The organism is Arthrobacter sp. D3-16, from assembly GCF_054408515.1.
This window is the reverse complement of sequence record NZ_CP096437.1, coordinates 3,186,550-3,243,958: the sequence shown is the minus strand read 5'-3', so window position 1 is coordinate 3,243,958 and position 57,409 is coordinate 3,186,550. Positions and strand designations below refer to the sequence as shown.

The following is a 57,409-nucleotide window of genomic DNA, read 5'->3' as shown; positions in this document are numbered from 1 at the left end:
ACACGCCGGCTGAGATGGGCTGGAAGCTGCGGTTCGTCCCGGAGCCTCCTCATGGCACCATTTGGCAGATTAAGGAACTCGAGAAGCCCACGCCCGCGTGGGACCCGTTCCTCCTGCCCGAGCGTGCTGCCTGATCCCCTGGTTCGGCTGCCGGCTTCGTGCTGGCCCAAGCTGCCGCCCTGAGTACGTTGCCCCCGCCGTCGCCCGACTAGGCTGGGAGGGTGGAACAAGACCGCTTGTACTTCAACGCCCTGATCCTGGCCGGAGGCCGGTCCTCGAGACTGGGGGGCGTACCCAAACAAGAGTTGGTCTTTCACGGTGACACCCTCCTGCAGCGGGCGCTTGCAGCGGCCTCCGGCGCAACGCGCACAGTGGTGGTTGGTCCGGAACCCGGCGCCCTGCCGGCAGGGGTGATTTCCTGCCGGGAACAGCCGGAGTTCGCAGGACCGGCCGCCGCGGTGGCCGCCGGTCTGGAGGCCCTCGCCCAAGCCGCAAGCGAACCTGCCTACACCCTCGTGCTGGCATGCGATATGCCCCGGGTCTCGGCTGCCGTGCAGGTGCTGGCCAAGGCACTGGAGTCGGGGGAGACCAGGGCCGACGCAATCATCGCGTGCTCCGAAGATGGCAGGGCCCAGCAGCTCGCGGGGTTTTACCGCACGAGCATGTTAAAAAAGGCAGGGCGGGAATTGGCCTTACGCGGTGCCTTAACCAACGGTTCCATGCGGGCGCTCCTTGCTAGTCTTGACGTGCAGCTTGTCACCGTCCCTGCAGGCTCCACTGCCGATGTGGATACCTGGGATGATGCCGCCGCACTTGGAGTTGACGCCGGAAGCCGGGACGAGGGCCAGGACCGGAACGGCAGCAATTAAATTGGGAGGCAGTTCGTGAAAAGCCAGGATGAAACGCTGGAGGAATGGTGCAGGTCCCTGCTCCAAGCTTATGAGCTTGAGGACGTCCAGGTGGACGTCAATGCCATCCTCGCACTCGCGGGCGTCGCTGCCCACTCCGTTGTGCGGCCCGCGGCGCCCCTCACCACCTTCATCGCCGGCTACGCTGCCGGCCTGGCCTCGGCGTCCGGGCGCAGCACAGATGCCGCGTCAATGGAAGGGGCGCTTGACGTGGCACGTTCCCTGGCTGCGGACTACGATGCTGAAGCCGCCGGGACTCCCGGCGAATGACCGAGGAACCCGGGGAAGAACGGAGTCCAAGCGACCTGCCGGAAGCGCCGCAGCATCTGGACCAGCCGCAGCATCTGGACCATACGTGGGAAGAAGCCCGGCAGGCGGCTTTTGATGCAGCCACCCCGATTCCCGCCGGGCCGGTTCCCCTGGCCCTGGCCTTGGGCCGCAGGTTGGACCAGGACATTGTGGCGTTGCAGGATATGCCCCACTACGCGTCCTCAGCCATGGATGGCTGGGCGGTTAACGGGACCGGGCCATGGATCCTGGTGGAGCCGGGCAACCGGCTGGCGCCGCACCAGGCCAGCCCCATCGTGACCGGCGGTCTCATTCCTCCCGGGGGTAAAGCGGTGTTGCGCAGCGAGAGCGCCGTGCTGGGCAAGGATGACGACGGCCTGCCTGTCTTGATGACCGGGGGAACCGCCAAGCCCGGCGAGCCGCGGAACGGCCAGCACATCCGGAAAGCCGGGGAGGAAGCGATGGCCGGGGACATCCTTGTCAAGGCAGGCACGGACCTCAACCCGGCCCATCTCGCGGTGGCTGCCCTGGCGGGTTACGACGAGTTGCAGGTCCAGGGGAAACCCCTGGTCCGGCTCCTGCTGACCGGTGGCGAGGTGATAGGGCAGGGAGTTCCGGATCCCGGCCAGGTACGCGATACCTTTGGTCCGCAGTTGCCGGCCGTGGTGGGCATGCTGGGAGGAATAGCGGGGGGACAGCAGAGGATCGGGGACTCCTATGAGGAGTGGCTCGCCGCCCTGGAAGACGTGGTGCCGGAGGCTCCGGGCGCTCCGGACCTGCCGGCCGACGTCGTTATCACCACTGGCGGGACAGGGCGATCAGGCACGGACCACCTCCGGCAGGCGGTGGCGGAGCTGGGCGGGCGGCTCGTCGTCGACGGGATCGCGATGCGGCCAGGCCACCCCGCTGTCCTGGCCGAACTGCCGGACGGCCGCTTCGTACTCGGCCTCCCGGGGAACCCCCTCGCCGCAATGATGGCCCTGTGCACGGTGGGGGCCCCGTTGCTCGCCGCGCTTGGCCACGGCAGCCTGCCCGAAATCCAGGAAGTACCCTGCGGAAGCACCATCGAACCCGATCCAGGACGCACCCGGCTGATGCCGTTCCGGCTCCTCTATGGCATGGCCTCCCCGGCGCAGCACACGGGCCCGGGCATGATGCGCGGGTTGGCGTCGGCGGCGGGCGTGATGGCGGTGCCGCCGCACGGGGTCCAGCTCGGCGATCCGGTGCCGGCGTTCGCGCTGCCCTGGGGACCACCCATCCCGCCGGCCGCGGAGTCTGCCGGCAAAGCCAAGCCGAGGAAAGCCGCGCGGGCAAGCAGGACGGCCGGCAAAGCGGCGGCCGGCGGCCCCGTGGATTGGAGCGCGCTTCTTGGCTGAAGACGATCCCTGGCCCCAGCACCCGCTGGTATCCCGGTCCCGCAGTTGTCATGATGGACGTATGAAAAGGCAGGGGTGGCTATGGGCCGCGTGACCCAGCGCCGCAAGGTGCATAAGTATGTGCTCGACGGTTCTCCGAAGGCGCTCGAGTTCCCGGTACGGCACCGTGAGGATGTCCTCGCCGTAGAGGAGCCGCTGGAGATCCGGTTGGGGCAGCTCTCCTTCTCCGTCACCATGCGAACCCCGGGTGACGACTTTGACCTGGTGGCCGGTTTCCTGGTGTCGGAGGGCATCATCTGGACCTCTGAGCAGCTCGTGTCGTTGCGTTTCTGCGCAGGGGAGGATGAAAACGGCGTCCAGACATTCAATGTGGTTGAGGTCCAGTTGCGGCCCGATGTTACTGTTCCGTCCATTGGCCGCCACATCTATACGTCGAGCTCCTGCGGCATTTGCGGAACCGACTCGGTGGAGTCCGTCCAAAAGTCCTCGCACTACAGTCCCGCCGCGGATCCCCTGACCATCGATGCCGGGCTCCTCGCGTCCCTGCCGGGCCTGCTGCGGAAATCCCAGCGCCTTTTCGAGGATACGGGCGGCGTGCATGCGGCCGGGCTGTTCAGGATCCAGGACGACGGCGGCGTGGAGCTTATGTGCCTCCGGGAGGACGTAGGCCGCCATAACGCTGTGGACAAGGTGGTGGGCTGGGCCTTGCGCGAAGGACTGCTGCCGCTGCGCGGAACGGTCCTCCAGGTATCAGGGCGGGCCTCCTTCGAGCTTGTACAGAAGGCGGCCCTGGCGGGAATCCCGGTACTTGCTGCCGTCAGCGCTCCCTCCAGCCTGGCTGTTGAACTGGCAGAGGCCAGCGGCCTGACCCTCGCCGGGTTCAGCCGGGGAACCAGCCTCAATATCTACGCCGGGGATCACCGGATCATCAGGCCGGTTGCCCAGGCACCCGCCGCCGCGCTGCACTGAACATCGGCTCCGCCGCAGGCCCCGTCCTTTTCGGAAACCGCTTTTCCAGGGATGTTATCCGCAGGGATTCGCGAGTAAGCTACCAGCGGGTAGATTTTATCCACTGAATGGACACCATGGTCCACGTTTCCAGTGCTGAAGAGGGCCAACATTGCATGACGACCGCCGGATTACGGAAGTCCGCCTCGACAGGTTCGTCCGCGAACGCATCGTTCCCGCCGTATACAGCAGGAGCCTTCCCCTCACGCTGAGCAGTTGGGACGTACCGGACGAACCTGTGCCGGCGCTCGAGGCCATGCGGCAAAACTTCCTGCCGCAGGAACACGGCGCGCCCTGGGGGAAGCCCTGGGGTACCAAGTGGCTCCGCCTGCAGGGCGAAGTCCCTGAGTTCTGGGGCACGGAACCGGATACGACTGTTGAAGTGGTGGTTGACCTTGGCTTCACCATCGAGGTTCCCGGCTTCCAGTGCGAGGGCATCGCCTGGCGCGCCGATGGCACCATCATCAAAGCCGTCTCACCCCGGAACCAGTACATACCGCTGAAGCTGCTTGGAGGCGGCATGGCTGTGGACTTCTACGTGGAGGCCGCGGCCAACCCTGATGTAGCGCAAGGCTGGACGTTCGCGCCCACGCCGTACGGGGATAAGTCAACAGCGGGGACAGCACCGCAGTACACCCTGGGAACCATTGCCATTGCCGAGTTGAACCGGACGGTCTGGGAACTCCAGCAGGACATCTGGACCCTGTCCGGGCTGATGGCGGAACTGCCCCTGGAGCTTCCGCGGCGGCATGAGATCCTCCGGGCGCTTGAGCGGATGATGGATGTGATGGACCCGGACGACGTTGCCGGGACCGCCGCAGCCGGACGCGAAGCGCTCATTGAAGTGATGGCCAGGCCCGCCTATGCCTCCGCCCATCAGCTCGTTGCCACGGGCCACGCCCACATTGACTCGGCCTGGCTGTGGCCCGTCCGGGAGACCATCCGCAAATGTGCCAGGACGTTCTCCAACGTGGTGGCCCTGATGGATGAATACCCCGATTTCGTTTTCTCCTGCTCATCTGCACAGCAGCTGGCCTGGATCAAGGAGTTCTACCCCGAACTCTTCGGGCGGATCCGTGAAAAGGTGCGTGCAGGACAATTCGTTCCTGTGGGCGGCATGTGGGTGGAATCGGACACCAACATGCCCGGCGGCGAGGCCATGGCACGGCAGTTCCTGGAGGGGAAGAGCTTCTTCCTGGCCGAATTTGGCGTCGAGTGCAGGGAAGCCTGGCTGCCGGACTCCTTTGGGTACTCTGCTGCCCTGCCACAGATCGTCAAGTCCGCCGGCAGCCGGTGGTTCCTCACCCAAAAGATTTCCTGGAACCAGACCAACCGCATGCCGCACCATACCTTCAACTGGGAGGGAATCGACGGCACCAGGCTCTTCACCCACTTCCCGCCGGTGGACACCTACAATGCCCAGCTCAGCGGACGCGAACTGGCCCATGCCGAGCGGAACTACCGTGACCACGGCCGTGGAACGGTGTCGCTGGTGCCCTTCGGCTATGGCGACGGCGGCGGCGGCCCTACCCGGGAGATGCTGGCGGCGGCTGCCAGGACGGCGGACCTCGAAGGCTCGCCGAAGGTACGGATCGGATCCGCGGAGAGCTTCTTCCAGCAGGCGGAGGAGGAATATCCGTCCCTGCCGGTGTGGGTGGGCGAGATGTACCTCGAACTGCACCGCGGCACCTACACCAGCCAGGCCAGGACCAAGAAGGGCAACCGGCGCAGTGAACACCTGCTGCGCGAGGCGGAGCTGTGGTGCACGACGGCCGCAGTCCGTACCGGGGGTTCCTTTGTTTATCCCGCTGCCGAGCTCAAGAGGCTGTGGCGGCTGGTGCTGCTGCATCAGTTCCATGACATCCTTCCCGGCAGTTCCATCGCCTGGGTCCACCAGGACGCCGAACGCAATTACCACGCCATCGAATCCGCCCTCGAAACATTGATCGCCCAGGCAGCCAAGGCAGTCCTTGGCCGCGGGGAGCGGCAGTTCCTGCTGAACGCCGCGCCCCATTCCCGTAACGGCGTGCCGGCACTGGCAGCGGGTGAGCCGGTGGCAGCGCCACTACGGTCCCGTGCAGCCGCCCGGGACCACGGCTTTGTGCTGGACAACGGCATCATCCGGGCAGTCCTGGACGCAAACGGTTTGCTCACCTCCCTTCGGGACTACGCGAGCGGACGCGAGGCGGTTGCCCCGGGGGAGCGCGGCAACCTTCTTGAGCTGCACCGTGACACCCCCAACGAATGGGACGCTTGGGACATTGACGAGTTCTACCGCCGCAACGTCACACCGTTGACCTCCGCGGAGTCCGTGCGGCTCGCGGAGGATGACGGCGAAGCTGCCGTGGTGGTGGAGCGGGTGGCAGGATCCTCTGCCATTACCCAGCGCATCAGCCTTGCGGCCGGGAGCCCCTCCCTTTCCATCAGCACGTCCGTAGACTGGCAGGAGCGGGAGAAGCTGTTGAAGCTTGGCTTCGCGCTGGACGTACGGGCGGACCGGTCGGCGGCCGAGACGCAGTTCGGGCACGTCTTCCGTGCCACCCATACCAACACGTCCTGGGAAGCCGCCAAGTTCGAAATCTGCGCGCACCGCTGGATTCACGTTGCAGAGCCGGGCTACGGCGTCGCTGTGTCCAACTCGTCCACCTACGGCCACGACGTCATCAGGAGCATCAGGGAGGCCGACGGCGGTACCACCACCACAGTGCGTATGTCACTGCTGCGCGCCCCGAAGTTCCCGGACCCAAACGCGGACCGCGGACTTCACGAGCTGACAGTCACTATCAGGCCCGGCGCTGACATCGCCGATGCCGTCCAGGAAGGCTACCGGACGAACCTCCCACCGCGGCTCGTCATGGGCGCCGCGCCGGTGGAGCCGCTGTTTTCCGTGTCTAACCCTGCCGTGGTCATCGAAGCGGTAAAGCTGGCCGAGGACGGCTCCGGGGATGTGGTGCTCCGGTTGTACGAGTCGTTGGGGCAGCGTTCCGCAGTGCGGCTCTCAGCGAATTTCCCGGTTCAGCAGGTGGAAGCCGTCGACCTGCTGGAGCGCCCCGTGCAGGCGTCCGGCGTCGAAGCAGGGCCGGAGGGAGCGGAGTTGCTCCTGCGGCCGTTCCAGTTGGTCACGCTGCGTTTTGTCCGTGCCTAGCACCCTGGCTTGGCCGTGTCCTGGAAAAGAGCAGAAAGGGCCTTAAATGGCTGAGTGGGGGCGGTCCCCAACGGCCGCCACCACTCATCCCCCCAAAGCATGCAAAGGCCCCCGGGAGCCGCATCGTTCAAGAAAGTATCCCCGTTCGTGAACGCCCCGGGCTCCCACCTTCACACATTCATGATTGTTTCACATTCTAATGAATTTGTGAAAGCCGGTCAGGTTACTTTTCGGTAGATGTCTTCTTCACCTTGAAGCTCTTGCTGCTTCGAACCCTGGCAATCCAGATGAGGGCAAGGCCGAGGACGAAACAGAGGACCGCTGTGTAATTGACGATGAACTCCAAAGCACCCCACTCCGGCGGCACCACAGGGAACAGCAAGGTCAGGGCAATGGCAACTCCACCTACTGCCAAAAGCCCGGCGGCGAGCCGCACCAGTATGGGAAGCCTGCGGCCCACTGCGCGAACCATGGCCGGCAGCAGGACCAGGGAGACGTAGGAGGGATAGGCGCGGCCAGCCGCCCCGTAGTACTCCACCAGGATGGAGTTGCGCTCGCTTTTACCTGAGGTTTCGGACAGGCCGGCCGAGGAGCCCGCAGTATCCATCAGGAAGAACACGCCGACCATTACCAGCGAAACCGCCAGCAGGACAGCCATGCCGGCCTTTCCGGTGATAAGCCGGTAAGCATGGTCGGCACCGAAACCACGGGTGACCCGGATCCCGACGAAGTAGATGGCGGCGAAAATGATGAAGCGCAGCAGCAGATTGGCGAGGTTGACGCCCCCCAAGGCCCTGTCAACAGCGATGTAGGGTGCCTCGATGCTCAAAAGGATGGCCACGGTCATCAGGGCGAAGATGTAGAAAAGCGACCTGTTCTCGCCACGAAGGGCGCTGGGTACCCTGGCTGCAGCTATGAGGCCGCACGTGGCCAGCGTTGACCACTGAAGGATCTCGATCATCCCAGGTTCTCCCAAATCTTTTCTGTTTGCGCCTGGTCCTGCTCCTGGCGTCGTAAAACCTTGCCCAGTGCCTGCAGCCTGTCACCGGCGAGTACGGCGAGGTCGCCGTCGGACAGACTGTCCAGTGCTGCCTGGCGCGCGCCCGGAGGCCAGCCTGCTTCGTCCTCCGTAATCAGGCCCGTGGCAACCAGCCCATTCGTCAGACCAACACCTGCCGCGACGGCAGTGGCAACCGCCAGTCCGGCGGAGAGCCGGTTGGCCGACAGCTGCGCGGAATAGTTCTGCGGTGCGATGCCGGTAACGGCGGAAACACGGTGCCGCAGCTCGCCGTCGTCAATCGCGTCCACCCAGTTCCTGACGGACGTGGCATGCGGCGCCGGCGACAGTGCTGGACGCTTGCCGCCTGGTTCCCCGGCGGGGTCCAGCCCCGGGCGTGCCACCAGGGCGCGCAGGAGGTCGGCAGTTGAGATCTGGCTTACCAGCTCACAGCGGGTAGGTGGCTGCTGGGGGCCGGACAGCCCGCGGTAGGGATCGAAGTCGGCCAAGGCAGCTACCGGGTTAATGTCGTAGGCGCGGCTGATGCTGACCACCGTGCTTACGGAGACTTTTCCACGGACCAGTTGCTGGGCGAGGGTGGTCCGCTTGATCCCGGAGATCCTGCAGACGTCTGCCGTGCTGGAGTCCGGCGCAATGCCTTGCAGCCAGCGCTGGAACGCCTTGGCGGGGAGGGTCATAGGGGGCTCTCTTGAAAACGGATGGTGTGTCGATTTTAGCCTGACGCCATCGACGCCGATTTTACCCGCACGCTTGTTTCGACTATGCTTGATGGTCGAGCCCGTTGGTCCGTACACCCCCCAAGTCCGGACCAGCGGGTTCTTTATGTCCGGGCTCCGGGCGCCGTCCTCCTGCCGGAATGCGCGAGGCTCTGCGGGCCGGAAGGCGCCCAGAACTGCTGCGCGCGCCGGTGAAAGGATGGACCCATGACTGCGACCCTTGTGGCAAAGGATGTTTCCGGCGGTCACGACCACCGGCTGCTCTTTTCCCAACTTTCCCTCACCGTTGCCCCCGGCGATGTTGTAGGTGTGGTGGGTGCCAATGGCGCCGGCAAATCCACACTGCTCCGACTCCTCGCAGGCGTCGACCAGCCGCAGGACGGTAATGTCAGCCTTGCTCCCGCCGACGCCTTCGTGGGGTGGCTTCCCCAGGAGCACGAGCGGATTCCCGGTGAATCGGTTGCGGCGTACATTGCCCGGCGGACCGGTTGCGCCGAGGCCACAGCGGAGATGGAATCCACAGCGGAGGCGCTTGGCTCCGGTGCGCCCGGTGCCGATGACGCTTATGCGCGGGCTTTTGACCGCTGGATGGCTTCCGGTGCTGCGGACCTCGACGACCGCATCCCCGCCGTCCTGGCCGATCTGGGCCTGGAGACCGGGGCCGACGCCGAGATGACAGGTTTGTCCGGCGGCCAGGCAGCGCGCGTGGCGCTCGCGGCACTGCTGCTGAGCCGCTTCGACGTCGTCCTCCTGGACGAGCCCACCAACGACCTTGACCTTGCCGGACTCGCGAAACTCGAGGATTTTGTCCGCGGGCTGCGCGGCGGCGTTGTCCTGGTGAGCCACGACAGGGAGTTCCTGGCCCGCTGCGTCACCACGGTGGTGGAACTGGACCTGGCGCAGAACTCCGTGGCCGTTTACGACGGCGGCTATGACGCCTTCCTCGAAGAACGTGCAGTGGCCCGGCGCCACGCGCGCGAGAAGTATGAGGAGTTCGCGGCCACCAAGGCGGACCTGGTGTCACGGGCCAGGACACAGCGGGAATGGAGCTCGCAGGGCGTTCGGAACGCCATGAAGAAGAACCCGGACAACGACAAGATCCGCCGCGCCGCCAGCACCGAGTCCTCTGAGAAGCAGGCCCAGAAGGTGCGCCAGATGGAATCAAGGATCGCCAGGCTGGACGCGGTGGAAGAGCCCCGGAAGGAATGGCAGCTCCAGTTCTCCATCGGCAAGGCGCCGCGCTCAAGCGCCGTGGTGGCTACCCTCCGCGACGCTGTAGTCCGGCAGGGCACCTTCACCCTCGGCCCGGTCAACCTGCAGCTCAATGCGGGGGAGCGGATCGGCATCACAGGACCCAACGGCGCCGGTAAGTCCACCCTGCTGCGCCTTCTCTTGGGCGACCTCGCACCGGAGTCCGGGAGTGCTGCCATGGGTGCTTCGGTGGCCATCGGCGAGATCGACCAGGCCCGCGGGCTGCTTGCCGGCCACCTGCCCCTGGCCGACGCGGTCGAGGCCGTCCTGATGGACCTGAACCCGGCTGACGTCCGTACCCTGCTCGCCAAATTCGGCCTCAAGGCGGAACACACTGCCCGTACCGTCGATTCGCTGTCGCCGGGCGAACGGACCAGGGCTGCCCTGGCCCTGCTGCAGGCGCGCGGGGTGAACCTCCTTGTCTTGGATGAGCCAACCAACCACCTTGACCTTCCGGCGATCGAACAGCTCGAGGAGGCGCTGGAAAGCTACGACGGCGCCCTCCTGCTCGTGACGCACGACCGGAGGCTGCTGGAGAACGTGCGGCTGGATGTACGTTGGAATGTGGACAACGGAAGCGTTACGGAGCAACAGCAATGAGCATGGAAGGCGTGGCCTGGAACTCCCTGTACAAGATCACCCGGGCCAAGAGCGGTTCCAAGCCGTTCTCCAAGGAAACCCTGAAACGTGTCCTGGCCTTCGCCCGCCCGCACCGCGGCAAGCTGCTGGCCTTCGTGGCCCTCTCGGTCGTGATGGCCTTCCTGGCCGTGGCCACTCCCGTCCTTGCGGGACAGGTGGTGGACGCGATCGTGGCCAAGGCCGGCGCCGACGAGGTGCTCCGGCTTGCGCTGCTCATCGCCGTCGTCGCCATTGCCGAGGCGGGAGTGGGCCTGGTCAACCGCTGGCTTTCCTCCACCATCGGTGAAGGCGTCATCGTGGACCTTCGTACGCGCGTCTTTGACCACGTGCAGAAGATGCCGATTGCCTTCTTCACCCGCACCCGGACCGGGGCCCTGGTCAGCCGCCTCAACAACGACGTCATCGGCGCCCAGTCGGCATTTGCCGGCACCCTGTCCGGAGTGGTCAGCAACGTGGTGGCGCTGATCCTCACCCTGATCGTGATGCTCGGCACGTCCTGGCAGGTGACGGTCCTGGCCATGATCCTGCTGCCGGTCTTCCTCATCCCCGCACGGCGGATGGGTTCCAAACTTGCCGACCTGCGCCGCGAGGCCGCGGAACACAACGCCGCAATGGGCACGCAGATGACCGAACGCTTTTCGGCGCCGGGTGCCACGCTGGTCAAGCTGTTCGGCCGGCCTGCGGAGGAATCCCGCGAGTTCGCGGTGCGCGCGGGGCGGGTCCGCGACATCGGGATCCGCACCGCGATGCTGCAGTTTACGTTCGTCACCGCCCTGACCCTGGTCTCCGCCCTGGCCCTGGCACTGGTCTACGGGCTGGGCGGCTGGCTGGCGATCACCGGACAGCTCGCACCCGGCGATGTGGTGGTCCTGGCGCTGCTGCTCACCCGCCTCTACGCCCCGCTCACCGCCCTGTCCAACGCCAGGGTTGAAATCATGAGCGCCCTGGTCAGCTTTGAACGCGTGTTTGAAATCCTGGACCTCAAACCCCTGATCCAGCAGAAACCGGACGCTGTGCCTGTTCCGCCCGGCCCGGTCTCGGTGGAGTTCGACGACGTCCGCTTCGCCTACCCCGCGGCGGACAAGGTTTCACTGGCCTCGCTGGAAGAGGTGTCTACGCTGGACACCCGCGGCGGCGAGGAAGTGCTGCACGGCATCAGTTTCCGGGTGGAGCCGGGCCAGACGGTAGCGCTGGTGGGATCCTCGGGCGCAGGAAAATCGACCATCGCGCAGCTGCTGGCCCGGCTCTACGACGTGGACTCCGGCGCCGTACGCCTGGGCGGAACTTCTCCGGGAACCGGGCTGGACCTGCGCGACGCCACCTTTGACTCGCTGCGGGACACCCTGGGGATGGTGACGCAGGACGGCCACCTCTTCCACGAAACCATCGCCTCCAACCTCCGGCTCGCGAAGCCGGATGCGACCGATGCGGACATGTGGGAGGTCATCCGGCAGGCCCGGCTTGAAGCCATGATCCGCTCCCTGCCCGATGGGCTGGACACGGTGGTGGGTGAACGGGGCTACCGGCTTTCCGGCGGCGAACGCCAGCGGCTCACCATCGCCCGGCTGCTCATCGCCCAGCCCCGCGTGGTCATCCTCGACGAGGCGACGGCCGCGCTGGACTCCACCAACGAAGCCGCCGTGCAGGCGGCCTTGGGCGCCGCGCTCGAGGGGCGCACCGCCGTCGTCATTGCACACCGCCTGTCCACTGTCCGTGCCGCTGACGCGATCCTGGTGGTGGAGGACGGCCGGATTGTTGAGCGCGGCACCCACACAGAACTCCTGGCGGCTGAAGGCCGCTACGCCGAGCTGTACCGGACGCAGTTCGCCGAGGCTACGGCAGTGGCGCAGGAAGCAGTTCCCGAGTTCTAGCCTTCCGTCCAGACGGTTTGAGGCCTCGCGGCCAGCTCCGGCAGGATGTGATCGGTCAGCAGCGGGGCGAGGTCCCGTGGGAGGTCCCCGCCCAGTTCCAGCCAGCGGATTTCCGCTATCTCGGCGGATGGCCGGGCCTGCCACGTCCCCGGCGCCAGGAACACCGTGGCTTTGATGTCCGTGGCGGCCTCGTTGGCGGCGTCGGCAATCCAAACGCCCATCAGCTGCAAGTGGCTTGGGTCAAGGACAATGCCCACCTCTTCCGCCAGTTCCCGCGCTGCGGCCTGCACGGCGGTTTCCCCGGCTTCCGGTTTGCCGCCGGGGTGCATAAACATGGACGTGCCGCGCTTCCGGACGGTCAGGAGCCGGCCGGCGTTATCAAAGACGCAGACGGCGGACACCACGATGCGGTTCTTCAACTGTCCTGCTCCTGCCGTAGCAGGCGCGAGCTCAGCAGGAGATCCTTCCGCGGCCCCTGCACGTCCCAGCTGTAACTGAACCTGTGGGGGTCCTCGTACGTATAAGCCACGCGGTAGGTGTCGGGATCGCACCAGTGCCGGTCCAGGTTGGCCTCCGGCGTGAAGCTCATGGTGTGGAAGGGGCGCCCGTCGGGGAAGAAGACGTCCAGGGCGTCGGGCCGGTGCGTGGTCTTCAAGAGGTATTCACGGGAGGCGGGCCCGGTGAAGGTGGGCCAGCGCATGGTGCCTTCCTCCCGGAGGGCAAGGCCGCCGTCGTGCGTGGGAACAAAATGTACGACGCCGGAAAAGGTTCCGCGGGTGCCGTTCGTCCGGTCCAGCAGGTCCCGCTGGACGGTCCACTGCCCTGCGTGCCCATCGGCCGGCCGGCCGAGCAGGTAGGTGCGGAGCGCGAACTCCGGAGGAGGAAAGTTCAAGTGCCCTCGATTGGAATCGAACCAACGACACCGGCTTTAGGAGAGCCGTGCTCTATCCACTGAGCTACGAGGGCGGGCATCCGAGGGATCGGCAAGGCCGGTCCGGCCGGACACGGATACAAGCATACAAGGTGCGGAGCCGTACTACGCTCAAAGCATGAGTTCAGCTCCGTCCACGGCCAAATCCCTGGCATTCATCCCGGACACCGCTTCCACCCGGCAGTACATCGGTGCCTGGTCCATACTCAGCGTGCTGCAGTATTTCGCCGCGGAGGCTGCCGTGATCGGCGCCTGGGCCGGTCCCCGGCCCTATGACCTGCGCACCGGCTATATCAGTGACCTTGGTGCCATCAACTGCGGGGTTTTCGACGGCCGGGAGGTGTGTTCCCCGCTGAACTGGCTGATGAACGCATCGTTCGTGGTCCAGGGGCTGGGGATGCTGCTGGGGGCGTTGCTCCTGAGCTCCGGTTTGCTGTGCGTGGCTGCCTTGGCCGGCGCGTGGGTCCAGCGGGGCCGGCGGACGCCTTGGCTGGCCGCCGTGACCGTGCGTGTGCTGACCGGAACAGCGGGAGCTGGAACGGTGATTGTGGGACTGGTCCCGGAGGATGTTGGCTCCGGCTGGCACTTTGCCGGCGCCGTCATGTACTTCCTTGCCGGGGCGGCCGCCCTGCTGGTCCTGGGGATCCTCTGGCTGCGGAAAACAGCGATGGCCTGGTTCATCCTGGCCTGCGGCGCCGTCTCCGCTGCTGCCCTGGCAACGGGCGGGCTGACCGGCATGGCCGTGCCCGAGCCCGGCGCCTTGGAGCGGCTCATGGGCTACCCGGTGACCGTGGGAATGGCCACGGCCGGCCTGGTCATTGCGCAGCGGGTGCATCGGCACCGGAAGCAGGTCCGCGCTGCCGCCGCAGTTGGCCGGCCGCTTTAGGCTTCCTGGTTTCCAGGCTTTCGCGACCGCAGAAAAACCGCCGCAGCCCCTGCCAGCAGGCTCAGGACCAGCAGGACCCAGCCGCCTACGGTCAGGCCTGACGCCAGGGCGACCTGGCCGGCGTCGGGCGTTTCCGCTGCCAGCATGCCGTCGATGGCCGCGTTGCCCCACAGCCTGACCACCACAAACAGCAGGGGAAGTGCCCACAGCACCCAGCGCAGCGCTTTCCTGGCGACGCTTGTTCCGATCAGCAGCAGCCAAGTGAACCCGAAGATCAGCGGGAACAGGGTGCCGGCCGTCTTATGGACGTAGTTGAGCTGGCCGCGCGCTTCCTCGTTCAGGGCCGGGTGCAGCTGGTTGATGTAGGCCGGGTCGAACCCGCCGATCAGCGAATCCGGCATGGGCAGGCCGCCGGAGAGCTGCCGCAGCTGGTCCAGCGTCAGCAGGTGGAGGTACCAGAACAGGAACAGGCTGGCCACCACGCCGGCGACCAGGATGAGGTTGCCGTTGTTTTCGGCTTTCTGCGGTGTGCGCGCGGTGGTGGGATTGACCACGGGCGGGAGGTGGTGCTGCGGTACAGCCGCCTTGGAGCCGTGCTTCTTGATCCGCTGGGCAGGGGTTTTGGCCATGGCACCATTATCCCGCCCCATAAACTGAAGCCATGACCATTGGCCGGCACAGTGCTGTTGAACTCGACCCTTCCTTGGACGACTACCAGCTGGCGGCAGCCCTGGTCCGCGAAGCCGGGCAGCTGGCGCTGCTCATGCGGATGGCAGGGCTGCAGTCGGAGCAAAAGACGTCCATCTCGGATGTGGTGACCGCCGCGGACCACGCGGCTGAGGCCTACGTGCTGGAACAGCTCCAGCGCTGCCGTCCCGAGGACGGCATCATGGGCGAAGAGGGCGCCTCGGTGCAGGGGACCAGCGGACGCACCTGGGTGGTTGATCCCGTGGACGGCACCTACAACTTCCTGCATGGATCCACCTACTGGTGCTCGGCCATTGCGCTGAAGGATTCCTCCGACGTGGTGCTTGGTGCCATTTTCCAGCCGGAGGAGGACAAGCTCTGGCTTGGTGGCAGGGCGCATCCTGCCACCCTTAACGGCGAACGCCTGACGGTGTTCCACGAGGACAGGGGAGCGCGCAACGGCACTGCCGTGGCAGAACTCGGCGCTGCCACGTATATCCACCCCAGTTGGCTCATGGACCCGCTCTGCGCGATGCCCTGGCATGCGGCAGCCACCTCTGCCGCCGCCTTGCGGATGCTCGGCTCGGGCTCCTGTGACCTCGGCCGGGTAGCTGACGGGCAGCTTGGATGCTGGTTCCAGCACAGCTGCCCCGAGTGGGACTGGCTGCCTGGAAAGGCGATCGTCCGTGCGGCCGGCGGCGCCGTGGACACTGTCCGGGTGAACGGTCTGGAATGGTTCATGGCAGGCGGCACGACGGCGGTGCGCGAGCTGCGCGCCGCGCTGGAGTCCGGCTCGGTGGCCTGAAACCCGGCGATAGCTTGAACACGTAATCCACAGGCTGGAAGTGGGTGTCGGTCCCACCGCCTAGACTTGTAGGCACCATGGATATGTTGTTTGACCCGTACTCTGACGGACCTTTCAAGGCCGCTCCCGCCGCCGCTGCCCGCACCAAGGCCCGCCCTGAAGGCGTCGTTACCTCGGCCGGTCCCGGCGGAGGCCTGCCCTGGGAGAGCCAGCCAGGCCCCGGTATGCCTGGCAGCCGGCAGGAGGAGGAGCAGCATGGCCAGGTTCGCCGCCACAGCAGCCACCGGCCCGATGCAGCACAGCTGCTGGAGGGTTTGAACCCGCAGCAGGAGGAGGCAGTCAAACACGCCGGATCCGCGCTGCTGATCGTGGCCGGTGCCGGGTCGGGCAAAACCCGGGTGCTCAGTAACCGGATCGCCTACCTGATCGCCACCGGCCGGGCCCATCACGGCGAAATCCTCGCCATCACCTTCACCAACAAGGCCGCGGCGGAAATGCGGGAACGCATTGAAGTGCTGGTGGGCGGCCGTGCCAAGATCATGTGGATCTCCACGTTCCACTCGTCGTGCGTGCGGATCCTGCGTCAGGAAGCTGCCAACGTCGGGCTGAAATCCAACTTCTCCATCTACGACTCCGCGGACTCGCTCCGGTTAATCACGCAGGTCTCCAAGGCGCTGGACGTGGATCCCAAGAAGTTTGCGCCCAAGGCCATCCAGCACAAGATTTCTGCATTGAAGAATGAACTCATCGATGCCGACTCGTACGCCTCCGCCGCGAACTACAACGATCCTTTCGAACAGGCCGTGGCCGAGGTCTTCAAGGGCTATACCCAGCGCCTGCGCCAGGCCAACGCGATGGACTTCGACGACCTCATCGCCGAGACCGTCTACATGTTCCGTGCCTTTCCCGCGCTCGCCGAGTCCTACCGCCGCCGGTTCCGGCATGTCCTTGTGGATGAATACCAGGACACCAACCACGCGCAGTACGCTCTGGTCCGCGAAATCGTGGGGGAAGGCCCGGGAGCGTCGGAGCTCACTGTCGTGGGCGATTCAGACCAGTCCATTTACGCGTTCCGCGGCGCCGATATCCGCAACATCGTGGAGTTTGAAAAGGACTACCCCGAGGCGCGGACCATCAAGCTGGAGCAGAACTACCGCTCCACGCAGAACATCCTCACTGCCGCCAACTCGGTGATTTCGCGCAACCCCAACCGTCCCGAGAAACGGCTGTGGACGGCCGAGGGCGACGGCCACAAGATCGTTGGCTATGTCGGCGAGAACGAGCATGACGAGGCCCAGTTCATCGCCAAGGAGATCGACCGGCTCCAGGATGAGGACAACCTCCGCCCGGGGGATGTCGCCATTTTCTACCGCACCAACGCGCAGTCCCGCTCCATTGAAGACGTTCTGGTCCGGGTAGGCCTGCCGTACAAGGTGGTGGGCGGCACGCGCTTCTACGAGCGCAAGGAGATCAAGGACGCCCTCGCTTACCTTCGCGTCCTGGTTAATCCGGACGACGACGTCAACCTCCGCCGCGTGCTCAACGAGCCAAAGCGCGGCATCGGCGACCGCGCCGAGGGAGCCGTTGCCGCCCTCGCCCAGCGTGAGCGCATTTCCTTTATGGCAGCCGCCCGCCGCGCGGAGCAGGCTCCTGCGATGGCTACCCGTTCCATCAACGCCGTCCTGGGCTTCGTGAAACTGCTCGATGACCTCGCCGAGGTCGCTGCAGGCTCCGGCGCCGCAGCTGCCCTTGAAGCGGTCCTGGAGCAGACCGGCTACCTTGCTGCGCTGCGCTCCAGCACAGATCCCCAGGACGAGTCCAGGGTGGAGAACCTGGCGGAACTCGTGGCTGTGGTGCGTGAGTACGAGCAGGAAAACCCTGAAGGGTCCCTGGCTGCCTTCCTGGAGCAGGTCTCGCTGGTGGCGGATGCCGACCAGATCCCCGATGCCCCGGGCGGTGATGCCGAAGACACCGCCGCCGCCGTTGCGGAGGCCAAACGGCTGGGCGTGGTCACGCTGATGACACTGCACACCGCCAAGGGGCTTGAATTCCCCGTGGTGTTCCTGACCGGTATGGAGCACGGGCTGTTTCCGCACCAGCGCTCCGCCACGGATCCGAAGGAACTGGCTGAAGAACGCCGGCTCGCCTATGTTGGCCTCACCAGGGCCCGCAAACGCCTTTATGTCACGCGTTCGGAAGTCCGGAGCATGTGGGGGCAGAGCCAGTACAACCCCGCCAGCCAATTCCTGGAGGAGATCCCCGCCGAACTCGTGGAATGGAAACGCGAAGGAACCAGCAGGCAGGCCGGCGGCTGGGGCGGCGGATCCATCGGATCAAACCGCTACAGCGGATCCTTCTGGGGCGCCGGAACAGCCCGTGGGGCAGCGGCTGATTCGTCGGCCGGTTTCAACGCAGATGTCCCGGCGGTCATTGCCCGGAACCGGGTGCAACCGCAGAAGGAGATCGTTGCGGTCAGCGTGGGGGACAAGGTCAACCACACGAGTTTCGGCAACGGAACCGTCCTTGCACTGGAAGGGGCAGGGGACAAAACGGTGGCGAAGGTGAAGTTTGACGTCGGCGAGAAGCGGCTGCTGCTGCGGTACGCGCCGCTCACCAAGCTCGACGCCTAGGAGTGGGGGGGGAGCCGGCAAGGTCCCGTCAGCGCCTGGTGACCAAGCGGCATAAAGCATAATGGGGCCATGCGACGGACTGTTCTGGGGATCTTCGCCGCCCTGATCCTGACGGTGGCCACGGCCTGCACCATCACCACCGAGGATCGCGGGTACGTTCCACCACCGCCGCTACCGCCGCTGGAACAGCTGGAACAGGCGGCACTGGCGAGCCCCGAAGGATTTTTCACCGGTGACGGGATCATCTCCTTCATCACGGAGGACCGTAGCGTTGCCTGTTCCCTCACGTCAGCCCGGGGGGAGCACGTCAACCTCCCCTACGAGTCCAACAACTTCAGCGATACCGCCAACAACAAGCTCGCAACAGTACCTGTGGCGCACTGCGAACTCGCCCGGTACCCCAAGCCGGAGCAGGTTGACGTCAAGGACGACTGTGCCGGAACCAACCTGGGCTACCTGGGCGGCGTCGCCTTGCTGGCCCCGGACAGCGCACGCTACGGAGAATGCCGTTCGGGCGTCACACAGATGGAAGCAGCATATGGGCCCAACGGCAGCAAGGCCGGTCCCCTGGCCCAGTTGCAGGTGCTGGGGGAGGGGCAGAACCTCGAAGGGAACGGGCTTCGCTGTTCGGCCTACAACGGTGGCGTGGCGTGCGGAAACGTGTCCGCCGGGGTCGGGTTCTTTGTTTCAGAGGACCGTTACGAGCTGATTTCCGGTCCCGCCGAAAGTGCCCCACCAGCACCGCCAGAGGCCTCAAAAACCCCGTAATGACGCGGTTTTTCTACGCTTCATAGAATAGTGTCCTTACTCACATAAGCGGTAGTCTTGGACGGGCCGGTCCCTCCAAAGGACTAGAGTTCCCAGTGGAGCATCACGCCGCGTGGCTCGTTTCCAACAGGCCGCCGGTGCGTGCAATTCCGCAGCCCGGTCATCGTCTTCGATGGTGTCCGACTGTACAGAAACTACTTCGACGTAGAAGGACACTAAACCGTGGACCTGTTTGAATACCAGGCGCGCGATATGTTCGAGGCGCACGGTGTACCCGTGCTTGCCGGCATCGTGGCGCACACCCCAGAAGAAGCAAAGGCAGCTGCCGAAAAGATTGGCGGCGTAACTGTCGTCAAGGCACAGGTCAAGGTTGGCGGCCGAGGCAAGGCCGGCGGCGTGAAGGTCGCAAAGTCCGCCGACGAGGCGCTTGAGCACTCCTCCAACATCCTGGGCATGGACATCAAGGGCCACACCGTCAACAAGGTGATGATCGCCCAGGGTGCCGACATTGCTGAGGAGTACTACTTCTCCGTCCTTCTGGACAGGGCCAACCGCAACTACCTGGCCATGTGCTCGGTTGAAGGCGGCATGGAAATCGAACAGCTCGCCGTCGAGCGCCCCGAGGCGCTCGCCAAGATCGCCATCGACCCCGCAGTGGGTATCGACCAGGCAAAGGCCGACGAAATCGTCGCAGCTGCAGGCTTCGCTGAGGAACTGCGCGGCAAGGTGGCCGCCGTGATCCTCAAGCTCTGGGACGTCTTCAAGAAGGAAGACGCCACCCTCGTTGAGGTCAACCCGCTCGTCAAGACCGGCGCCGGCGAGATCGTCGCACTGGACGGCAAGGTCACCCTCGACGAAAACGCCGAATTCCGCCACGCCAAGCACGCCCTCCTCGAGGACAAGGACGCCGCTGACCCCCTCGAGGCCAAGGCCAAGGCGCAGGACCTCAACTACGTCAAGCTGGACGGTGAAGTGGGCATCATCGGCAACGGTGCAGGCCTGGTCATGTCCACCCTGGACGTTGTTGCCTACGCAGGTGAAAACCACGGCAACGTCAAGCCCGCCAACTTCCTGGACATCGGCGGTGGAGCTTCCGCCGAGGTCATGGCTGCAGGCCTTGACGTCATCCTGGGCGACGAGCAGGTCAAGTCCGTGTTCGTGAACGTCTTCGGCGGCATCACCGCGTGTGACGCCGTCGCCAAGGGCATCGTAGGTGCGCTGGCCGAGCTGGGCCACAACGCCAACAAGCCGCTGGTAGTCCGCCTCGACGGCAACAACGTTGAGGAAGGCCGCCGCATCCTGGCCGAGGCGAACCACCCGCTGGTTACCCTGGCCGCAACCATGGACGAGGGCGCCGACAAGGCCGCCGAGCTCGCCAACGCAGCTAAGTAAAGGGACAGCCACATGTCTATCTATCTGAACAAAGACTCCAAGGTCATCGTCCAGGGCATCACCGGCGGCGAAGGCACCAAGCACACCGCCCTGATGCTGAAGGCCGGCACCAACATCGTCGGCGGCGTCAACGCCCGCAAAGCAGGCACCACCGTCCTGCATGGCGACAAAGAGATCACCGTCTTCGGCACCGTCAAGGAAGCCATGGCAGAAACCGGCGCCGACGTCTCCATCGTCTTCGTGCCGCCGGCATTCACGAAGAGCGCCGTTGTGGAAGCCATCGAGGCAGGCATCGGCCTGGTCGTCGTCATCACCGAAGGCGTCCCGGTCCAGGACTCCGCCGAATTCTGGGCACTCGCCCAGGCCACGGTGGACGCCGACGGCAACCAGGTAACCCGCATCATCGGCCCGAACTGCCCCGGCATCATCACCCCCGGCGAGGCACTCGTGGGAATCACCCCGGCAAACATCACGGGCAAGGGCCCCATCGGCCTGGTTTCGAAGTCCGGAACCCTGACCTACCAGATGATGTACGAGCTGCGCGACCTCGGCTTCTCCACCGCCATCGGCATCGGCGGTGACCCCATCATCGGCACCACCCACATCGACGCCCTGGCCGCGTTCGAGGCGGACCCCGAGACCAAGGCGATCGTGATGATCGGTGAAATCGGCGGCGACGCCGAAGAGCGCGCCGCCGACTTCATCAAGGCCAACGTCACCAAGCCCGTGGTTGGCTACGTTGCAGGTTTCACCGCTCCCGAGGGCAAGACCATGGGCCACGCCGGCGCCATCGTCTCCGGTTCCGCCGGAACCGCCCAGGCCAAGAAGGAAGCCCTTGAGGCTGCAGGCGTGAAGGTCGGTAAGACACCGTCCGAAACTGCCAAGCTGCTGCGCGAAGTCTACGCAACCCTCTAGGCCCAAGGCGCCACAGCGCCACAAAAAGCGGGGTCACCTGGCGTCCTTCCGGATGGCGGGTGGCTCCGCTTTTCATTCCTCACGTACGACGACGGACGGCACCTTCCCCTCGGGAGGTGCCGTCCGTCGTCGTACTCCTGGGTCCTAGACCTTGGCGCCGGTGAGCAGCTCATCCAGACGCTCGTAGCCTTCAGTCATGCCGCCTTCCATCCCGGACTGCGCCATTCCGTCGCGGGCCTCCTGGCTGGGGTAGACGGAGTGGCCCCGCAGGCGGCACCGGCCGTTCCCGAGGTCCTCAAACGTCATGAACTCCAGGCTGACGACGTCCGGGTACCCGCCGAACTCGAAGGTCTGGATGGCGAACTCGTTCTCGCGCACCGTGTGGAAGATGCCCTTGAATTCGTAGGCCACGCCGTCGCGCCCCGTATGCAGGTAGCTGTAGCTGCCGCCGGTACGGAAATCGTAGTGGTCCAGGTCCATCTTCATGCCACGAGGGCCCAGCCACTGGACGATCAGGTCCGGTTCCTTGTGGGCCCGGAAGACGTCCGCGACGGGGAAATCGAACTCGCGCTCGTAGTCGATGAAGGGAAGGCCTTCGGGAACGCTGAGTTTCAGGGGATTGCTCACGATAACTCCTTTGGAGGTGGGTCGCTGCCGGCGGCAGCGCGTGATCCAAGCACGGCATCCAGGCTGCGGAACTGCCCTTCGCGGACCAACCGGTACCGGTCAATCCATGCGGTGAGCGCCTCGAGCCGCGCGGGGTTCAGGTGTACGGGCCGGCGTTGTGCATCCCTGGTCCGGGTGACCAGTTCCGCCTGCTCAAGCACCTGGATATGTTTCGAGACCGCCTGCTTGGAGATCTCGAAAGGTTCCGCCAATTCATTCACGGTGGCCGGTCCCCGGCTGAGCCGGGCGATGATGCTCCGCCGAACGGGATCGGCCAGGGCCATAAAGGCCGAGTCCAGTTCCGTGCTTTCGGTGTCCATCGTGGCCTTCTTATTCAACGTATCGGTTTATCAACCTCTCGGTTGTTTAAGCGTACTTCTGCTGCGCATCAACTTCAAGGCCTTTGGCGCCCTGTTTCTGGACCGCGTCCGCACTCCGGGGCTCCGCGATACCGCCAGCCCGGCGGGAAGTCCCGTCCGCGTCCACCGGCACCTGCATACTGGCGATAGCGACGTAAACTGGGACGAGTTTTACGCAGCAGAACGTGCGGAAGGTCCGCCTATGAGTGTCCCTGTCCCTGCGGAAACCGGGACGAAGCCCCGCAACCACAAAAGGGCACTCCGTACCGTCACCCGCATTTCCACCTTCGGCGGCCTGCTCTTTGGCTACGACACAGGTGTGATCAACGGCGCCCTGCCGTATATGCAGGAGGACCTGGGGCTTACGCCGCTGACCGAGGGGCTGGTGACGTCTTCCCTGCTGTTCGGCGCAGCCTTCGGCGCCCTGTTCGGCGGGCAGCTGGCTGACCGTAATGGCCGGCGGAAGATGATCATGGTGCTTGCGGTCATCTTCCTTGTGGGCACGCTGGCCTGTACCTTCGCGCCGGGCACCGAGGTGATGATCGCCGCCAGGTTCGTGCTGGGCCTGGCCGTGGGGGGCGCCTCCGTCATCGTGCCCGTGTACCTGGCAGAGGTCTCGCCCAGCGCGCGCCGTGGGCGGATTGTCACCCAGAACGAACTGATGATCGTCACCGGGCAGCTGTTGGCCTTCATCTTCAACGCCTACTTGGGCAACACCTTCGGGGAAGCCGGTGGCATCTGGCGCTGGATGCTGGTTATCGCCACGCTTCCGGCCATTGCGCTCTGGATCGGTATGAACTTCATGCCGGAGAGCCCGCGCTGGCTGGCATCGACGGGCAGCTTCGGTGAGACGCTCGGTGTGCTGCACCGCCTACGGTCGCACGCAGAGGCGCGGACCGAGTTCGAAGAGGTCAAGGCCATGGCCGTGGAGGACTATAAGTCCAGGATGGGCTCGTGGAAGGACCTGAACATCCCCTGGCTCCGCCGGATCTTTACGGTGGGCCTCGGCCTGGCTGTCATCCAGCAGATCACCGGCGTGAACTCCATCATGTACTACGGCACGCAGATCCTGTCGCAGTCAGGTTTCGGCCGGGAAGCAGCGCTGACGGCCAACATCGCCAACGGCGTGATCTCAGTGCTCGCCACCTTCGTGGGCATCTGGCTGCTGGGCAGGGTGGGGCGCCGGCGGATGCTGATCACCGGGCAGGTGGGAACGACGTCGGCCCTGCTGCTGATCGGCCTGTTCTCGCTGGTGCTGCCTGAGGGCGCTGCCCGGGGCTTCGTCATTCTCTCGCTGACGGTCACCTTCCTGGCCTTCCAGCAGGGAGCCATCTCGCCTGTGACCTGGTTGATGCTCTCCGAGATCTTCCCGCTGAAGCTGCGCGGCCTGGGCATGGGAGCTTCCGCTTTCGTGCTGTGGATCGTGAACTTCCTGGTGGGCTTCGGCTTCCCGCAGCTCCTGGCCGCCATCGGGCTGCCCAGCACGTTCTTCGTGTTTGCCGTGCTGGGAGTTGGAGCTATTGCCTTCGCCGTGAAGTACGTTCCGGAAACCAAGGACAAGAGCCTTGAGGACCTGGAGCATTACTTCAAGAATGTGGCGGGAGCGAAGACTGACGGCGCCGCCGGCCCGGGCGTTTAGTCAGCCCTGCCCGCAGGACACCAGTGAATGATGCCCCTTAGACTGTCTCAAGGAGCAGCATGTTTGGCTTACGCCCGGGCGTGCAGCGTTGGCAGCGCGTCCACGAGTGCGGCCAGTTCGGGGATGCCCTGGGCCTCGTCCAGCGCGCGTTCCAGTGTGGCGTCATGAACCGGCCGCGCTTCCTCCAGGAGGTTGATCCCGCTGGACGTCAATTCGGTGTAGATGCCGCGCCGGTCGTCGTCGCAAAGAATGCGCGTCAGGAGTCCCCTGTCTTCCAGGCGGTTGACCAGCCGCGTGGTGGCGCTGGGGCTGAGGGCGCTGGCGCGGGCCAGCTGCTGCATCCGCATGTGCCAGCCGTCCTGCCGGCTGAGGGCGTCCAGAACTGTGTACTCCACCACTGACAGCTTCGACCCGGCCTGCAGGGCACGTTCCAGCTGGTTCTCGATCAGGCCGTGAAGGGCCGCCAAGGTCCGCCAGCCCTGCGCGCGGACCTCAACGGCGTCGTCCTTTATGCCCATGACATTGCTCCTCAGGAGGCGGCCCACCCGGCACACCTGTTGCTTCGAAAGATAGTTGCTTGCGCGGCATATTTGCATGTGCAACAATAAATACCGCGTCTGCAACTATTCTAGGCGCCTTTCCACACCGAGTACAGCTCAAAGGAGCACCCGCATGCCTATTGGCCTCATTGCCCTCGCCCTCGGCGGGTTTGGAATTGGATTGACGGAGTTCGTCATTATGGGGCTGCTCCCGGAAGTGGCAGCCGATTTCGGTGTCACTGAAGCGTCCGCAGGATGGCTCATTTCCGGCTATGCACTGGCTGTCGTGGTGGGAGCACTGGGTCTGACTGCAGCGGTGACGCGCCTTGACCGTAAACCGGTGCTTGCCGGCCTGCTGGTCCTCTTCATCGTCGGCAACCTGTTGTCCGCCACAGCTGCAGACTACTGGCCCATGATGCTGGGGCGGGTTATCGCTGCCCTCGCCCATGGGGCGTTCTTTGGCATCGGTGCCGTAGTGGCTGCGGACATGGTGGCCCCGACAAAGAAGGCGGGCGCCATTGCGCTGATGTTCACCGGGCTGACGGCGGCCAACGTCCTCGGTGTTCCGTTCGGGACCCTGCTGGGCCAGGCTGCGGGGTGGCGCGCCACTTTTTGGGCCATCACGGTCATCGGTGCAGTTGCTCTCGCAGGCATCCTGGCGCTCGTCCCCGGCACTGCCGGGACAAAGAGCGACGCCGGCGGGCTGCGCCGCGAGCTGCAGGCCTTCCGCTCGGGACAGGTATGGCTCTCCATCGTGGTGACCATCCTTGGGTTCGGCGGCATGTTCGGCGCCTTCACCTACATTGCCTACACCCTCACCGAAGTCACCGGTTTCGCGCCCACCACCGTTCCGTGGCTGCTGATCATCTTTGGTGTGGGCCTCTTCGCCGGCAACACCCTGGGCGGCAGGGCTGCTGACCGCAACGTGGACCGGACCCTGCTGGTGGTGCTGGCTGCACTCTCCGCCATCCTTGTGGTTTTCGCACTCACTGCCGCCAACCAGGCAGTGACCGTGGCATCCCTGGTCCTGATGGGCGGCTTTGGCTTTGCCACTGTTCCCGGCCTGCAGATGCGGGTGATGAAGTACGCCAGCAGCGCACCCACCCTGGCCTCCGGCGCCAACATCGGTGCGTTCAATGTCGGTAACGCCCTGGGCGCGTGGCTGGGCGGTGTCACCATCACGGCCGGGCTCGGCTACACCTCACCCATCTGGGCCGGCGCCGGCATGACGCTCCTGGGCTTGGCAGTCATGGGCTTTGCGGCAGCAGGCGCCAGCCGAAGTGCAGCACCTGCAGCACCGCTCCCGGGCGAAACGGCGGCAGCGCCGGAGGCTGAACTGGCAGCCCGCTAAGGAAGACCGCGCAGCCGGCTGAGCTGCTCAGGCGCCGAAAGGCAGCCAGGGTTGATGTCCTGGCCGTCCCACCTTCGGCACACCCGGCCAAGATGCGGGTCGTCAGTGATCAGCCAATCACGACGTTGCTTTGGGATGTTGCCCTACGCTGGGTGAATGAGCAGCGTGAGCGGAAGGTACGCGTGAATCTCTCCGGAAACCTCGGGCCCAGCCCCCACAGCCTCGACGTGGACGACCTCGCCACCTTCGACCGCCTGGTCAGTGAAGGCAGCGCGGACCTGCACGGCTGGCACGCGCAGTCGCTCGACCTCCGGGGGCGTGCCCCGGCCCTGGAGCGGGTAAATGTAGAAGGAGCCATCTTCCTTGGCTGCACCTTCGAGGAGGGGATGGAGGACAGCCTCCGGCGCCGCGGCGCCCTGATTTTTCCACGCTTGGAGGCAGTTCCCTTCAACCCATACCGGGGCAGTTTGTACTCGCCGGCAGAGCTATACGCCGGCCTCGCCGATGCCCCGTATGAGGAACTTCCGGACGCACGCATTTACCTGTGGAGCATTCAGCCGGGGCAACGGCACCGGCTGGACGCCACCCTCGCGTCGGCGCTGCACGACCACGCCATTGGCGAAGCGCTGGACGAGGCGCTGCACTCCGGGTCCTTCGCCGCCCGGTCCGTGGTGGGCGTGATGGGCGGGCATGCTGCCCAGCGGGGGAGCGCGGACTACGCCCAGGCCGCACAGCTGGGCCGGCTGCTGGCCCGGGAGGGCCATGTGGTAGCCACGGGCGGCGGACCCGGAGCCATGGAGGCAGCCAACCTGGGCGCTTACCTCAGCAGCGCGAACGACGGCGATCTGCAGGCTGCACTGGCGGGCCTCGCCTCCGTCCCGGGCTTCCGCCCCTCGGTGTCAGCGTGGGCGCGGGCGGCCGCTGCCGTCGTCGAAAGTTTTCCGGGCGGAACGCCGTCGCTTGGCATCCCCACCTGGTTCTACGGCCATGAGCCGCCCAACTACTTCGCCACCCACATCGCCAAATACTTCGCCAACGCCGTCCGCGAAGCCATCCTGCTCGAGCTCTGCCAAGGGGGCATCATCTTCCTGCCCGGAGCCGCAGGCACGGTGCAGGAGATTTTCCAGGACGCCTGCGAGAACTATTACGGCGCCCGCGAGAGAATTACGCCCATGGTGCTGGTAGGCAGGCACCATTGGGAACACCAGTATCCGGCGTGGCCCATGCTCCGCAGCCTCGCTAACGGCCGGCCCATGGAAGAACGGATTTTCCTCGTGGACACGGTGGACGAGGCAGTGGCCGTCCTTCGCGGCCAGCCGGCGAGCCGGCACGGATAAGGCTGCTTAGAGGTCCTTTCGGCACTGGGCCTTGCTGAGTTCGAACAGGCCGTTGAGGTCCCCTGCGGACAGCCCCTCAGGAGTGCCGATCTCCGGGTACATCAGCTGGGTCGGGTCCGTCACGTGGTCAAGGCCCATCACGTGGCTGAGTTCGTGCAGGATCACTGCCGTGGCATAGAGGTGGCCATCGGGATTCAGCAGTTCGTCCGCGATCTGCGGTGCGTCCAGGTCCAGGCCGCCGGTGACAAAGGTCTTGGGGCCGTCGTCGTAGCTGTAGTGGGTGCTGCCGCCGGTGCCAATCACTTTCCCCTTCAGCTGCGGGGCCACTTCCGGCGTGGTCCACGCGATGAGCAGCGGTGCCCAGCGCTCGCCGTAGGCATCAGGCTGGTACGGGGGCCTCTGGGGCGACGGCTGTTCGGTGGCGGTGCCGTCATAGACAAAAGTGATGCCCGTGGCGGCGGAAACAGTAGTAATGGCTTCTGCGACCAGTTGTTGCGCCCCCGCCGGCGCCAAAGCGTCGTTAACGACATAGTGCAACGGCCGGCACGGCGAGTAACCCACTGGGCTGCCGTCGCCGTTGACTGCCAGGAACCGGTACGCGTCACTGCCCACCCTTGGAGGCATGGGCTGGCCCAGGGGAGCATCCTCTTCCTCTACCCCAGCCGGCGGCGCTCCCGTCCGTGCCTCGGCAGGGGGTTGTGCTCCGGCAGCCCCCGCTTGCGGCCCGCCGGCTTCCCGCCCGCCAGGACCCTGTCCGCCGGGACCCGGACCAAGGCGGACATCGAGGAGCTCCTTGAACCGCGGATCGTCCAGCACCAGCGCAGCCCCCACCAACGCTGCGGAGAACAGGGCGCCTGTGAGCACGAACCGAAGGGCCTTGCCGGTGCTTCCAGTGCGTGCCCGCCTTCCGGCGCGTGGCGGCTGCCCCTCCACTACTGCATCCCCATTATGTGTCCCCGCTAATTCACTATTGTCAGTGAAACCCTACTGCTAGTGGACGACAGTGCCGAAGACCAGCCCCAACAGGTACGTGACCGCGGCGGCTCCCAGGCCAATGGCAAGTTGCCGCAGGCCGCGGGTCAGCGGCGAAGTGCCGGAGAGCAGACCCACGATGCCTCCGGTCACCAGCAGGGCGAGGCCCACGAGTACGCCCGCCACCACCAGGGCAGCCACTCCGGTCAGTCCGAACAGGAACGGGAGGATGGGGACGATGGCGCCTGAAGCAAAGAAGCAGAAGCTGGACAGCGCTGCGCCCCACGCGGTGCCCACGGCCTCGTGCTGGTCCTCGGCCTCGGGAAGCTCCGGCTGCAGGGACAGGCTGGGGTCGCAGTCACAGGACAGGAGGCCCATGCGTTCGGCCACCCTGTGCTGCGCCGCTTCCTGGGACATTCCCCTGGCCAGATAGACGAGCAGCAGTTCGTTGTGCTCGATGTCCAGCTTCGGGGCGGCTGCCAGGGTGACCTGGGTGGGACGGGTGGCTGCCAGGAGCTCACGCTGGGAGCGCACCGAGATAAATTCGCCAGCTCCCATGGACATTGCACCCGCCAGCAGCCCGGCAATGCCGCTGAGCAGCACCACGCTGCTGGCCACGCCCGACGCTGCCATGCCCATCACGAGGGAAAGGTTGCTGACCAGGCCGTCGTTTGCACCAAAGACGGCGGCACGGAACGTGCCCGCCAGCCGGTTGCGGCCGCGGGTGGCCAGCCCCCGCACCACTTCCTCGTGGATCTGCTCGTCGGCAGCCATAGCGTCAGTGGCGTTGGGGTCCTTGGCGTAAGGGGAGCGGCCTTCTGCCCGCTGCGCCAGGGCCAGCACAAAAACGGAACCGAAGTGGCGCGCCAGGAAACCGAGCAGCTGGCTCCGGATTGAGGCCGGGCGTGCCTTGCCTGCGTGTTCGCCGAGGAGGCCCAGCCAGTGGGCCTCGTGGCGTCCCTCCGCTTCGGCCAGGGCCAGCAGGATGTCGCGTTCTTCGCCCTGCCGGTTCTGCGCCAGGTCCCGGTAGACAGCGGCCTCGGCACGCTCGTCCGCCAAGTACTGGCGCCAGCGCCGGATGTCCGCGGACGTGGGCCGGGCTACGGGCCGGGCTGCCGCGGCAGGCAGTGACGGAGCGGGAACCGAGGGGACAGAATCCGAGGGAAGGGACCCTGCAGGGGAGTCGCGGTGGTGGTCTGGATTGGCGTGCTGGGACACGGAAACTCCTGGGGTGGATGGGGCATGGTTCGGCCCCATTGCACGGCCAGCTTACCGCGCAAATCCGCGGTTTTTCGGCTGGCTCCCCTCACTCCGGGGTTTCGGTGGGCCTCAAAATAAGCGGACTTTCGGTGGTACTTGGTGCAAGCCAGCGCACCCTTGACCACGGCTCCCGGCGGTGCTGTGATGAAACTGTGGCGCACGCCAGCGCCCTGTAAGAGCACGTCAGGCGAACAAACGGAGGTTGGATCATGGGCACCACCGGACCGCACGCGGACATGCCGCACCTGGAAGCCGTCGAAGCGGACCCCGCTTACGACTACGCAGAGGATGCACCCGTCAATGAGGACGACTGGGACACCGAGGATGACCTCCTGGACGAAGAGGAACCGGTGGTACAGCCGGCCCCGATAGTCATCGACGCCGAAGACCGCCCGGTCCCGCTGGACCCGGACGAGGTCCGCGATACGGAATAGGACAGACGACGGCGGCACCTCCCCTTCCATGGAATGCGAAGGGGAGGTGCCGCCGTCGTACGCGACGCAGTAGCTGCTGCTACGGGGCCGAAACCGGTTCCGCCGGAGCCTCCGGGGCTTCCTGCCCGGCGACCCGGCGCTGCCAGTTGCGCATCACCTGGGGGTCGGTGGGCTTGGTCAGCAGGGAGACCGCGACGTACACCACGGCGGAGGCGAGCAGGCCGTAGTAGATCGGCTCATTCGCGTAAATCCCGTCCAGCGGCGCTTTGGCGTTGATTTCCAGGATGATCATGGTGCCCAGCGTGACTACTGAGCCCACGGCCATGGAGGTGGCTGCGGCCACACCGGTACCGCGCTTCCAGACCAGGCCGCCGAGGATGGCCACGAGCAGGCCGCCCACCAGGATGTCGTACGCGATGGTCAGGGCCGCGACCACGTCCTTGGTGATGATCGCGATGATGATGGCGATGATGCCCAGGGACAGGACCCAGATGCGGTTGGCCTTGACGTCGTGCTCGGGGTTGTCCGTGTCCTCCGTGTTGATGGTCTTGCCGAACCAGCTGGCCACGAACGGCAGGACATCGGCGCGGGCAACGGTGGCAGCGGCGATGAGGGCGCCTGAAGCTGTGGACATCATGGCAGCTACAGCGGCTGCCAGGACCAGTCCGCCGATGCCGACGGGCAGCAGGGTCTGGGCCACTTCGGCGTAGACGTCGTCCTTGGCGGCAATCTCCATGTTCGACAGCGCGACGCTGGCACCCATGCCGATCAGCGCGCCGGCAACACCGTACAGGATGCAGTAAATGCCGGCCGTGGCGCCGCCCCACCGGGCCACTTTGGCTGTCTTAGCCGTGAAGACGCGCTGCCAGATGTCCTGGCCGATCAGCAGGCCGAGGGTGTACACCACGAAGTAGGTAATGATGGTCTGCAGGCCGATGCCGTCGATCTGGAAGAAGCTCTCGTCAACCCGGCTGCGGATGCCGTCGATGCCGCCCGCGGCGTTGAGGGTGAAGGGGAGCATCAGGAAGAAGATGCCAACAGTCTTGATGATGAACTGCACCTGGTCTGCCAGCGTGATGGACCACATGCCGCCCACCGTGGAGTAGACCAGCACAATGGCGCCGCCGACGGCGATGGCCAGTGCGCGGTCCCAGTCGAAGAGCACCACGAAGATGGTGGCGTAGGCTCCGGTGGACGTGGCGCAGAGCATCAGCGTGTAGGCGAGCATCACGATGCCCGATGCCTCGGTGGCCCTGCTGCCGTAGCGCAGGGTAAGCATCTGCGAGACGGTGTAGATCTTCAGCTTCTGGATGGTCCCGGCGAACAGCAGGCTGAGGAGCAGGACGCCGGCGCCAATGGCAACGACCAGCCACATGCCTGAAATACCGAACTTGTAGCCGAGCCCTACGCCGCCGACAGTGGAGGCGCCGCCCAGGACGACGGCGGCCATGGTGCCGGTGTAAAGAAAGGGGCCAAGGCGACGGCCGGCGACAAGGAAGTCGCTGTTGTTCTTGGTGCGGGACTTGCCCCACCAGCCGAATGCCAGCATGGCGAGAAGGTACACCACCACGATGGCGATGTTAATGACATTTGCGTCCACGTTGGACTCCTTGAAGCTGTTTGGCAGCAGGGTGGTGGCGGGATTGAAGGGGAAGCCGGAAACCGCTGCACGAGGGGTTCGGGTGAGAGTAAGTTCTCAGATATTGCCTCATAGGCAACAAGTGTTTTCCAAAGAGTAGGCTGTGACCGTGGTAACAGTCAAGGGGACCGTGCCGCGTCAAGCCACGCAGGCCATGCAGGCGTCACAGAAGCGGCTGGCCATTAGTATTGCTCCAGAGTGGGGCCGGGCGGCCGGCCATGAAAGGTACGCAGATGAAGGCACTGCCAGTTGAGCCGAGTAACGTACCCGTTGCCATCGGTTCCAGGATCCGGGCCGCGAGGCAGGCCCAGCGGCTCACCATTGAGCAGGTAGCTGACGCCACCGGACTGACCAAAGGGTTCCTCAGCCGGGTGGAGCGCGACCTGACCTCACCCTCGGTGGCTTCCCTCGTGACCCTTTGCCAGGTCCTTTCCATCTCCATCGGGGAGCTCTTTGCGGCGCCGGAGACCCATCTGACCAAGCGCAATGACGGGCCGCGGATTTCGCTCGGCGGCCAGGGGATCGTGGAGCGCCTCCTTACGGCCCGCTCGGAACGGCGCATCCAGATCATCCAGGCCTGCATCGAGCCGCACGGCCGCGGCGAGACGGAGCTCTACGCGGTGGACTGCGACGTGGACGTCCTCCATGTCATTAAGGGCAGCATCAGGCTGATCCTCACCAACGAGGAATACGAGCTCAGTGCCGGGGATACCGTGACCTTCCCCGGCCGGGAGCCGCACACGTGGATCAACCCCACGGACAAGCCAGTAGAAGTCCTCTGGGTGCTGGTCCCGGCTGCCAGCCGCTGACCCCAAGCCGCCTCCTGTCCCCATTTGTACCTGCCCGGATGAACTGCGCCCCCGAAAAGCTCAAAGTAAACAGCTGGTGCACATAGGGAAACAAGCTGTATGATGGCAGTCACATCAACCCCTCAACTCCTCGAAGGAGAGGCCTCCATTGGAAGAGCTGCGCATCGAAGCCAACGGCAACCTTGGCCCCATCGATTCATCCCGTATTCCCCGTTACGCCGGAGCTGCCACCTATGCCCGCCTTCCGCGCCTGGACCAGGTGGAAAAGGCGGATGTCACTGTAGTGGGCGTTCCCTTCGACTCCGGCGTCTCCTACCGCCCCGGTGCCCGCTTTGGTGCCAACCACGTCCGGGAAGCCAGCCGGCTGCTGCGCCCCTATAACCCTGCCTGGGACGTGAGTCCCTTCGAAAACATCCAGGTGGCCGACGCCGGTGACATGGCGGTCAACCCCTTCAACATCAACGAGGCCATCGAGACCGTTCAGCAGAACGCCCTCGACCTCACCGCCGGCGGCAGCAAGCTGGTGACCCTGGGCGGTGACCACACCATCGCGCTGCCCCTGCTCCGCGCCGCCGCCGAGCGTGCCGGCGAACCCATCGCCATGCTGCACTTCGACGCGCACCTGGACACGTGGGACACCTACTTCGGCGCCGAATACACGCATGGCACGCCGTTCCGCCGGGCCGTGGAGGAGGGCATCCTGGACACGGAAGCCATCAGCCACATCGGTACCCGCGGGCCCCTTTACGGCAAAAAGGATCTCGACGACGACCATCGCTTTGGCTTTGGAATCGTCACCTCCGCTGACGTCTACTACCAGGGCGTCCTGGAAACGGTGGCCAAGGTCAGGGACCGGATCGGAAACCGCCCCCTGTATATCTCGGTGGACATCGACGTCCTGGATCCGGCCCACGCCCCGGGCACCGGCACCCCCGAAGCAGGCGGCATCACCAGCCGCGAACTGCTGGAAATCATCCGCGGCTTCCGTGGAATGAACCTGGTGGGCGCCGACGTCGTGGAGGTTGCTCCCGCCTACGACCACGCCGAAATCACGGGCGTGGCGGCAAGCCACGTCGCCTTCGAACTCGTCACCCTGATGGCCGACAATGCCGTGGCCGGGGACCGCTTCGGAGCGGCCACAGGCTACGCAGCCCAGGCCCTCGGCCAGGAAGTCCGCCGCCCGGTGGGCTTCGCCGCAGCCGGCAAGGAGTAGCAGGCATGATCGAACTCGATCCGCGAACGTCCGCTGCCTCCGCAGGTGACAGTGCAGGAACGGGTGCCCGCAATGGCGGGGACCTCGTTGTCGAAACGCTGGAAGCCCTGGGCGCGAAAACCGTCTTTGGCATCCCGGGCCAGCACGCGCTGGGGCTCTTTGACGCGATGGGGCGCGGCAACCTCCAGTTCGTCTCGTCGCGCGTGGAGAACAACTCCGCGTTCGCTGCTGACGGATATTCACGGGCAACCGGTGAGGTGGGGGTCCTGTTCCTCTCCACTGGCCCCGGCGCCCTGACGTCCCTGGCCGGGCTGCAGGAAGCCTATGCCACCGGCGTTCCCATGGTGGTGGTCGCGAGCCAGATCCCGCTCGAGGGGCTGGGCGCCCGGCGCAAGGGCATGCTGCACCAGCTTGATGACCAGAAGGCGTCGGCCGCCAACGTCACCAAGAGCCAGCGGCTGATCCAGCACGCATCAGGCATCCCGTCAGCCATCCAGGATGCCTGGACCGAAGCCATCTCCTCGCCGCAGGGGCCGGTGTGGATCGAAATCCCGCAGAACGTCCTGCTTGATCCGATCATGGTGCCTCCCGTTGAGGACGCGCTGGCCGAAGCGGCGGACAATCCGCCGCGGGTGGAGCTGGTCCGCGAAGCGGTGAAATGGCTGCGGGCCGCGGAACGTCCCGCTATTATTGCCGGCGGCGGCACCCGGCGGGGGCGGGCAGAGAAGTCCCTGCTCTCCATTGCAGAAAAGCTTCGCGCCCCCGTGATCTGCACGCCGGGCGGCAACGGCGCGTTCCCCTGGAAGCATGAGCTGTCGCTGCAGTCCTGGATTGAGGACCGCCACATGACTGATGTGCTGGAGGACGCGGACGTCCTGGTGGTGATCGGTTCGTCTTTGGGTGAGGTCACCTCCAACTACTTCACCTTTGAGCCGCGCGGCAGGATTATCCAGATCGACGCCGAACCCCGGGTCCTGGAGTCCAACCGGCCCGGGCTGGGCATCCGCGCTGATGCCGGGCAGGCACTGGCCGCCCTGGACGAAGCACTTGAGGCCGGCCCTATCCGGCCAAACTGGCACGGGACATCCCCCGAGGACCTGGTGCAGGAATCACTGGCCAACGTCCGGGCCCGCCTGGAGTCCCAGGACCTGGGCAAGGAACTGAAGTTCATGGCCGACATCCGCGACGCCGTCCCCGCGGACATGCAGACCTTCTGGGACATGACCATCGCCGCGTACTGGGGCTGGTCCTGCTGGGATGCCCGGGAGGGCCAGTTCCACTCCGCACAGGGTGCCGGCGGGCTGGGCTACGGCTTCCCGGCAGCCATCGGCGCGGCAGTGGGACTGGAAACGGCGGGCAGCCCCGGCCGGGTACTTGCGGTATCCGGCGATGGCTCCTCGATGTACTCCATCTCTGAACTGGCCACCGCCAAACAGCACAACGTGCCTGTCACCTGGCTGATTGTGGACGACGGCGGCTACGGCATTCTCCGCGAATACATGGTGGGTGCGTTCGGAAAGGCCACCGCCACCGAACTCGCGCGGCCGAATTTCGTCAAGCTCGCGGAAGCGTTCGGTGTTCCTGCCACAAAGGTTGCCCCTGAAGATGTGGGGGAGGCGCTCAAGGCGGGCTTCGCAGCCGACGGGCCCAACGTCGTCGTGGTGGAAACGCTCCTGAAGATGTTCGCGCCCACCCACCTGCCTGCATAACTGCTCCGGTCAGAAACCGGAAACCAAAATCAAAGGCCCCGCAGCACGAGTCAGTGTTGCGGGGCCTTTTGGCAACCACTCCGCCTGATGGGGGACAAGCGGAGAAGCTGAAACAAGAGTAATAGAAAGCTTGCTTATGTTTCAAGCTGCGGTGCCGGTTCACGTTGGCCATACCCATCCTGCACTTAGTTTCCCAAAGCAACCAACTTCCTATATAGTTGCTTCAGGCAAACAAGTAAGGAGTGCTGAAGCCATGGCAGTAGCACCGGATACGGCAGCAGACCTCGTGTACCAGATCTTCGACCTGCAGCGCGCTGTGCGGTGCATCGCCACAGCCAGCGTGCGGGGGCAGGACACCGGAGTAGCGCTCCAGGGTGTCCTGCGGTTCGTGGGGGAGGGGGAGTCACGGGCCACGCGGCTCGCCGAACGGCTTGGCGTCAGCCCGCCGGTCCTCAGCCGCCATATCGCGGACCTTGAGGAGCATGGCCTGGTGGTCCGCAGGCAGGATCCCGACGACGGCCGGGCCCAGCTGGTGGCCCTCACCCCGTTGGGAGCCGACAAGCTCCGGCACATCGAGGAGCAGCGGACGGTGGTCCTTCAGGACTACCTGCGCGACTGGAGCGAGGAAGACGCCGGCAATACGGCGAAAATCCTGCACAAGCTCACCGCATCACTTAAGACATCAGCCCGGGCAACGGCGGCCGGCACAACACCAACCACCGTTTAGGAGCATCACTATGGCAAGCCAAACCGCCGCGCCGCCCATATCAGCCCACCCTTCAGGAAGGCAGCCGGCAGCTGCCCCGGAGATGTCACACCGCCAGATCATGGAGGCCCTCACCGGGCTCCTGGCGGCCTTTTTCACCGCCATCCTCAGCAGCACCATTGTGGCCAACGCGCTGCCCACCATCATGTCGGACCTCCACGGGACCCAGACGGACTTTGCGTGGGTCATCACCGCCGCGCTGCTGGCCAACGCCGCCACTACACCCATCTGGGGCAAGCTTGCCGACCTTTTCAACAAAAAGGTCCTGGTCCAGCTCAGCATCGTTATCTTCGTCGCCGGTTCGGTGATGGCCGGCCTGTCCGAAACCATTCCGCTGCTGCTGGGTGCCCGGGTTATCCAAGGCATAGCCATGGGCGGCCTCACTGCCTTGGCCCAGGCCATTATCGGGACCATGATCCCGCCGCGTGACCGCGGAAAGTACTCCGGCTACATGGGCGCAGTGATGGCAGTCGGCACCGCCGGCGGCCCCCTGCTGGGCGGCTTCATCGTCGACAGCCCGCTGGGATGGCGCTGGACCTTTTTTGTCTGCGTGCCGCTTGCCGTCGTCGCACTGATCCTGCTGCAGGTCACCCTGAAAATCAGCCACGTCCGCCGGCCAGCCAAGATCGACTGGCTCGGTTCCATCCTGCTCACGTCCGGCGTGAGCCTGCTCCTGATCTGGGTCTCGTTCGCCGGCAACCCCGCCTACTACGACTGGGTCTCCTGGCAGTCCGCCCTGATGGTGGGCGGCGGAATCGTCCTGCTGGCGCTGCTGGTCCTGGTGGAATCCAAGGTTGAGCAGCCCATCATCCCGCTGAAGATCATCTCTGAGCGCACTACGGCTCTGGCCATCATTGCTTCGGTGGCGGTGGGCATCGCGATGTTCGGCTCATCTACGTTCCTGGGCCAATACTTCCAAGTAGCCCGCGGCGCGACTCCGACGGAGGCAGGCCTCCTCACGCTGCCCATGATTGCCGGAAACCTGACTGGATCGGTGGCATCCGGCCTGCTGATCAGCCGCACCGGCCGATGGAAGGGCTACCTGATCGCAGGTTCCATCCTGCTGATCGGCGGACTGGGACTGGCCGGAACCATGGACCACACCACGGAACTGTGGCACGCCGGCGTGTTCACCGCGGTGCTCGGCCTGGGACTGGGCATGCTGATGCAGAACCTGGTCCTGGCCGTGCAGAACACGGTCCGCGCCGCGGACATTGGAACGGCCAGCGCCTCGGTGGCCTTCTTCCGGTCCGTGGGCGGCGCCATCGGCGTCTCGGTGCTGGGTGCGATCCTGGCCAACAGGGTCAGCGAGCTTGCCACCAAGGGTCTGACAGCGGCCGGCATCCCCGTCCAGGGCGGCGCAGCCGGCTCCAGCATGGACCTGGCACACATGCCGGAACCGGTGCGGGAGATCATGCGGGCCGCCTATGGAGATGCCACCGCGGAAGTCTTCCTGATCTCCGCGGCGGTGACCGTCGTAGCCCTGGTATCGGTGCTGTTCATCAAGGAAAAGCCGTTGCGCCGCACGGTTGACATCCAGCCTGCGCAGGAGCCCGCCCGGCAGGAGGAAAGCACGACGGCGGAGCCCGCCTCCGCTGCCCGGTAAGCCATTTGCACTACTCCTCCCGGATGATCTTTCCCCGGGCTGTTTCACCCCCGGAAGGAGTTTCGTAGAGTGGGAAGGCTAAGGATGTCAGCCCCGGCTGGTACTACTTAACCCTCACCACTTCGCGAAATCTTCTTAAGGACCCGTGGGCATGCTCCTGACCCTCATACGGCGGTTTTCCAGGCCGTACATGCCATACATCGTGGCCGTCATCGTCTTCCAGCTGGCGTCAACGATCGCTGCACTGTACCTCCCCAGCCTGAATGCCCAGATCATCGACGAAGGCGTATCCCGCGGGGACACCGACTTCATCTGGCGCACGGGCGGGGTGATGCTCCTCGTCGCCTTCATCCAGGTGGGAACCGCAATCGCCGGCGTGTACTACGGCTCCAAGACGGCCATGGCTGTGGGCCGCGACCTTCGGCGCGGGGTCTTCCGCAAAGTCACCAGCTTCTCGGCCAAGGACGTCAACACCTTCGGTGCCCCCACCCTGATCACGCGCGGCACCAATGACGTCCAGCAGGTCCAGATGCTGGTGCTGATGGGGCTGAACTTCATGGTGGCCACTCCCATCATGTGTATCGGTGGCATCATCATGGCCTTGCGGGAGGACATCAACCTGTCCTGGCTGGTATGGGTCTCCGTGCCCGTCCTGGTCGTGGTGGTGGGTTACCTGGTGGTCCGCCTGATGCCGCTCTTCCGTGCCATGCAGAAGAAGATTGACCGCATCAACGGGGTCCTGCGCGAACAGATCATCGGCATCAGGGTGGTGCGGGCCTTTGTCCGGGAACCCTTCGAGACCGAGCGGTTCGGCGAAGCCAACAAGGACCTCACTGACGTATCCCTGAAGATCGGCGCCCTGTTTGTGCTGATGTTCCCGGCCATCGGCATGATCCTGCACCTCTCCACCGCCGCCGTCCTGTGGTTCGGCGGGCAACGCGTGGATTCGGGTGAGATGCAGGTGGGGGCACTGACAGCGTTCCTCCAGTACCTGCTGCAGATCCTGGTGGCCGTCATGATGGGAACTTTCATGGCCATGATGATCCCGCGTGCGTCGGTCTGTGCGGACCGCATCGGCGAGGTGCTCGACGTCGAACCCTCCATCCACGATCCCGAACAGCCGCAGACCCCCGCTGCATTGGCCGGCGTGGTGGAATACCGGAACGTCTCGTTCGCATACCCCGGTGCGGAGTCGCCGGTGCTGAGCAACATCAGCTTTACCGCCAAGCCAGGCCAGACCATCGCGATCATCGGTTCCACCGGCGCTGGAAAGACTTCCCTGTTGTCCCTGCTACCGCGTCTCTACGACATCGCCGAGGGCGAAGTGCTCCTGGACGGGGTATCCGTCAATAACCTGGACCGGGCAGAGATCACCAGGCGCGTGGCACTGGTCCCGCAGCGGCCCTACCTCTTCTCCGGCACCATCGAACACAACCTCCGGTTTGGAAAGACCGAAGCCACGGACCAGGAACTGTGGGACGCACTCGAAGTGGCACAGGGCGCGGACTTTGTCCGGGACAAGAAGAACGGGCTTAACTCCCGGATTTCCCAAGGCGGGACCAACGTCTCCGGCGGCCAGCGGCAGCGCCTCTGCATCGCCCGTGCCTTGGTCACCAAGCCCCGGGTCTACCTTTTTGATGACTCCTTCTCCGCCCTTGACGTCGCCACGGACGCCCGCCTACGGGCGGCACTGAAGCGCACCACCGCCGACGCGACGGTCATCATCGTGGCCCAGCGCATTTCCACCATCACCGAAGCGGACCAGATCCTGGTCCTGGACAACGGCCGAATCGTGGACCGCGGAACACACGAGGAACTCCTGGAAACCTCACCCACTTACCAGGAAATTGTTGAATCCCAGCTGAGCGTGGAGGAGATGGCATGAGCCCCCGCAAGAAAGACTCCACCGATATAAAAGAGACAACAGGCTCCCAAAACCAGGCTGGCGCGGACCTGGTGGAGGACGCCGCGGTTGAGGACGAGGAATTCTTCGAAGAGGAATACAAGCCTTCCGAAGCGGACGGCGACATGTTCGGCGGCATGCCGGCGAAGAAGGCCGAACACTTCTGGCCGTCCGCCAAGCGGCTGATGGGACTGCTGAAGCCCGAGGCAGCGGGCATCTACGCCGTGGTTGCGATGGTGGTGGTCGCCGTGGTCCTGAACGTTATTGCCCCCAAGATCCTTGGCCAGGCGATGGACGTGATCTTTGGCGGCGTGGTTGGCAAGCAACTCCCGGCCGGCGCCAGCAAGGAAGAGTTCGTTGCCGGACTGCGCCAGCAGGGGCAGGACAACTTCGCCGACATGATCGCCAAGATGGAACTGGTGCCCGGAAGCGGCATAGACTTCCAGAAATTGTCCTTCCTCATTGCCGTGGTGCTCCTGATGTACTTCGTTGCCAACATCTTCCTGTGGCTGCAGGGCTACGTCCTGAACCGGATCGTAATGAAGGTGATCCGCCGTCTCCGCGATGACACCGAGAAGAAGCTCAACCGGCTTCCGCTGAACTACTTCGACACCCGCCAGCGCGGCGACGTCCTCTCCCGGGTGACAAACGACGTCGACAACATCCAGCAGGCGCTCCAGCAGGCATTCGCCCAGCTGATCAACTCGCTGCTGACGGTCATCGGCATTGTGATCATGATGTTCATCGTCTCCTGGCAGCTGGCCCTGATTGCCTTGGTGGCGCTTCCGTTGTCCGGCGTCGCTGCCGGGATCATCGGCTCGCGCAGCCAGAAGCTTTTTGCCGCGCAGTGGAAAAACACCGGTGCGCTAAACGGCCAGATTGAGGAATCGTTCTCCGGCCATGACCTGGTGCGGGTCTTCGGCCGGGACGCAGACATGCTGGAACGGTTCGAGGAACGCAACGAGGCCCTGTACAAGGCCAGCTTCGGTGCACAGTTTGTTTCGGGCATCATCTTCCCGGTGATGCAGTTCGTCTCCTACCTCAGCTACGTGGGCATTGCCGTGGTGGGCGGCCTCCGGGTGGCCTCGGGGTCCATGTCCCTCGGCGATGCCACAGCCTTCATCCAGTACTCCCGCGAATTTACCCAGCCACTTGGCCAGATGGCGGGCATGGCCAACATGCTCCAGTCCGGCGTGGCGTCCTCCGAGCGGGTGTTCGAATTCCTGGATGCCGACGAACAGGACGTCGAAACAGCTACGGAACACCTGCCGGCCAAGACGGACGGACACGTCGAGTTCAAGAACGTCACGTTCAGCTACACCGAAGACAAGAAGCTGATCGAAGACCTCTCCTTCACAGCGGAACCGGGAAACACAGTGGCCATCGTTGGGCCCACCGGAGCCGGAAAGACCACGCTGGTCAACCTGGTGATGCGCTTCTACGAGCTGAACTCCGGATTCATCACGCTGGACGGAGTGGACATCACCCACCTCAGCCGGTCCGAACTCCGCTCCAAGGTGGGCATGGTGCTCCAGGACGCCTGGCTGTTCGGTGGCTCCATCTACGACAACATCCGCTACGGAAACCTGGACGCCACCGAGGAACAGGTCATGGCCGCAGCCAAAGCCACCTTCGTGGACCGCTTTGTCCGCGCCCTGCCCGAGGGCTACGACACCGTCATCGACGAGGAAGGCAACAACGTCAGCGCCGGCGAAAAGCAGCTCATCACCATCGCCCGCGCCTTCGTGGCCAATCCGTCGCTGCTGATCCTCGATGAAGCCACCAGCTCTGTTGACACCCGCACCGAGCTGTTGGTGCAGAAGGCCATGGCAGCGCTCCGTACGGACCGCACCAGCTTTGTCATCGCGCACCGGCTCTCCACCATCCGCGACGCGGACACCATCCTCGTGATGGAAAACGGCAGGATCGTGGAGCAGGGGAACCATAAGGTCCTCCTCACTGCGGAAGGCGCCTACTACCGGCTGTACATGTCCCAGTTCGCCGGTGCGGACGCTGGGGAACTGCCGGTGGATGATTCGACGGCGGTGCACAGCTGAGCGCGCAGGTGGAGGCTGCCAGCGACGGCGGCCGGCGGATCGAGGTCCTGGTTCCCATGCGGTGGGGCGACATGGACGCGTACGGGCACATCAACAACGTGCAGATCGTCCGGATGCTTGAGGAGGCGCGGATTGCCGCTTTCGGTCCGCCGCGGGGAGCGGGGCTGCCCGGCATCGAGCCGCACGTCTCCCTCTTCAATGACGTCCCGGAGGGAACCATGGCGCTGGTGGTGGACCACAAGATCCGCTACGTCAGGACGCTGGAGTACCGGAACGTCCCTGCCCTGGTCCAGGTCTGGATTGGTGCCGTCAAGGGAGCAAGCTTCGATATCCACTACCTCATACAGGACCCTGTCACCCGGGAGGACTGCGTCAAGGCCAGCAGCCATCTGGCGTTTGTGCACGAAGCCACGGGCCGGGTGCAGCGGCTCACGCCAGAACAAAAGGAACGGCTGGCACCCTTCACCATGTGAGCACGAGGTGCAGGCGCTCCGTCCGCTGTACTGCCCGTTGCGCAGGGGCGGACAGCATCGGAAACTAAGAACCCCAACCAAGGAGGAATAGGCATGGCCCAGAAAAAGACCTGGAAGGAAATGTCCCCGTCCGCAAAGGCCGGCACCATACTGGTGGCCATCGCCCAGGTGTCCCTGTTGGTGGCGGCGCAGCGGGACATTTCAAAGCGGCCTGCAGCGATGATTAACGGTCCCAAGGCCGCTTGGCGGGCGGCATCCTTCATCAACTTCATTGGGCCGGTGGGCTACTTCACGTTCGGCCGGAAGAAGCCGGGAGCTGGCGCGTAGGCGCCAAGAACTGCCGGGTGCACGGGCGGCTCTGAGCGCCCGCCCAGCTTCACCCTGTAAATTTGAATCCATGACCCCCGCCTCGACTGCTGCCATGCCCCGTGCCCTCGGTGTCTCCCGTGCCCTCGGTGTCTCCCGGGAAATTGAGGAGGCTGCATGGTTTGTGTTGGGCCCGGGGCTCCTCGGGAAGCCGTCCGCGCTGGATGGACGCACCATGACCTGGACGTCGGAGGCGGCGGCGGAGCTCCTGGACAGGCTGGAACGGGGTACCCCGGATCCGAAGGCGCCCATGATGACCAACCTTCGTCAGAACCTCGAGGGCGCGTCCCGGGAAGCGAAGCAGCTGGCCGTGGAACTGCTGTTCCTGCAGTCGCTGCCCCTGGCCCACGAGGTGAAGTCGCTGAAGGTCAAGCGTGCCCGGGTGGCCGAGGCTGCCTCCTGGCTCGAGCCTCCGCTGGAGCTGCCCGAGGAGCTGTACCAGGGCCTCACCGACCACGGCGTCATTCGCGACCGGACCGCCGAGTTCAACTGGACCATCTGGGACCACCTGGGATGGCTCTGCCGTTTTGTGCAGCAGGTGGACCAGCAGACCACAGCGGACATTGCCGAAACCCTGCAGGACCCGCTGAAGTTCCACCGCTTCGCCGCCGCCACGCCGGGGGACCAGCCCGCCATCCGCCGCAGCATCGAATTCCTCACCTGGCCCAGCTACTTCGAGCCCGTGGTGGCGGACGTGGAGCGCCAGGAAATCCGCGATGCCTTCGCCTCGCTGGTGGGTGGCGCAAAAGGCGACGCGGAAGAGGACATCACCGCAGACATCCACCGCATCCGCCTGCACCTCGATGAGCAGGCCGGGCAGCGCATCGACTGGTACGCCCGCCAGCTGGTCAGCCAGTGGCGCAAGGTGGGCGACCCCGGCCGCCGGGCATGGCTGCTGCGCACGCACAGCGACAACACCGAGCTGCTCACCGCCTGGCAGGGCGAGGAAAAGGTGACACTCGACGTCGAACATCTCCGCCTGCTGGGCCCTGGCGTCACGGCAGGGCTGGTCCAGCACGCCGTGGACGAGGACTACAAGCACCTCGGCTACGTGGAGCGCGAAGACACCAAGACCGCTGTCTTTGCGTTCCTGACCGTGATGAAGCCCGGCGACCTGGCGCTTTACCAGCACGCCGGAAAGGTGCGGCTCGGCGTCGTGCTCGGGGAGCCCGAGCACAACGAGGACAACCGGCGGCTGCGCCGGAAAGTCCGCTGGTTCGACGAGGCCCACGCCACCACGAGCCTTCCCCGCCACGTGCAGCGGCAGCTGGCCACGCCTGGGATCGTTGTTGACCTGACCAGGGTGGTGCAGGCTCTGCAGGGCCTGCTGCCCGCAGAAGCGGAAACAGAGCCCGACGGCGGTGCTGAAGCGGCCGCCGTCGTCCCTCCCGTCCAGGAGGGTTTCCGTCCGCTGACGCGCGAGTTCGCGGACTCATTGCACATGGAGCTCGAGCCGCTCCAGGAGATCGCCGAACTGCTGGAGGAGAACCGGCAGCTGGTGCTGTACGGTCCGCCGGGCACCGGCAAGACCTACCTGGCGAAGCACCTCGCGGCGGAACTGGCGGATGACAGCACGGACGAGCGGGTCAAACTGGTCCAGTTCCACCCTTCGTACGCCTACGAGGACTTTTTCGAAGGCTACCGGCCGGACAAGACGGACGAAGGCCAGGTGTCCTTCAAGCTTGTCGCCGGTCCGCTCCGCCGCCTCGCCGAAGAAGCGGCCAAGCCCGGAAACGAGAAGAAGCCGTATTTCCTGATTATCGACGAGATGAACCGGGCCAACCTCGCCAAGGTGTTCGGCGAACTGTACTTCCTGCTGGAGTACCGCGATGACCGGATCTACCTGCAGTACAGCCCCAATGAGCCGTTCACGCTGCCGGACAACCTGTACATCATTGGCACCATGAACACCGCGGACCGGTCCATCGCCATGATGGATGCCGCCATCCGCCGTCGTTTTGCCTTCATCGAGCTGCACCCGCAGACCGAACCGGTGAAGGGCTCGTTGCTCCGCTTCCTCGAAGCCCGGCAGCTGGACACCACCCCGGCACTGCTGCTGGATGCCCTCAACGCCGCCATCGACGAGTGGGACCGGGACCTGATGATCGGCCCGTCGTACTTCATGAAGCCGGCGGCGCAAACCCCTGCCGGGCTGCGGCGGATCTGGAAGTACGAGCTGATGCCCCTGCTCGAGGAGCACTACCATGGCCAGCTGACCCGGGCCCAGCTCGAGGAACGCTTCGGACTGGACCGGCTGCTGGAACGCCTTGCAGGCCGTTGACCCCGGCGCATCTGTCCGGCACCTGGTGCTGGACGAACTGTCCCGCGGGATGGTGGAACGGCTGGATCCGGCCAGCGCCTCTTTCCTGAACGCCAGTGGCCTCGCCAAGGCGTCACCCATGGGCCTTGGGCTGTACCGGATCGAGCCCGTGGGCAAGGTGGGCTCTGTGCGGACTCCCACGGTGCAGCTGGACGTCCGGCCCAAGGACCGGCTGGGACTCAGCGGGCTCCTGTTCCTGCTGAGCTACGCGGGCGACCAGGGGTTCCGCCCCGACTCCGTGGCCGCCTTGGAAGACCGGGAGCTCTGGAGCGCACTGGCTGAGTCGTTGGCCCAGCTCGCCGAACGGGCCCTGGGGCGCGGTGTGCTGCAGGGGTACCGCACCGTGGATGAGTCGCTCCGCACGGTCAAAGGGCGCATCCGCATCTCGGACCAGATCTCCCGGCGGCCCGGCATGCTGGTGCCCCTCGAGGTGTCCTACGACGAGTTCAGCGAGGACATTGCCGAAAACCGCATCCTCCGTGCCGCACTGGAGCGGATGGGCCAGGTGCCGCGGGTCCGCCCCGAGGTGTTGAGCCGGCTGCGCCAGCTCAAGGGAAAGCTCGACGCCGTCACCCGTCTTCCCGCCGGCGCCCCACTCCCGCCGTGGACGGCCAGCCGGATGAACGTCCGCTACCACGCCGTCCTCCGCCTGGCCGAACTCATCCTTCGGAACGCCTCAGCTGAAGCCGGCAAGGGCAAGCAACAGACCGCTGCGTTCGTGGTGGACATGGCCGAGGTGTTCGAGGATTTTGTCGGCACGGCATTGCGGGAGGCGATGGCTGCCTACCCGGGGGAGCTCCGGCTCCGGTACAACGCACTCTTGAGCGAGGCGGTGCGGGACGCGGACCGGTTGTCCGTGCGGCCGGATGCCGTGCACCTGCTGGGCGGGCGGCCCGTGGTGGTCTACAACACCAAGTACAAAGCCGCGTCCGACCTCGGTGCCTCGCTCACCGCAGACCACTACCAGATGCTCGCCCACTGCACGGCTTTGGCCGTGCCTACCGCCTGGCTGGTCTACGCCGGATGCGGCGACGTCAAGCTGCGGCGAATCCTGAACACAGACATCGACATCGTGGAGTTCCCGCTGGACCTGTCCAGGCCGCCGTCGGAAATCCTTGCCTCAATCGCTGACCTCGCCCGGCAGTCCTGGGGCGAGGTAATCCGGCAGGCCCGCGCAACCCTCGACTAACTTTTAGACCGGCACCCGGAACGTGAACGTGGTTCCCTGGCCCAGGGCGCTTTCCACTTCGATGGTCCCGCCATGGGCCTCAACGATGGCCTTGCTGATCGGCAGGCCCAGGCCAACGCCGGGAATGGCTGTCCTGCGGACGTTGCTGGTGCGGAAGAACTTGGCAAACACTTCCGAGGCGTCTTCGGCGCTCATGCCCATTCCGGTATCGCTGACCCGGCACGCCAGGTGGCCGTCCTCCTGGGCCAGCGAGACCACCACGTTGCCGCCGTCGGGGGAGTACTTGATGGCGTTGGACACCAGATTGTCCAGGACCTGGGAAATCCTTGCCCCGTCCACGTGCGCTTCCAGCCGCTCCGGGGTCTCAGCGGCCAGCACCACACCTGAAGCAGCCGCCCTGGGTATTGCCGAGGAGACGCTGGTGCGTACCAGCTCGGCCACGTCCACGGTGTGGGGCGTAACAATCAGCTGTCCGTTGCGGCTGGCGAGCAGGTCGCTGACCAACGTCAGCAGGCGCTCCGAGTTCCTCCGGATGATCTCCAGCATGCCCCGCTGCGACTCCTCCGGCTCATCTCCGAGGAGGATCTCCACGTACCCAAGAATGGACGTGAGTGGTGTCCGGAATTCATGGGAGACGCTGGAGACGAAATCGTCCTTGGCGGTCAGCGCGTTGACGAGGTCCGTGACATCACTGAAGGCAATCACGGAACCGGAGAAGTTACCGTCGCCGTCCTTCATGGCCCGGGCGGTGGTCACAAAAGCCCGCTGCTCCTTGCCGGACCCCAGCCACACGAGGTAGTCCGTGAAGGTTTCCCCGAGGACGGCCCGGCGGACCGGGCGTTCCTGGATGGGAACCAGCGTCTTCCGGTCCGGTCCGAAGACCAGCAGCTGGGACTCATTCGGGTCCGCTATCTCCTTGGGGCGCGCCAGCTCGTGGTTAACCCGCTGCTTCCGGTTCATCAGCACGTCGTGCCCGTCCGCGTCCACGGCCAGGACGCCCAGATGGACGGTGTCCAGGACAGTGTTCAACAGCGCTTCCTGGCGCTGGCTGGTGAGCAGGTTGGCCTGCAATTGCGCGTCTTTCTCCTCCAGCTCCCGCTGCTGGCGGGTCATGCTCAGTGTCAGGACGCTGACGGAAACACCGATGCCGAGCATCATGACGGGCAGGAGCAGTGACCGGGCCAGGTCCTGTCCGGTGACATTGCCCTTCAGCAGCAGGGGCACCCAGATGATGGCCAGCGGTGCCAGGAAGGACAGCCACAAAGCAGCCCTCGGGTAGTATCCGGAAGCGCACAGCCAGATCACCGGGAACACGGCAAGCAGGCTGATACCCGTCAGGCTCTCCTGCCCGCCTTCCCTGCCCAGGGCAATCGAGACAAAATCCAGCAGCGGAAGGATCAGGAAGCTTGTGTAAGGCAGCCGCTCCCAGGGAACCAGGTAGCACAGGGCCATGATTGCTGCCTGCGACAGCAGGAACGCGATGAAAAGCGGATTGCCCATAGTGGCCGGGAAGAACGCCCAGATCAGGACGGCCGTGAGGATCGTCGTCACAAAGAGCGGCATCTGGCTCAGGGCCACCCGATCCGTCAGCCGGTACTCGTGGAAGGGACGCCGGAAGAACCTTATCCGGCCAGACGACCACGCTACAGGGTTAGTCATGGCTCAAGAACTTACGGGACAAGGTGTGCGAGGCCATATCAGCAGGATATCCGGAGCCAGCTATACTTCTGACGTTGGCTGCTGAGGGGGCACTATGAGTGATGCACGTGTCGGACTGGTCATCGAGGATGACCACGACATTCGGGAACTGGTTCGTACTGTGCTGACCCAGGCAGGCTTTAACGTGACCGTTGCCAGCAGTGGTGCCGAAGGGGTCCTCACTGCTAAGACGCTCAATCCGGATGTCATCACCCTGGACCTTGGCTTGCCGGACATCGACGGTTTTGAGGTCTCCCGGCAGATCCGCGAATTTTCGGACGCCTATATCGTGATGCTGACAGCCCGCACCGAAGAGCTTGATACCCTCATCGGGCTTGAGTCCGGAGCGGACGACTACCTTACAAAGCCCTTCCGCCCGAGGGAGCTGCGCGCCCGCATTGCCGCGATGATGCGCCGTCCCCGTTCGGTTCCCGAAGCGCCGGACGCTGCGGGCGTAGAAGCATCTGCGGAGGGCAGTGCGCATCCCGAGCGGGGTAATTACAGCCATAACGGCCTGGAGCTGAGCTACGCCTCCCGCACCGTGACCGTGGACGGGGCCGAGATGAACCTGACCCGCACCGAGTTCGAACTCCTGCACGCCCTGCTGGAAGCAGGCAGGACGGTCCGTACGAAATCTGACCTGGTGCGCCGGCTGCGGGACGAGGATTACGACGTCGGGAGTTACATCAGCGAGGCTGACGAACGGTCCGTCGAGGTCCACATGGGAAACCTCCGCAAAAAACTTGGTGATTCACCTCAGAAGCCGCGCTGGCTCCAGACGGTCCGTGGCGTTGGCTACCGACTCGCCCCGGGCGAAGCCTGATCCCGCAGCCTGTTCATCGTTTGCCGGCTGCACTGGCTGATTCGCCTCAGGAACGAGGCCGCAAGCTTGGGCAGGACGACGGCAGCGTCCGCGTCCGGCCCTCCGCTGCGGATTTCGCCTTCCAGGGCCGTGGCCAGGCCGGCAAGGCGCGCGGCGCCCACCATCTGGCTTGATGTCTTCAAACTCAGGACGGCGTCCACCGACGCGTCAAGGTCTCCAGTGGTCAGGGCCAGCCGCAGGCGCCCGACCCGATCCGGGAGGTAGTCGATGAAGTTCCCTACGAAGATCCTGCAGTACCCCTCATCCTCCCCGAGTTCCTCACGCAACCGGTCCAGGACTGTCCTGTCCACCAGTGGTCGGCCGGCATCAACGGACGGGGTCATCATTGTCCTTTCGGCTATGGTCTTCCACTCCGGAAACAAGGGGGTCAGGTGGAGCATCAACTCTTCTTCAGGTTAGGGCTGTCCCGCATACTCGAAAGTGGTTTCGGGCGATAATTGTGGGTTTCTTGATGAGACTGCGGCTTTTAGGCCGAATACTTGAGCCAGTGCATTCCGTACAAATAATCAGCGGTTGCGGCCGCACGCAGATCTGGAGAATAGTTGCTTTGTTGAGGTCATTGGGAGCGTTAGTTATAGCCTTTTTCGTGGCAGCCGGAATGGCCGTCGCCTTTATCCACCCCGCAAATGCCGCGCCAGCCGCGCAGGTTGCCTTGAATCCGGCTTCCGGGCCGGCGGGCTCGGCTGTTACGGCATCCGGCACGGGATTTAAGGCTTCAACAACGGGAACGGTAATTGTGGGTTCCACGACTTTTCCCTTCAGAACCACAGCCACTGGCGCATTCAGTACGGGCATCACCATCCCGGCTGAGTCCAGCGGCACCGTCACCATCACAGCCAAGACATCATCCATCAAGGCTTCGGCTTCGTTCGTTGTAGAGGCAGCCCCGGCACCACAGCCGCCTACTGTCAGCACGGACCCTTTGCGGTTTGGAGTGGCTACTCCTGGCGGAGCATTGGCTGCCGCAGAACTGGATGAAGTAGCTGCTGTGGCGGGGGAGAGTCCGTCCATGGTCCTCATTTACAAAGACTTTTTGCAGTCGCCGCCACTGACGGAGATGAACGCCGTGCGCTCCCGCGGTGGTGTTCCGCTGGTGACATGGGAGCCGTGGGCTTGGGGCGGCGGCGTGGAGCAGCCTGCATATTCCCTGGACCGGATCACAGCCGGTGACTTTGATGACCGCCTTCGCGATTGGGGCCAGTCCCTTGCAGCCTGGGGCCAGCCGGTGATGCTCCGCTTTGCCCACGAAATGAACGGCAACTGGTATCCGTGGGCGGAATCGGTGAACGGTAACCAGCCTGGCGACTACGTCCAGGCCTGGCAGCACGTCCACGACGTCGTCGCCGCCACCGGAGCCAGCAACGTCCAGTGGGTGTGGTCGCCAAACGTTCCCTACTGGGGCTCCACGGACCTGGCGGGGCTTTACCCAGGCGCAGGCTACGTGGATGTTGTGGCCCTCGACGGGTACAACTGGGGGACGTCTACGGCATGGAGCAACTGGGTTTCGCCGCAGGACCTTTTTGCCCCGGGCATTGCACAACTCCGTACCCTTGCGCCTGGTAAACCGATTCTGATTGCCGAGACTGCGTCCAGCGAGGCCGGCGGTTCCAAAGCCGAATGGAACACCAGCCTGGTGTCCTACCTGGCCGCCCAGCCCGATGTCATGGGCTTCGTGTGGTTCCACCTGCAGAAGGAGGCCGACTGGCGCATCAACAGCAGTGCTTCCTCTGCGTCTGCCTTGAATGCGGCCCTGTTGGCGCGGCGCAGTTAGCTGGCGAGTGGAAATGCTGATGCTCCGGACTGTTGGTGCTGCAGCCCTCCAAGCAGGGCAACGCAGTTATCCTTCCGTGCGACCATCAAGAGCGCTGGGGGCAAAGGCTGAAGATTGCCTCAAGAATGCTGGATGTTCAGGCCTGGGCCGGAGGCGCGCTTTCCAGGAACTTCACCAGGTGGGCTTCAAGGGCTGAGGCTTCCTTGAGCTCGCATTCCCAAACCGTAAGCACTGCCCATCCGGCGTCTTCAAGCAGGCGGCGCTGCCCGGCGTCGCGTTCCCTGGTACGTGAGCGCTTTGCCGCCCAAAACTCGGCGTTCGCTTTGGGGGCGTGCTGGCCCACCCGGCAGTCATGGAAATGCCAGAAGCAGCCGTTGACGAAAATGACCTTGCGTCGGCCCGCGAAGACCAGGTCCGGATTGCCGGGAAGCCGGGTGCCACCGGTCCTGCCGTGGAGTCGGTAACGATACCCCTTGGCGTGGAGGAGCCTGCGCACCAGTAACTCGGGCTTGGTGTTCTTGCCTCGGATCCGGGACATGTTCCAACTGCGCTGCTCCGGGCTCAGCTTGTCCGCCATGCTTCAAGTTTAGGTTCCTAGTAACCGCGTTCCGGCTGGTCCCCGAGCTGGAAATGGCGCCCGGTAACGGTGACGGGCTCGATCTCAACGTAGAAATCCTTGAGCGTTGGTACCCACGATTTCAGCCCCAGCTCCTCCACCTCTGCCAGCTCGGCCGAGTTGCTCAATACCCGGGCTTTTCCCCGAAGGACCACAGACCACGCCTCATCCGAGAGAATACCGTCGGCCTCGAAGAGCACCGCTGCATTGATGGTCAGCTGGGCAAGCTTGTTGCCTGGGGCAGTACGTAGATACAACTTGCCGTTCGAGCTGACGTAGTTGACGGGAAAGATATCCGGTTCCCCGGCAACCGACACCACCAACCGTCCATGCGTTGTCCCTTCCAACAAGCGCCAGGACTGCTCGTCATTGAGTTCCAGGACCGGATTTCCATCTGCGTGTTCAAACATCATGCCGCCATTGTTCTACGTTATGTAGAAATAGGCTAGAGGAAGTTTGTTTGGGTCCCACCCGACGTTCTTGTTATGGGCTGCGCGGCCGGCATTCCTAGGCGCTTGCTTCCTTTATGACTTTTCTATCTTCCGGCTCCCTGATAAACCAAGGACGGGCTGCCTGTGGATAAGTTTGATCGCTCAAATGTGACCTGGGCTACCCTTAAGTCACTGTCCGGAGCATGCCGTCTTGAAACTACTGGGGGATTAGCGGCCCATGACATCGCATAACATATTCACGTCCCGCCTGATGCACTCCGGTGCTGTAGCCATCGTTGTTGCTGCTGCGCTTATGTTGGCTGGCTGTGCGGGCGGAGCACCTGCAGATCCAGGTACAGCATCCCCCGTGGTGAGCCAGTCAACGTCTCCCAGCCCGTCGCTGACCCCGACGCCGACACCCACCGCCGCCTACAAACCCGCCGACGCGTCCGGCCCCGCCCAAAACGTTCCCGTCCCTGTGCTGCCGGAAGTGGCGAAGACGGAGACGAAGGAAGGTGCGGAGGCGTTCGCAAAGTATTGGTTCAGTGTGCTCAGTTATGCATATGAGACAGGTGACATTGCTATTTTTGAAAGCGTAGAACCTCCGTCGTGTGCAGCTTGCCAAAAAGTCAAAGAAGTTATTCGTGACTGGCACTCTGAGGGGCGCTGGCTCGTAGGCGGCAAACTAACAACGCCCGTCGCGGATACAACCTTTATGAAGGATCAGGAGGGCAGGTACAAAGTCGCTGTCCAAGTCCACCAAGAACCTTTGTCATACTTGCGACCTGATGGTTCCATAGCTCGGACGGATGCACAGCAGCCTGACCAAGGGAATCTACTTATTCTCAGCTACGAAAACGGCGGATGGACCGTGGCTGAGCTCGGAAGCGTCGTTGGCTAGCAGTGTCTCGTTACCCACTGCTCAGCATCCTCCTCACGGCACTCGCATTCGTTACTCTCTTTGCCAATTCCGCGCAGGGTGATGACGGCCGCGACCCGGAATTCGGTGGTGAATGGAATCCTGGTCTCCAGGTAGTTGGATACACCTGGGACTCTGAACTCGAGGATTTTATTCAGGCGGATCCAAACGTCCCGGTTACCGACCCCAACGAGTACAAGTACGAACTTCAATGCCACCTTGGCGGAGGCGACTTCGATACTCCCTGTCTAGCCCGGCAAGTCGAATGTAACGACGGTCCTGATGGTGAAGAGGGTATACCTGTCATCTGGTTATCAAGACCCCGCGGAGTTCCTGGGGCCGTCTGGGCTCACCACTCGGGCCCGACCTGCCTCTACGACGCCCGGCCGGAGGACCTGCTGCCCCGCATTGCCGCCGACATCCAGCGGCAGTTCCAAAGTTTGCCGGTAAACGCCGGAACTGTTGTGGCCCAACCGAGTCCGCACACGCTTAGGGGCGCTGAAACCAATTTCTATGCGGAGGCCGTGGAACAGCAGTTTGATGTCACGATGTTCGGCCAGCAGGTGCACATTGTCGCCACTCCGGTTCAGTACACGTGGAACTACGGCGACGGTACTGTATTCGGTCCCCAGCCGTCGATGGGAGGCCCGCTGCCGCAGGACCGGTGGGGTGAAAAGACAAGGACGAGCCACGCCTACGGAACCACTGGTGACTTCCAGGTCTTCCTGACCACATCCTTCCAGGGAACCTACTCCGTCAACGCCGGGCCGCCCTTGCCTATCCCGGGCCAAGGCCAGTTCAATGCGCCGCCCCAAACGATCAGTGTGTGGCGCTCGCTCACCCGCAACTATGCCGACGACTGCAACGCAAACCCCCAGGGGCAGGGCTGTCCGGGAGTTGGGGCAGCGGGCTAACGACGGCATCAGAGTGCCCGGCATCAGAACCGGCCCCGACCGCCAACAGGAGTGCTGTTGCCGTTATGCATGGTGTGATTCGCGCCGCATCCGGAATAGTTGCACGCGCCTCCCAGTTAGGCCAGACAGAACGTTGAAAACTTCGAAAGGACGCGCATGCTGTTTTCCCCTCTGGCCCTTGGCGAACTCGAACTCCCGAACCGACTGGTGATGGCACCTCTGACCCGACTTCGCGCCGGCGAGGAAGGCATCCCGGGTCCCCTCCTCGCTGAGCATTACAGCCAGCGTGCTTCCCTCGGCCTCATCGTAAGCGAAGGAACCTACCCCAGCCCCGCTGGTCGTTCCTACCCCGGCCAGCCCGGCATCGTCACCGAGGAACAGGTGGCTGGCTGGAAGAAGGTCACCGACGCCGTTCATGCCGACGGCGGCCGCATGTTCGCCCAAATCATGCACGGTGGCAGGGTCTCGCACCCCGACATCACAGGCGGGCACACCATCGTCGCCCCCAGTGCAGTTGCCATCGACGGTGACGTCCGCACTCCGTCCGGCAAGCAGCCGTACCCCGTGCCGCATGCGCTGACCACAGATGAGCTGCCCCTGGTGATCCAGGAATTCGTCGCCGCCTCGCTCAACGCAATTGAAGCCGGTTTTGACGGCGTTGAACTCCACTCTGCCAACGGTTACCTCCTCCACGAGTTCCTGGCACCGAACGCCAACGTCCGCACCGACAGCTACGGTGGTTCCCCGGAGAACCGGGCACGTTTCGTGATCGAGACGGTCAACGCAGTAGTGGCAGCGATCGGAGCGAACCGGGTGGGCATCCGCATCTCTCCGGAGCACAACGTCCAGGGCATTGCAGAGGTGGACGCCGCCGACGTTCGGGCCACGTACGAGGTTCTGGTGGACAGCATCGCCCCGCTGAACCTTGCCTACCTCAGCATCCTGCACAACGAACCCAGTGGAGAGCTGGTCCAGGACCTTCGCACCCGCTTCGGCGGCACGTTCCTGGTCAACACCGGGTTCAGCGTCGTCACCACCCGCGAGGAAGCTGTTGCCCTGGTGGCCGACGGTCATGCCGACGCAGTAGTGGTGGGCCGTCCCGCCATCGCCAATCCGGACCTGGCGCGCCGCTGGAACGAGAGCCTGCCGCTGAACGAGCCGGACCCCTCCACCTTCTACGCTGAGGGTGCCGAAGGCTACACGGACTACCCGGCCTACGCCGGCTGAAGCCGCTCAAACACCAACCACAAGACAGCGGCGACGGCGGCACCCGGCCTGGGTGCCGCCGTCGTTGGCTGCTCGGTGTGCTGTCCCGGCAGCGGGCGCCAAAGGTCATCCGACGGCCTTCGGCTGGTGAAGTTGGCCCACCGGGCTCCTCTGGGGTCCCGGCGGTGATCAGATGCTACTCCAGCAAATGGACTATTACTAGAGCCCGGTTGGGCGCAGGCCGGGTGGGCTAGAGAAGTGCCTCCCGGCCGGTCCCTTCCGTCATGACCAGCTTGCCGTCCTCGATGGATACAAGCACGCTTTTGGGCTTTCCGCTGACCTTCTTAATCGCTTTAAGGCCACGGTTTGTCACCTCGACTCCCACCTGGGCGCCCTTCGCCGGCAGCTCTACGGATACCTCGGACGCGATGCCGAGGATCGGGTTGGTCGAAACGTCCAGGTCCCGCCGCGCTTGCTTGCCGTTCACCGTCACGGTGATGTTTGCTTCCTCGAACCCCTCTTGAAACACAATAAGCAGTTCCCGCATGATGCCCTCTTCCTCGAGCGTTCGGTGCCTGTGACGGCATTTCAACTACAGCACTTTGCGGGCGGCAGCGGAATACCCTTGCCGAGGCCAGGCGACTGCCGCGGCAGTGGAGCCGGGCAAGCGCTTAGGGCAAGATGTTCTGGTGACTCAACTGCCGCACGCCCCTTCCCCTCATCCGTCCGAGCCCGCGAAGAGGGGGGACGGAATCTACAACCAGATTGCAACTGAACTGGGTGTGAAAGCCTGGCAAGTTAAGGCAGCTGTGGAGCTGCTCGACGGCGGGTCCACCGTCCCGTTCATCGCCCGGTACCGCAAGGAAGCCACCGGAACGCTGGACGATACCCAGCTCCGTGAGCTTGACGAACGCCTGCGATACCTTCGTGAACTGGAGGACCGCCGTCGTACGGTTCTGGACGCGGTTGCGGTGCAAGGCCAGCTAACGCCCGAGTTGCAGAAAGCCATCCTTGCGGCTGACACAAAGTCCCGGCTGGAGGACATCTACCTGCCGTTCAAGTCCAAGAGGCGGACCAAAGCACAGATCGCACGTGAGGCAGGCCTGGAACCGCTGGCAGAGGCTCTGCTGAAACGCCCCGAGCTTAGCCCGGAGCGCGAGGCTGCGAAGTACCTCAATCCTGAACATGCCGTGGGGGACCCCGCTGCCGCGCTCGCGGGTGCCCGTGCCATTCTCGTTGAGCGAGTCGCCCAGGATCCCGACCTCGCCGCCACCCTGCGTGAACGCCTCTGGACGCAGGGCCGCATGGTCTCGGGCGTGAAAAAGGGCAAGGAAGCCGAAGGGCAGAAGTTCGCCGACTACTTCGAGTTTGCGCAGGCGCCGGCCGGCATGCCGTCGCACCGGGTGCTTGCTTTGCTCCGTGGAGAGAAGGACGATGTCCTTGAGCTCGACCTCGCTGAAGCAGATCCCACGGACGACGCCGCCCTTGCCGCCGCGCGCGCACGCTACGAATCGGCGGTGGCCAGGTGCCTCGGGGTCGCCGACCGTGGGCGTCCCGCCGATGCCTGGTTGATGGAAACGGCCCAGTTGGCGTGGCGGTCCCGCGTGCTGGCCCGCCTGACGGCTGACCTCCGCGGCAAGATGTTCGCAGCGGCCGAGGATGAGGCGGTCCGGGTTTTCGCTGCGAACCTTCGCGACGTGCTGCTGGCCGCGCCCGCCGGGAACAAGTCCACCCTGGGCCTGGACCCCGGACTTCGCACCGGCGTCAAGGTAGCCGTGGTGGATGGCACCGGCAAAGTCGTAGCCACGGACACCGTCTACCCCCATGCCCCGGCACGCAAGTGGGACGAAGCGCTGGCGACCCTGGTGCGTCTGGCGCGGCAGCACGCCGTCGAGCTGGTGGCCATCGGCAACGGAACAGCATCCCGCGAAACCGACAAGCTCGCCGCGGAACTGATCAAGCGGCTGCCGGACGTGGAACGGAAACCGCAAAAGCTCGTGGTGTCAGAAGCCGGGGCATCCGTTTACTCTGCTTCCGCTCTCGCCGCAGCTGAACTGCCTGGCATGGATGTGTCCTTGCGCGGAGCTGTGTCCATCGCCCGCAGGCTGCAGGACCCGCTCGCCGAGCTGGTAAAGATCGATCCGAAGTCCATCGGAGTGGGCCAGTACCAGCACGATGTGACGGCGTCGAAACTTGACCGCAGCCTGGACGCCGTGGTGGAGGACTGCGTTAACGCGGTGGGAGTGGACGTCAACACTGCTTCGCCCGCACTGCTGAGCCGGGTGGCCGGCGTCGGGCCCCTGCTCAGCGAAAACATTGTGGCGTACCGCAACGAGCACGGGCCCTTTGCCAAGCGCGCGGACCTCAAGAAGGTGCCGCGGCTCGGTGCCAAGGCGTTCGAACAGTGCGCGGGTTTCCTCCGCATCACCGGGGGAGCGGAACCCTTGGACGCCTCGAGCGTGCACCCGGAATCCTATGCCGTGGCACGCAAGATTCTCGTTGCTGCCGGTTCTGCGCCGGCTTCCTCGCTGGACCCGCGTAACTTTGTGGATGACACGTTCGGGCTGCCCACGGTGCAGGACATTCTTGTGGAGCTGGACAAACCCGGTCGTGACCCACGGCCCGCCTTCGCAGCTGCCACCTTCTCGGAGGGAATCGAGAAGATTTCCGACCTCAAGCCGGGGATGGTCTTGGAAGGTACCGTGACCAATGTTGCGGCGTTCGGCGCCTTCGTGGATGTGGGCGTCCACCAGGACGGACTGGTCCACGTGTCTGCCCTGGCGAACCGCTTCGTTTCTGATCCACGCGAGGTGGTGAAGTCAGGGCAGCTGGTCCGGGTGAAGGTCCTGGAAGCGGACCCGGAGCGGAAGCGGATCTCGTTGACGCTGCGGCTCGACGACGAGCCCTCCTCCGGTGCCGCGGGTTCGGGTTCCGCGTCATCCGGGAAGTCCGGCGGTCGGCCGCAGAACCAGGAGCGGGGCAGGAACCAAAGTGGCGGGCGCGGCGGAGGCTCCGGTACCGGGCGCGGCGGCACGCAGGGTTCGGAGCGCGCCGGGCGGCAGGAGCAGGGACGATCAGGTGGAAAGCCGGCGCGTAACGCGCCAGTGCCGGGCCGCGCTCCAGCTCCCCA

Annotated in this window: 50 protein-coding genes, 1 tRNA gene and 1 pseudogene (2 of these 52 running past the window's edge); 35 read left to right on the top strand and 17 right to left on the bottom strand. The window is 64.7% G+C overall.

Going from position 1 to position 57,409, the window contains the following annotated elements; genetic code table 11:
• The 6 genes from M1D32_RS15160 to M1D32_RS15135 all read left to right on the top strand — a co-directional run.
• Nucleotides 1-134, top strand: partial view of an HNH endonuclease gene (locus M1D32_RS15160; protein WP_458779459.1) — the 3' end only. Its footprint begins 367 nt before the window's first position; the window shows 134 of its 501 coding nt (coding positions 368-501); its start codon lies beyond the left edge, outside the window; the stop codon is at nucleotides 132-134.
• Nucleotides 135-221: 87 nt separating this feature from the next.
• The gene (gene mobA / locus M1D32_RS15155; protein WP_458779458.1) at nucleotides 222-869 is read left to right on the top strand and encodes a molybdenum cofactor guanylyltransferase; all 648 of its coding nucleotides are present in this window, start codon (nucleotides 222-224) and stop codon (nucleotides 867-869) included.
• A 15-nt stretch (nucleotides 870-884) separates the two neighbouring features.
• A complete protein-coding gene (locus tag M1D32_RS15150; RefSeq protein WP_205484411.1) occupies nucleotides 885-1,178 on the top strand; it encodes a DUF6457 domain-containing protein in 294 nt (97 codons plus the stop codon).
• Nucleotides 1,175-2,572 (top strand): molybdopterin molybdotransferase MoeA, encoded by a 1,398-nt coding sequence (locus tag M1D32_RS15145; RefSeq protein WP_458779457.1) that lies wholly within the window; start codon nucleotides 1,175-1,177, stop codon nucleotides 2,570-2,572. Before M1D32_RS15150 ends, M1D32_RS15145 begins: the two co-directional genes overlap by 4 nt.
• A gap of 81 nt (nucleotides 2,573-2,653) precedes the next feature.
• A complete protein-coding gene (gene fdhD, locus M1D32_RS15140) occupies nucleotides 2,654-3,541 on the top strand; it encodes a formate dehydrogenase accessory sulfurtransferase FdhD (RefSeq protein WP_458779456.1) in 888 nt (295 codons plus the stop codon).
• 151 nt (nucleotides 3,542-3,692) lie between these two features.
• Entirely contained in the window at nucleotides 3,693-6,725 is a 3,033-nt protein-coding gene (locus tag M1D32_RS15135) for an alpha-mannosidase (protein ID WP_458779455.1), read from the top strand.
• Between the two features lie 223 nt (nucleotides 6,726-6,948).
• On the opposite strand, the gene M1D32_RS15130 is transcribed toward M1D32_RS15135, so the two are convergent.
• Together M1D32_RS15130 and M1D32_RS15125 are read right to left on the bottom strand one after the other, a co-directional pair.
• Nucleotides 6,949-7,686 (bottom strand): hypothetical protein, encoded by a 738-nt coding sequence (locus M1D32_RS15130; protein WP_458779454.1) that lies wholly within the window; start codon nucleotides 7,684-7,686, stop codon nucleotides 6,949-6,951.
• A complete protein-coding gene (locus M1D32_RS15125) occupies nucleotides 7,683-8,420 on the bottom strand; it encodes a hypothetical protein (RefSeq protein ID WP_458779453.1) in 738 nt (245 codons plus the stop codon). The genes M1D32_RS15130 and M1D32_RS15125 overlap by 4 nt, the downstream gene beginning before the upstream one ends.
• Before the next feature lie 246 nt (nucleotides 8,421-8,666).
• Here M1D32_RS15125 and M1D32_RS15120 point away from each other — a divergent pair, with 246 nt between their 5' ends.
• Both M1D32_RS15120 and M1D32_RS15115 read left to right on the top strand, forming a co-directional pair.
• Nucleotides 8,667-10,310: an ABC-F family ATP-binding cassette domain-containing protein gene (locus M1D32_RS15120; protein WP_458779452.1), complete on the top strand. Its 1,644-nt coding sequence runs from the start codon at nucleotides 8,667-8,669 to the stop codon at nucleotides 10,308-10,310.
• A complete protein-coding gene (locus tag M1D32_RS15115; RefSeq protein ID WP_458779451.1) occupies nucleotides 10,307-12,220 on the top strand; it encodes an ABC transporter ATP-binding protein in 1,914 nt (637 codons plus the stop codon). The genes M1D32_RS15120 and M1D32_RS15115 overlap by 4 nt, the downstream gene beginning before the upstream one ends.
• On the opposite strand, the gene M1D32_RS15110 is transcribed toward M1D32_RS15115, so the two are convergent.
• The 3 genes from M1D32_RS15110 to M1D32_RS15100 form a co-directional block, all read right to left on the bottom strand.
• The gene (locus M1D32_RS15110; RefSeq protein WP_458779450.1) at nucleotides 12,217-12,639 is read right to left on the bottom strand and encodes an NUDIX hydrolase; all 423 of its coding nucleotides are present in this window, start codon (nucleotides 12,637-12,639) and stop codon (nucleotides 12,217-12,219) included. The two genes, M1D32_RS15115 and M1D32_RS15110, sit on opposite strands and share 4 nt — an antisense overlap.
• A complete protein-coding gene (locus M1D32_RS15105; RefSeq protein WP_458779449.1) occupies nucleotides 12,636-13,112 on the bottom strand; it encodes a DUF6314 family protein in 477 nt (158 codons plus the stop codon). Before M1D32_RS15105 ends, M1D32_RS15110 begins: the two co-directional genes overlap by 4 nt.
• Before the next feature lies 1 nt (nucleotide 13,113).
• A tRNA-Arg gene (locus tag M1D32_RS15100) sits at nucleotides 13,114-13,186 on the bottom strand.
• Nucleotides 13,187-13,269: 83 nt separating this feature from the next.
• On the opposite strand from M1D32_RS15100, the gene M1D32_RS15095 reads away from it, so the two are divergent.
• Complete coding sequence (locus M1D32_RS15095; protein WP_458779448.1) at nucleotides 13,270-14,037, top strand: DUF998 domain-containing protein; 768 nt, start codon at nucleotides 13,270-13,272, stop codon at nucleotides 14,035-14,037.
• Here M1D32_RS15095 and M1D32_RS15090 read toward each other — a convergent pair.
• Complete coding sequence (locus tag M1D32_RS15090) at nucleotides 14,034-14,666, bottom strand: hypothetical protein (protein WP_458779447.1); 633 nt, start codon at nucleotides 14,664-14,666, stop codon at nucleotides 14,034-14,036. The two genes, M1D32_RS15095 and M1D32_RS15090, sit on opposite strands and share 4 nt — an antisense overlap.
• 32 nt (nucleotides 14,667-14,698) lie before the next feature.
• Here M1D32_RS15090 and M1D32_RS15085 point away from each other — a divergent pair, with 32 nt between their 5' ends.
• The 5 genes from M1D32_RS15085 (at nucleotide 14,699) to sucD (ending at nucleotide 21,234) form a co-directional block, all read left to right on the top strand.
• Complete coding sequence (locus tag M1D32_RS15085) at nucleotides 14,699-15,529, top strand: inositol monophosphatase family protein (protein WP_458779446.1); 831 nt, start codon at nucleotides 14,699-14,701, stop codon at nucleotides 15,527-15,529.
• Between the two features lie 77 nt (nucleotides 15,530-15,606).
• Complete coding sequence (gene pcrA, locus M1D32_RS15080) at nucleotides 15,607-18,159, top strand: DNA helicase PcrA (protein WP_458779445.1); 2,553 nt, start codon at nucleotides 15,607-15,609, stop codon at nucleotides 18,157-18,159.
• Nucleotides 18,160-18,228: 69 nt separating this feature from the next.
• Nucleotides 18,229-18,927 carry a hypothetical protein gene (locus M1D32_RS15075; protein WP_458779444.1) on the top strand — a complete coding sequence of 233 codons (699 nt, stop codon included), beginning with the start codon at nucleotides 18,229-18,231 and terminating at the stop codon, nucleotides 18,925-18,927.
• A 222-nt stretch (nucleotides 18,928-19,149) separates the two neighbouring features.
• On the top strand, nucleotides 19,150-20,319 hold the full coding sequence (gene sucC, locus M1D32_RS15070; RefSeq protein WP_458779443.1) for an ADP-forming succinate--CoA ligase subunit beta: 1,170 nt from the start codon (nucleotides 19,150-19,152) through the stop codon (nucleotides 20,317-20,319).
• A 12-nt stretch (nucleotides 20,320-20,331) separates the two neighbouring features.
• Nucleotides 20,332-21,234: a succinate--CoA ligase subunit alpha gene (gene sucD, locus M1D32_RS15065; protein WP_458779442.1), complete on the top strand. Its 903-nt coding sequence runs from the start codon at nucleotides 20,332-20,334 to the stop codon at nucleotides 21,232-21,234.
• 144 nt (nucleotides 21,235-21,378) lie between these two features.
• Here sucD and M1D32_RS15060 read toward each other — a convergent pair whose 3' ends face one another.
• On the bottom strand, nucleotides 21,379-21,861 hold the full coding sequence (locus M1D32_RS15060; RefSeq protein WP_458779441.1) for an SRPBCC family protein: 483 nt from the start codon (nucleotides 21,859-21,861) through the stop codon (nucleotides 21,379-21,381).
• Complete coding sequence (locus M1D32_RS15055; RefSeq protein WP_458779440.1) at nucleotides 21,858-22,220, bottom strand: ArsR/SmtB family transcription factor; 363 nt, start codon at nucleotides 22,218-22,220, stop codon at nucleotides 21,858-21,860. Before M1D32_RS15055 ends, M1D32_RS15060 begins: the two co-directional genes overlap by 4 nt.
• A 241-nt stretch (nucleotides 22,221-22,461) precedes the next feature.
• Between M1D32_RS15055 and M1D32_RS15050 the strand changes: the two genes are divergently transcribed.
• Nucleotides 22,462-23,898 (top strand): sugar porter family MFS transporter, encoded by a 1,437-nt coding sequence (locus M1D32_RS15050; protein ID WP_458779439.1) that lies wholly within the window; start codon nucleotides 22,462-22,464, stop codon nucleotides 23,896-23,898.
• 68 nt (nucleotides 23,899-23,966) lie between these two features.
• On the opposite strand, the gene M1D32_RS15045 is transcribed toward M1D32_RS15050, so the two are convergent.
• A complete protein-coding gene (locus M1D32_RS15045; protein WP_458779438.1) occupies nucleotides 23,967-24,416 on the bottom strand; it encodes a MarR family winged helix-turn-helix transcriptional regulator in 450 nt (149 codons plus the stop codon).
• Between the two features lie 154 nt (nucleotides 24,417-24,570).
• Here M1D32_RS15045 and M1D32_RS15040 point away from each other — a divergent pair, with 154 nt between their 5' ends.
• Nucleotides 24,571-25,788, top strand: coding sequence for an MFS transporter (locus tag M1D32_RS15040; protein ID WP_458779437.1), 1,218 nt, complete (start codon nucleotides 24,571-24,573; stop codon nucleotides 25,786-25,788).
• 182 nt (nucleotides 25,789-25,970) lie between these two features.
• Nucleotides 25,971-27,125, top strand: coding sequence for an LOG family protein (locus M1D32_RS15035; RefSeq protein WP_458779436.1), 1,155 nt, complete (start codon nucleotides 25,971-25,973; stop codon nucleotides 27,123-27,125).
• Between the two features lie 6 nt (nucleotides 27,126-27,131).
• Here M1D32_RS15035 and M1D32_RS15030 read toward each other — a convergent pair whose 3' ends face one another.
• Together M1D32_RS15030 and M1D32_RS15025 are read right to left on the bottom strand one after the other, a co-directional pair.
• The gene (locus M1D32_RS15030) at nucleotides 27,132-28,058 is read right to left on the bottom strand and encodes a matrixin family metalloprotease (RefSeq protein ID WP_458779435.1); all 927 of its coding nucleotides are present in this window, start codon (nucleotides 28,056-28,058) and stop codon (nucleotides 27,132-27,134) included.
• A gap of 57 nt (nucleotides 28,059-28,115) precedes the next feature.
• A complete protein-coding gene (locus M1D32_RS15025; protein ID WP_458779434.1) occupies nucleotides 28,116-29,315 on the bottom strand; it encodes a VIT1/CCC1 transporter family protein in 1,200 nt (399 codons plus the stop codon).
• 251 nt (nucleotides 29,316-29,566) lie between these two features.
• Between M1D32_RS15025 and M1D32_RS15020 the strand changes: the two genes are divergently transcribed.
• Nucleotides 29,567-29,791: a hypothetical protein gene (locus M1D32_RS15020; RefSeq protein WP_458779433.1), complete on the top strand. Its 225-nt coding sequence runs from the start codon at nucleotides 29,567-29,569 to the stop codon at nucleotides 29,789-29,791.
• Nucleotides 29,792-29,870: 79 nt separating this feature from the next.
• Here M1D32_RS15020 and M1D32_RS15015 read toward each other — a convergent pair whose 3' ends face one another.
• A complete protein-coding gene (locus M1D32_RS15015; protein ID WP_458779432.1) occupies nucleotides 29,871-31,391 on the bottom strand; it encodes a sodium:solute symporter family protein in 1,521 nt (506 codons plus the stop codon).
• A gap of 272 nt (nucleotides 31,392-31,663) precedes the next feature.
• On the opposite strand from M1D32_RS15015, the gene M1D32_RS15010 reads away from it, so the two are divergent.
• The 11 genes and pseudogenes from M1D32_RS15010 to M1D32_RS14960 all read left to right on the top strand — a co-directional run bounded on the left by M1D32_RS15010 (nucleotide 31,664) and on the right by M1D32_RS14960 (nucleotide 45,841).
• Nucleotides 31,664-32,239 carry a cupin domain-containing protein gene (locus M1D32_RS15010; RefSeq protein ID WP_458779431.1) on the top strand — a complete coding sequence of 192 codons (576 nt, stop codon included), beginning with the start codon at nucleotides 31,664-31,666 and terminating at the stop codon, nucleotides 32,237-32,239.
• A 148-nt stretch (nucleotides 32,240-32,387) separates the two neighbouring features.
• Complete coding sequence (gene speB / locus M1D32_RS15005) at nucleotides 32,388-33,452, top strand: agmatinase (RefSeq protein ID WP_458779430.1); 1,065 nt, start codon at nucleotides 32,388-32,390, stop codon at nucleotides 33,450-33,452.
• Nucleotides 33,453-33,457: 5 nt separating this feature from the next.
• Nucleotides 33,458-35,161 (top strand): thiamine pyrophosphate-binding protein, encoded by a 1,704-nt coding sequence (locus M1D32_RS15000; RefSeq protein WP_458779429.1) that lies wholly within the window; start codon nucleotides 33,458-33,460, stop codon nucleotides 35,159-35,161.
• 253 nt (nucleotides 35,162-35,414) lie between these two features.
• A complete protein-coding gene (locus M1D32_RS14995; RefSeq protein WP_458779428.1) occupies nucleotides 35,415-35,888 on the top strand; it encodes a MarR family winged helix-turn-helix transcriptional regulator in 474 nt (157 codons plus the stop codon).
• Nucleotides 35,889-35,970: 82 nt separating this feature from the next.
• Nucleotides 35,971-37,479: pseudogene (locus tag M1D32_RS14990) on the top strand (MFS transporter); the annotation flags it as partial.
• Between the two features lie 205 nt (nucleotides 37,480-37,684).
• On the top strand, nucleotides 37,685-39,418 hold the full coding sequence (locus M1D32_RS14985; protein WP_458779427.1) for an ABC transporter ATP-binding protein: 1,734 nt from the start codon (nucleotides 37,685-37,687) through the stop codon (nucleotides 39,416-39,418).
• The gene (locus M1D32_RS14980; RefSeq protein ID WP_458779426.1) at nucleotides 39,415-41,493 is read left to right on the top strand and encodes an ABC transporter ATP-binding protein; all 2,079 of its coding nucleotides are present in this window, start codon (nucleotides 39,415-39,417) and stop codon (nucleotides 41,491-41,493) included. The genes M1D32_RS14985 and M1D32_RS14980 overlap by 4 nt, the downstream gene beginning before the upstream one ends.
• A 56-nt stretch (nucleotides 41,494-41,549) precedes the next feature.
• A complete protein-coding gene (locus M1D32_RS14975) occupies nucleotides 41,550-41,966 on the top strand; it encodes an acyl-CoA thioesterase (protein ID WP_458782204.1) in 417 nt (138 codons plus the stop codon).
• 93 nt (nucleotides 41,967-42,059) lie between these two features.
• Nucleotides 42,060-42,293 carry a PLDc N-terminal domain-containing protein gene (locus M1D32_RS14970; protein WP_458779425.1) on the top strand — a complete coding sequence of 78 codons (234 nt, stop codon included), beginning with the start codon at nucleotides 42,060-42,062 and terminating at the stop codon, nucleotides 42,291-42,293.
• A gap of 70 nt (nucleotides 42,294-42,363) precedes the next feature.
• Nucleotides 42,364-44,613, top strand: coding sequence for an McrB family protein (locus tag M1D32_RS14965; RefSeq protein WP_458779424.1), 2,250 nt, complete (start codon nucleotides 42,364-42,366; stop codon nucleotides 44,611-44,613).
• Nucleotides 44,600-45,841: a 5-methylcytosine restriction system specificity protein McrC gene (locus M1D32_RS14960; RefSeq protein ID WP_458779423.1), complete on the top strand. Its 1,242-nt coding sequence runs from the start codon at nucleotides 44,600-44,602 to the stop codon at nucleotides 45,839-45,841. Before M1D32_RS14965 ends, M1D32_RS14960 begins: the two co-directional genes overlap by 14 nt.
• Before the next feature lie 3 nt (nucleotides 45,842-45,844).
• On the opposite strand, the gene M1D32_RS14955 is transcribed toward M1D32_RS14960, so the two are convergent.
• Complete coding sequence (locus M1D32_RS14955; RefSeq protein WP_458779422.1) at nucleotides 45,845-47,500, bottom strand: sensor histidine kinase; 1,656 nt, start codon at nucleotides 47,498-47,500, stop codon at nucleotides 45,845-45,847.
• A gap of 94 nt (nucleotides 47,501-47,594) precedes the next feature.
• Here M1D32_RS14955 and M1D32_RS14950 point away from each other — a divergent pair, with 94 nt between their 5' ends.
• Nucleotides 47,595-48,362, top strand: a complete 768-nt coding sequence (locus tag M1D32_RS14950; RefSeq protein WP_458779421.1) for a response regulator transcription factor — start codon at nucleotides 47,595-47,597, stop codon at nucleotides 48,360-48,362.
• Here the strand turns inward: M1D32_RS14950 and M1D32_RS14945 are convergent.
• On the bottom strand, nucleotides 48,335-48,745 hold the full coding sequence (locus M1D32_RS14945) for an Hpt domain-containing protein (protein ID WP_458782203.1): 411 nt from the start codon (nucleotides 48,743-48,745) through the stop codon (nucleotides 48,335-48,337). The two genes, M1D32_RS14950 and M1D32_RS14945, sit on opposite strands and share 28 nt — an antisense overlap.
• 275 nt (nucleotides 48,746-49,020) lie before the next feature.
• Here M1D32_RS14945 and M1D32_RS14940 point away from each other — a divergent pair, with 275 nt between their 5' ends.
• Nucleotides 49,021-50,193, top strand: coding sequence for a glycoside hydrolase family 26 protein (locus M1D32_RS14940; protein ID WP_458782202.1), 1,173 nt, complete (start codon nucleotides 49,021-49,023; stop codon nucleotides 50,191-50,193).
• Between the two features lie 136 nt (nucleotides 50,194-50,329).
• On the opposite strand, the gene M1D32_RS14935 is transcribed toward M1D32_RS14940, so the two are convergent.
• Complete coding sequence (locus M1D32_RS14935) at nucleotides 50,330-50,770, bottom strand: very short patch repair endonuclease (RefSeq protein WP_458779420.1); 441 nt, start codon at nucleotides 50,768-50,770, stop codon at nucleotides 50,330-50,332.
• 17 nt (nucleotides 50,771-50,787) lie between these two features.
• Nucleotides 50,788-51,222, bottom strand: a complete 435-nt coding sequence (locus M1D32_RS14930) for a pyridoxamine 5'-phosphate oxidase family protein (protein ID WP_458779419.1) — start codon at nucleotides 51,220-51,222, stop codon at nucleotides 50,788-50,790.
• A 256-nt stretch (nucleotides 51,223-51,478) separates the two neighbouring features.
• Between M1D32_RS14930 and M1D32_RS14925 the strand changes: the two genes are divergently transcribed.
• From M1D32_RS14925 to M1D32_RS14915, 3 genes are all read left to right on the top strand, one after another.
• Nucleotides 51,479-52,141: a DUF6318 family protein gene (locus tag M1D32_RS14925; RefSeq protein WP_458779418.1), complete on the top strand. Its 663-nt coding sequence runs from the start codon at nucleotides 51,479-51,481 to the stop codon at nucleotides 52,139-52,141.
• Between the two features lie 542 nt (nucleotides 52,142-52,683).
• Complete coding sequence (locus M1D32_RS14920) at nucleotides 52,684-53,073, top strand: hypothetical protein (RefSeq protein ID WP_458779417.1); 390 nt, start codon at nucleotides 52,684-52,686, stop codon at nucleotides 53,071-53,073.
• Nucleotides 53,074-53,229: 156 nt separating this feature from the next.
• Entirely contained in the window at nucleotides 53,230-54,300 is a 1,071-nt protein-coding gene (locus M1D32_RS14915) for an alkene reductase (protein WP_458779416.1), read from the top strand.
• A 229-nt stretch (nucleotides 54,301-54,529) separates the two neighbouring features.
• Here the strand turns inward: M1D32_RS14915 and M1D32_RS14910 are convergent, their stop codons facing one another.
• Nucleotides 54,530-54,826, bottom strand: a complete 297-nt coding sequence (locus M1D32_RS14910) for a hypothetical protein (RefSeq protein WP_163165558.1) — start codon at nucleotides 54,824-54,826, stop codon at nucleotides 54,530-54,532.
• Between the two features lie 142 nt (nucleotides 54,827-54,968).
• Between M1D32_RS14910 and M1D32_RS14905 the strand changes: the two genes are divergently transcribed.
• Nucleotides 54,969-57,409, top strand: partial view of a Tex family protein gene (locus tag M1D32_RS14905; protein WP_458779415.1) — the 5' portion only. The gene runs 61 nt beyond the window's last position; 2,441 of the gene's 2,502 nt are visible here — the first part of the coding sequence; its start codon is at nucleotides 54,969-54,971; the stop codon falls past the right edge of the window.

Bases quoted from the DNA above. Each gene is read 5' to 3' on its own strand.
- M1D32_RS15085 (WP_458779446.1), top strand. From the start codon at position 14,699: ATGACCATTGGCCGGCACAGTGCTGTTGAACTCGACCCTTCCTTGGAC.
- M1D32_RS15010 (WP_458779431.1), top strand. From the start codon at position 31,664: ATGAAGGCACTGCCAGTTGAGCCGAGTAACGTACCCGTTGCCATCGGT.
- M1D32_RS14940 (WP_458782202.1), top strand. From the start codon at position 49,021: ATGGCCGTCGCCTTTATCCACCCCGCAAATGCCGCGCCAGCCGCGCAG.
- M1D32_RS14950 (WP_458779421.1), top strand. From the start codon at position 47,595: ATGAGTGATGCACGTGTCGGACTGGTCATCGAGGATGACCACGACATT.
- M1D32_RS15125 (WP_458779453.1), bottom strand. From the start codon at position 8,420: ATGACCCTCCCCGCCAAGGCGTTCCAGCGCTGGCTGCAAGGCATTGCG.
- M1D32_RS15090 (WP_458779447.1), bottom strand. From the start codon at position 14,666: ATGGCCAAAACCCCTGCCCAGCGGATCAAGAAGCACGGCTCCAAGGCG.
- pcrA (WP_458779445.1), top strand. From the start codon at position 15,607: ATGGATATGTTGTTTGACCCGTACTCTGACGGACCTTTCAAGGCCGCT.
- M1D32_RS15120 (WP_458779452.1), top strand. From the start codon at position 8,667: ATGACTGCGACCCTTGTGGCAAAGGATGTTTCCGGCGGTCACGACCAC.
- M1D32_RS15145 (WP_458779457.1), top strand. From the start codon at position 1,175: ATGACCGAGGAACCCGGGGAAGAACGGAGTCCAAGCGACCTGCCGGAA.
- M1D32_RS15020 (WP_458779433.1), top strand. From the start codon at position 29,567: ATGGGCACCACCGGACCGCACGCGGACATGCCGCACCTGGAAGCCGTC.
- M1D32_RS14970 (WP_458779425.1), top strand. From the start codon at position 42,060: ATGGCCCAGAAAAAGACCTGGAAGGAAATGTCCCCGTCCGCAAAGGCC.
- M1D32_RS15095 (WP_458779448.1), top strand. From the start codon at position 13,270: ATGAGTTCAGCTCCGTCCACGGCCAAATCCCTGGCATTCATCCCGGAC.
- M1D32_RS15040 (WP_458779437.1), top strand. From the start codon at position 24,571: ATGCCTATTGGCCTCATTGCCCTCGCCCTCGGCGGGTTTGGAATTGGA.
- M1D32_RS14995 (WP_458779428.1), top strand. From the start codon at position 35,415: ATGGCAGTAGCACCGGATACGGCAGCAGACCTCGTGTACCAGATCTTC.
- M1D32_RS14945 (WP_458782203.1), bottom strand. From the start codon at position 48,745: ATGACCCCGTCCGTTGATGCCGGCCGACCACTGGTGGACAGGACAGTC.
- M1D32_RS15000 (WP_458779429.1), top strand. From the start codon at position 33,458: ATGATCGAACTCGATCCGCGAACGTCCGCTGCCTCCGCAGGTGACAGT.
- M1D32_RS14930 (WP_458779419.1), bottom strand. From the start codon at position 51,222: ATGATGTTTGAACACGCAGATGGAAATCCGGTCCTGGAACTCAATGAC.
- M1D32_RS14910 (WP_163165558.1), bottom strand. From the start codon at position 54,826: ATGCGGGAACTGCTTATTGTGTTTCAAGAGGGGTTCGAGGAAGCAAAC.
- sucD (WP_458779442.1), top strand. From the start codon at position 20,332: ATGTCTATCTATCTGAACAAAGACTCCAAGGTCATCGTCCAGGGCATC.
- M1D32_RS14915 (WP_458779416.1), top strand. From the start codon at position 53,230: ATGCTGTTTTCCCCTCTGGCCCTTGGCGAACTCGAACTCCCGAACCGA.
- M1D32_RS14985 (WP_458779427.1), top strand. From the start codon at position 37,685: ATGCTCCTGACCCTCATACGGCGGTTTTCCAGGCCGTACATGCCATAC.
- M1D32_RS14980 (WP_458779426.1), top strand. From the start codon at position 39,415: ATGAGCCCCCGCAAGAAAGACTCCACCGATATAAAAGAGACAACAGGC.
- M1D32_RS15075 (WP_458779444.1), top strand. From the start codon at position 18,229: ATGCGACGGACTGTTCTGGGGATCTTCGCCGCCCTGATCCTGACGGTG.
- M1D32_RS14975 (WP_458782204.1), top strand. From the start codon at position 41,550: ATGCGGTGGGGCGACATGGACGCGTACGGGCACATCAACAACGTGCAG.
- fdhD (WP_458779456.1), top strand. From the start codon at position 2,654: ATGGGCCGCGTGACCCAGCGCCGCAAGGTGCATAAGTATGTGCTCGAC.
- M1D32_RS15045 (WP_458779438.1), bottom strand. From the start codon at position 24,416: ATGGGCATAAAGGACGACGCCGTTGAGGTCCGCGCGCAGGGCTGGCGG.
- M1D32_RS14925 (WP_458779418.1), top strand. From the start codon at position 51,479: ATGACATCGCATAACATATTCACGTCCCGCCTGATGCACTCCGGTGCT.
- M1D32_RS15050 (WP_458779439.1), top strand. From the start codon at position 22,462: ATGAGTGTCCCTGTCCCTGCGGAAACCGGGACGAAGCCCCGCAACCAC.
- M1D32_RS15055 (WP_458779440.1), bottom strand. From the start codon at position 22,220: ATGGACACCGAAAGCACGGAACTGGACTCGGCCTTTATGGCCCTGGCC.
- M1D32_RS14935 (WP_458779420.1), bottom strand. From the start codon at position 50,770: ATGGCGGACAAGCTGAGCCCGGAGCAGCGCAGTTGGAACATGTCCCGG.
- M1D32_RS14965 (WP_458779424.1), top strand. From the start codon at position 42,364: ATGACCCCCGCCTCGACTGCTGCCATGCCCCGTGCCCTCGGTGTCTCC.
- M1D32_RS15130 (WP_458779454.1), bottom strand. From the start codon at position 7,686: ATGATCGAGATCCTTCAGTGGTCAACGCTGGCCACGTGCGGCCTCATA.
- M1D32_RS14955 (WP_458779422.1), bottom strand. From the start codon at position 47,500: ATGACTAACCCTGTAGCGTGGTCGTCTGGCCGGATAAGGTTCTTCCGG.
- M1D32_RS15115 (WP_458779451.1), top strand. From the start codon at position 10,307: ATGAGCATGGAAGGCGTGGCCTGGAACTCCCTGTACAAGATCACCCGG.